The 57,671-nt window shown below is 30.4% G+C and carries 60 protein-coding genes and 1 riboswitch (1 of these 61 running past the window's edge); of the genes, 44 read left to right on the top strand and 16 right to left on the bottom strand.

What is annotated here, in order from left to right; all coding sequences use genetic code 11:
- The 19 genes from CRN98_RS13310 to CRN98_RS13220 all read left to right on the top strand — a co-directional run.
- Positions 1 to 586 carry the 3' portion of a tyrosine-protein phosphatase gene (locus tag CRN98_RS13310; RefSeq protein ID WP_097027920.1) on the top strand. The gene continues 203 nt to the left of window position 1, outside the view, so only the last 586 of its 789 coding nucleotides appear in the window; its start codon lies off the left edge, out of view; its stop codon occupies positions 584 to 586.
- A 39-nt stretch (positions 587 to 625) separates the two neighbouring features.
- Positions 626 to 1,327, top strand: coding sequence for a CpsD/CapB family tyrosine-protein kinase (locus CRN98_RS13305; RefSeq protein WP_097027919.1), 702 nt, complete (start codon positions 626 to 628; stop codon positions 1,325 to 1,327).
- Positions 1,328 to 1,873: 546 nt separating this feature from the next.
- Positions 1,874 to 2,551, top strand: a complete 678-nt coding sequence (locus CRN98_RS13300; RefSeq protein ID WP_097027918.1) for a sugar transferase — start codon at positions 1,874 to 1,876, stop codon at positions 2,549 to 2,551.
- A gap of 47 nt (positions 2,552 to 2,598) precedes the next feature.
- The gene (locus CRN98_RS13295) at positions 2,599 to 3,555 is read left to right on the top strand and encodes an NAD-dependent epimerase/dehydratase family protein (RefSeq protein ID WP_097027917.1); all 957 of its coding nucleotides are present in this window, start codon (positions 2,599 to 2,601) and stop codon (positions 3,553 to 3,555) included.
- Positions 3,556 to 3,588: 33 nt separating this feature from the next.
- A complete protein-coding gene (locus tag CRN98_RS13290) occupies positions 3,589 to 4,404 on the top strand; it encodes a glycosyltransferase (protein WP_097027916.1) in 816 nt (271 codons plus the stop codon).
- A gap of 30 nt (positions 4,405 to 4,434) precedes the next feature.
- Entirely contained in the window at positions 4,435 to 5,550 is a 1,116-nt protein-coding gene (locus CRN98_RS13285; RefSeq protein ID WP_179632143.1) for a glycosyltransferase family 4 protein, read from the top strand.
- 515 nt (positions 5,551 to 6,065) lie between these two features.
- The gene (locus CRN98_RS13280; protein WP_179632141.1) at positions 6,066 to 7,169 is read left to right on the top strand and encodes a glycosyltransferase family 4 protein; all 1,104 of its coding nucleotides are present in this window, start codon (positions 6,066 to 6,068) and stop codon (positions 7,167 to 7,169) included.
- Positions 7,170 to 7,831: 662 nt separating this feature from the next.
- A complete protein-coding gene (locus CRN98_RS13275; protein ID WP_097027913.1) occupies positions 7,832 to 8,980 on the top strand; it encodes an EpsG family protein in 1,149 nt (382 codons plus the stop codon).
- A gap of 255 nt (positions 8,981 to 9,235) precedes the next feature.
- Positions 9,236 to 10,198: a glycosyltransferase family 2 protein gene (locus tag CRN98_RS13270; RefSeq protein ID WP_242960956.1), complete on the top strand. Its 963-nt coding sequence runs from the start codon at positions 9,236 to 9,238 to the stop codon at positions 10,196 to 10,198.
- Between the two features lie 354 nt (positions 10,199 to 10,552).
- Positions 10,553 to 12,016, top strand: a complete 1,464-nt coding sequence (locus tag CRN98_RS13265; RefSeq protein ID WP_097027911.1) for a lipopolysaccharide biosynthesis protein — start codon at positions 10,553 to 10,555, stop codon at positions 12,014 to 12,016.
- Positions 12,013 to 12,711 carry a WbqC family protein gene (locus CRN98_RS13260; RefSeq protein WP_097027910.1) on the top strand — a complete coding sequence of 233 codons (699 nt, stop codon included), beginning with the start codon at positions 12,013 to 12,015 and terminating at the stop codon, positions 12,709 to 12,711. Before CRN98_RS13265 ends, CRN98_RS13260 begins: the two co-directional genes overlap by 4 nt.
- A 12-nt stretch (positions 12,712 to 12,723) precedes the next feature.
- Positions 12,724 to 13,680: a hypothetical protein gene (locus tag CRN98_RS13255; RefSeq protein ID WP_097027909.1), complete on the top strand. Its 957-nt coding sequence runs from the start codon at positions 12,724 to 12,726 to the stop codon at positions 13,678 to 13,680.
- A 242-nt stretch (positions 13,681 to 13,922) separates the two neighbouring features.
- On the top strand, positions 13,923 to 14,489 hold the full coding sequence (locus CRN98_RS13250; protein ID WP_097027908.1) for a GNAT family N-acetyltransferase: 567 nt from the start codon (positions 13,923 to 13,925) through the stop codon (positions 14,487 to 14,489).
- Positions 14,490 to 14,594: 105 nt separating this feature from the next.
- Positions 14,595 to 15,326 carry a CatB-related O-acetyltransferase gene (locus CRN98_RS18080; RefSeq protein WP_097027907.1) on the top strand — a complete coding sequence of 244 codons (732 nt, stop codon included), beginning with the start codon at positions 14,595 to 14,597 and terminating at the stop codon, positions 15,324 to 15,326.
- A 26-nt stretch (positions 15,327 to 15,352) separates the two neighbouring features.
- Entirely contained in the window at positions 15,353 to 16,450 is a 1,098-nt protein-coding gene (locus CRN98_RS13240; RefSeq protein ID WP_097027906.1) for a DegT/DnrJ/EryC1/StrS family aminotransferase, read from the top strand.
- A gap of 74 nt (positions 16,451 to 16,524) precedes the next feature.
- Positions 16,525 to 17,394 (top strand): glucose-1-phosphate thymidylyltransferase RfbA, encoded by an 870-nt coding sequence (rfbA, locus tag CRN98_RS13235; protein WP_097027905.1) that lies wholly within the window; start codon positions 16,525 to 16,527, stop codon positions 17,392 to 17,394.
- A 60-nt stretch (positions 17,395 to 17,454) separates the two neighbouring features.
- Positions 17,455 to 18,501, top strand: coding sequence for a dTDP-glucose 4,6-dehydratase (gene rfbB, locus CRN98_RS13230; RefSeq protein WP_097027904.1), 1,047 nt, complete (start codon positions 17,455 to 17,457; stop codon positions 18,499 to 18,501).
- Between the two features lie 286 nt (positions 18,502 to 18,787).
- Positions 18,788 to 19,705: a UTP--glucose-1-phosphate uridylyltransferase GalU gene (gene galU, locus CRN98_RS13225; protein ID WP_097027903.1), complete on the top strand. Its 918-nt coding sequence runs from the start codon at positions 18,788 to 18,790 to the stop codon at positions 19,703 to 19,705.
- Positions 19,706 to 19,861: 156 nt separating this feature from the next.
- Entirely contained in the window at positions 19,862 to 20,287 is a 426-nt protein-coding gene (locus CRN98_RS13220) for a peptidoglycan-binding protein (protein WP_097027902.1), read from the top strand.
- Positions 20,288 to 20,349: 62 nt separating this feature from the next.
- Here the strand turns inward: CRN98_RS13220 and CRN98_RS13215 are convergent, their stop codons facing one another.
- Together CRN98_RS13215 and CRN98_RS17955 are read right to left on the bottom strand one after the other, a co-directional pair.
- Positions 20,350 to 21,138, bottom strand: a complete 789-nt coding sequence (locus tag CRN98_RS13215; protein ID WP_242960954.1) for an ATP-binding protein — start codon at positions 21,136 to 21,138, stop codon at positions 20,350 to 20,352.
- Positions 21,122 to 22,249 carry a DnaD domain-containing protein gene (locus tag CRN98_RS17955; protein WP_097027900.1) on the bottom strand — a complete coding sequence of 376 codons (1,128 nt, stop codon included), beginning with the start codon at positions 22,247 to 22,249 and terminating at the stop codon, positions 21,122 to 21,124. The genes CRN98_RS13215 and CRN98_RS17955 overlap by 17 nt, the downstream gene beginning before the upstream one ends.
- 242 nt (positions 22,250 to 22,491) lie before the next feature.
- Between CRN98_RS17955 and CRN98_RS13205 the strand changes: the two genes are divergently transcribed.
- From CRN98_RS13205 to CRN98_RS13155, 12 genes are all read left to right on the top strand, one after another.
- Positions 22,492 to 23,172, top strand: a complete 681-nt coding sequence (locus CRN98_RS13205; RefSeq protein WP_097027899.1) for a hypothetical protein — start codon at positions 22,492 to 22,494, stop codon at positions 23,170 to 23,172.
- A 30-nt stretch (positions 23,173 to 23,202) separates the two neighbouring features.
- On the top strand, positions 23,203 to 23,784 hold the full coding sequence (locus CRN98_RS13200) for a sigma-70 family RNA polymerase sigma factor (RefSeq protein ID WP_143331298.1): 582 nt from the start codon (positions 23,203 to 23,205) through the stop codon (positions 23,782 to 23,784).
- 189 nt (positions 23,785 to 23,973) lie between these two features.
- A complete protein-coding gene (locus CRN98_RS13195) occupies positions 23,974 to 24,219 on the top strand; it encodes a DUF1659 domain-containing protein (protein ID WP_097027897.1) in 246 nt (81 codons plus the stop codon).
- A gap of 34 nt (positions 24,220 to 24,253) precedes the next feature.
- Positions 24,254 to 24,469 (top strand): DUF2922 domain-containing protein, encoded by a 216-nt coding sequence (locus CRN98_RS13190; protein WP_097027896.1) that lies wholly within the window; start codon positions 24,254 to 24,256, stop codon positions 24,467 to 24,469.
- A gap of 240 nt (positions 24,470 to 24,709) precedes the next feature.
- Positions 24,710 to 25,594 (top strand): DUF4351 domain-containing protein, encoded by an 885-nt coding sequence (locus CRN98_RS13185; protein WP_097027895.1) that lies wholly within the window; start codon positions 24,710 to 24,712, stop codon positions 25,592 to 25,594.
- A 344-nt stretch (positions 25,595 to 25,938) separates the two neighbouring features.
- Positions 25,939 to 27,093, top strand: coding sequence for an ABC transporter permease (locus CRN98_RS13180; protein ID WP_097027894.1), 1,155 nt, complete (start codon positions 25,939 to 25,941; stop codon positions 27,091 to 27,093).
- On the top strand, positions 27,086 to 27,757 hold the full coding sequence (locus tag CRN98_RS13175) for an ABC transporter ATP-binding protein (protein ID WP_097027893.1): 672 nt from the start codon (positions 27,086 to 27,088) through the stop codon (positions 27,755 to 27,757). The genes CRN98_RS13180 and CRN98_RS13175 overlap by 8 nt, the downstream gene beginning before the upstream one ends.
- 233 nt (positions 27,758 to 27,990) lie before the next feature.
- Complete coding sequence (locus CRN98_RS18075) at positions 27,991 to 28,122, top strand: hypothetical protein (protein WP_278335429.1); 132 nt, start codon at positions 27,991 to 27,993, stop codon at positions 28,120 to 28,122.
- Positions 28,123 to 28,470: 348 nt separating this feature from the next.
- On the top strand, positions 28,471 to 30,132 hold the full coding sequence (locus CRN98_RS13170; protein ID WP_097027892.1) for a S41 family peptidase: 1,662 nt from the start codon (positions 28,471 to 28,473) through the stop codon (positions 30,130 to 30,132).
- A gap of 70 nt (positions 30,133 to 30,202) precedes the next feature.
- Positions 30,203 to 30,649, top strand: a complete 447-nt coding sequence (locus CRN98_RS13165; protein ID WP_179632138.1) for a VanZ family protein — start codon at positions 30,203 to 30,205, stop codon at positions 30,647 to 30,649.
- A gap of 81 nt (positions 30,650 to 30,730) precedes the next feature.
- On the top strand, positions 30,731 to 31,276 hold the full coding sequence (locus tag CRN98_RS13160; protein WP_097027890.1) for a transposase: 546 nt from the start codon (positions 30,731 to 30,733) through the stop codon (positions 31,274 to 31,276).
- Positions 31,277 to 31,352: 76 nt separating this feature from the next.
- Positions 31,353 to 32,081 carry a VanZ family protein gene (locus CRN98_RS13155; RefSeq protein WP_242960953.1) on the top strand — a complete coding sequence of 243 codons (729 nt, stop codon included), beginning with the start codon at positions 31,353 to 31,355 and terminating at the stop codon, positions 32,079 to 32,081.
- Positions 32,082 to 32,151: 70 nt separating this feature from the next.
- Here CRN98_RS13155 and hepT read toward each other — a convergent pair whose 3' ends face one another.
- The 5 genes from hepT to pflB all read right to left on the bottom strand — a co-directional run bounded on the left by hepT (position 32,152) and on the right by pflB (position 36,092).
- On the bottom strand, positions 32,152 to 32,436 hold the full coding sequence (hepT, locus tag CRN98_RS13150; RefSeq protein WP_207653596.1) for a type VII toxin-antitoxin system HepT family RNase toxin: 285 nt from the start codon (positions 32,434 to 32,436) through the stop codon (positions 32,152 to 32,154).
- A gap of 6 nt (positions 32,437 to 32,442) precedes the next feature.
- Entirely contained in the window at positions 32,443 to 32,577 is a 135-nt protein-coding gene (locus tag CRN98_RS18070) for a hypothetical protein (RefSeq protein WP_278335428.1), read from the bottom strand.
- Entirely contained in the window at positions 32,570 to 33,028 is a 459-nt protein-coding gene (gene mntA, locus CRN98_RS13145) for a type VII toxin-antitoxin system MntA family adenylyltransferase antitoxin (protein ID WP_097027888.1), read from the bottom strand. The genes CRN98_RS18070 and mntA overlap by 8 nt, the downstream gene beginning before the upstream one ends.
- A 111-nt stretch (positions 33,029 to 33,139) precedes the next feature.
- On the bottom strand, positions 33,140 to 33,841 hold the full coding sequence (gene pflA, locus CRN98_RS13140) for a pyruvate formate-lyase-activating protein (RefSeq protein ID WP_097027887.1): 702 nt from the start codon (positions 33,839 to 33,841) through the stop codon (positions 33,140 to 33,142).
- 22 nt (positions 33,842 to 33,863) lie between these two features.
- A complete protein-coding gene (gene pflB, locus CRN98_RS13135) occupies positions 33,864 to 36,092 on the bottom strand; it encodes a formate C-acetyltransferase (RefSeq protein ID WP_423237104.1) in 2,229 nt (742 codons plus the stop codon).
- Positions 36,093 to 36,376: 284 nt separating this feature from the next.
- Here pflB and CRN98_RS13130 point away from each other — a divergent pair, with 284 nt between their 5' ends.
- The 4 genes from CRN98_RS13130 to CRN98_RS13115 all read left to right on the top strand — a co-directional run bounded on the left by CRN98_RS13130 (position 36,377) and on the right by CRN98_RS13115 (position 39,829).
- Positions 36,377 to 36,985: a CBO0543 family protein gene (locus CRN98_RS13130; RefSeq protein WP_097027885.1), complete on the top strand. Its 609-nt coding sequence runs from the start codon at positions 36,377 to 36,379 to the stop codon at positions 36,983 to 36,985.
- Positions 36,986 to 37,089: 104 nt separating this feature from the next.
- On the top strand, positions 37,090 to 38,262 hold the full coding sequence (locus CRN98_RS13125; protein WP_097027884.1) for a hypothetical protein: 1,173 nt from the start codon (positions 37,090 to 37,092) through the stop codon (positions 38,260 to 38,262).
- Positions 38,263 to 38,433: 171 nt separating this feature from the next.
- Positions 38,434 to 39,330 carry an HD domain-containing protein gene (locus tag CRN98_RS13120; RefSeq protein ID WP_097027883.1) on the top strand — a complete coding sequence of 299 codons (897 nt, stop codon included), beginning with the start codon at positions 38,434 to 38,436 and terminating at the stop codon, positions 39,328 to 39,330.
- A 76-nt stretch (positions 39,331 to 39,406) separates the two neighbouring features.
- Complete coding sequence (locus tag CRN98_RS13115; RefSeq protein ID WP_097027882.1) at positions 39,407 to 39,829, top strand: Fur family transcriptional regulator; 423 nt, start codon at positions 39,407 to 39,409, stop codon at positions 39,827 to 39,829.
- A gap of 47 nt (positions 39,830 to 39,876) precedes the next feature.
- Here the strand turns inward: CRN98_RS13115 and CRN98_RS13110 are convergent, their stop codons facing one another.
- Entirely contained in the window at positions 39,877 to 40,206 is a 330-nt protein-coding gene (locus CRN98_RS13110; RefSeq protein ID WP_097027881.1) for a hypothetical protein, read from the bottom strand.
- A 265-nt stretch (positions 40,207 to 40,471) separates the two neighbouring features.
- Here CRN98_RS13110 and CRN98_RS13105 point away from each other — a divergent pair, with 265 nt between their 5' ends.
- Positions 40,472 to 41,530 carry an HD-GYP domain-containing protein gene (locus tag CRN98_RS13105; RefSeq protein ID WP_097027880.1) on the top strand — a complete coding sequence of 353 codons (1,059 nt, stop codon included), beginning with the start codon at positions 40,472 to 40,474 and terminating at the stop codon, positions 41,528 to 41,530.
- A 354-nt stretch (positions 41,531 to 41,884) separates the two neighbouring features.
- Positions 41,885 to 42,892, top strand: a complete 1,008-nt coding sequence (locus CRN98_RS13100) for a rhomboid family intramembrane serine protease (protein ID WP_097027879.1) — start codon at positions 41,885 to 41,887, stop codon at positions 42,890 to 42,892.
- 460 nt (positions 42,893 to 43,352) lie between these two features.
- Here CRN98_RS13100 and CRN98_RS13095 read toward each other — a convergent pair whose 3' ends face one another.
- Genes CRN98_RS13095 through CRN98_RS13070 form a run of 6 tightly spaced genes read right to left on the bottom strand, consistent with a single transcriptional unit; the run spans position 43,353 to position 46,552 of the window.
- Complete coding sequence (locus CRN98_RS13095) at positions 43,353 to 43,559, bottom strand: DUF1657 domain-containing protein (protein ID WP_097027878.1); 207 nt, start codon at positions 43,557 to 43,559, stop codon at positions 43,353 to 43,355.
- A 35-nt stretch (positions 43,560 to 43,594) separates the two neighbouring features.
- Positions 43,595 to 43,948 carry a stage V sporulation protein AE gene (gene spoVAE, locus CRN98_RS13090; RefSeq protein ID WP_097027877.1) on the bottom strand — a complete coding sequence of 118 codons (354 nt, stop codon included), beginning with the start codon at positions 43,946 to 43,948 and terminating at the stop codon, positions 43,595 to 43,597.
- Positions 43,949 to 43,963: 15 nt separating this feature from the next.
- Positions 43,964 to 44,965, bottom strand: a complete 1,002-nt coding sequence (gene spoVAD / locus CRN98_RS13085; RefSeq protein WP_097027876.1) for a stage V sporulation protein AD — start codon at positions 44,963 to 44,965, stop codon at positions 43,964 to 43,966.
- On the bottom strand, positions 44,966 to 45,445 hold the full coding sequence (gene spoVAC / locus CRN98_RS13080; protein WP_097027875.1) for a stage V sporulation protein AC: 480 nt from the start codon (positions 45,443 to 45,445) through the stop codon (positions 44,966 to 44,968).
- A 26-nt stretch (positions 45,446 to 45,471) separates the two neighbouring features.
- On the bottom strand, positions 45,472 to 46,332 hold the full coding sequence (locus CRN98_RS13075) for a DUF421 domain-containing protein (protein ID WP_097027874.1): 861 nt from the start codon (positions 46,330 to 46,332) through the stop codon (positions 45,472 to 45,474).
- A gap of 13 nt (positions 46,333 to 46,345) precedes the next feature.
- On the bottom strand, positions 46,346 to 46,552 hold the full coding sequence (locus CRN98_RS13070) for a DUF1657 domain-containing protein (protein WP_097027873.1): 207 nt from the start codon (positions 46,550 to 46,552) through the stop codon (positions 46,346 to 46,348).
- 250 nt (positions 46,553 to 46,802) lie between these two features.
- A riboswitch (yybP-ykoY riboswitch) is annotated at positions 46,803 to 46,966 on the top strand.
- A gap of 84 nt (positions 46,967 to 47,050) precedes the next feature.
- Here CRN98_RS13070 and CRN98_RS13065 point away from each other — a divergent pair.
- The 4 genes from CRN98_RS13065 to CRN98_RS13050 all read left to right on the top strand — a co-directional run bounded on the left by CRN98_RS13065 (position 47,051) and on the right by CRN98_RS13050 (position 49,906).
- On the top strand, positions 47,051 to 47,758 hold the full coding sequence (locus CRN98_RS13065; RefSeq protein ID WP_097027872.1) for a TMEM165/GDT1 family protein: 708 nt from the start codon (positions 47,051 to 47,053) through the stop codon (positions 47,756 to 47,758).
- Between the two features lie 165 nt (positions 47,759 to 47,923).
- Positions 47,924 to 48,760 carry a shikimate dehydrogenase gene (gene aroE, locus CRN98_RS13060; RefSeq protein WP_097027871.1) on the top strand — a complete coding sequence of 279 codons (837 nt, stop codon included), beginning with the start codon at positions 47,924 to 47,926 and terminating at the stop codon, positions 48,758 to 48,760.
- A gap of 138 nt (positions 48,761 to 48,898) precedes the next feature.
- Positions 48,899 to 49,291 (top strand): hypothetical protein, encoded by a 393-nt coding sequence (locus CRN98_RS13055; protein WP_097027870.1) that lies wholly within the window; start codon positions 48,899 to 48,901, stop codon positions 49,289 to 49,291.
- A gap of 114 nt (positions 49,292 to 49,405) precedes the next feature.
- Positions 49,406 to 49,906: a GNAT family N-acetyltransferase gene (locus CRN98_RS13050; RefSeq protein ID WP_097027869.1), complete on the top strand. Its 501-nt coding sequence runs from the start codon at positions 49,406 to 49,408 to the stop codon at positions 49,904 to 49,906.
- A gap of 349 nt (positions 49,907 to 50,255) precedes the next feature.
- On the opposite strand, the gene CRN98_RS13045 is transcribed toward CRN98_RS13050, so the two are convergent.
- Entirely contained in the window at positions 50,256 to 52,016 is a 1,761-nt protein-coding gene (locus CRN98_RS13045) for an ATP-dependent metallopeptidase FtsH/Yme1/Tma family protein (protein WP_097027868.1), read from the bottom strand.
- A gap of 240 nt (positions 52,017 to 52,256) precedes the next feature.
- Between CRN98_RS13045 and CRN98_RS13040 the strand changes: the two genes are divergently transcribed.
- Positions 52,257 to 53,243 carry a YkvA family protein gene (locus tag CRN98_RS13040; protein WP_097027867.1) on the top strand — a complete coding sequence of 329 codons (987 nt, stop codon included), beginning with the start codon at positions 52,257 to 52,259 and terminating at the stop codon, positions 53,241 to 53,243.
- 94 nt (positions 53,244 to 53,337) lie between these two features.
- Here the strand turns inward: CRN98_RS13040 and CRN98_RS13035 are convergent, their stop codons facing one another.
- Positions 53,338 to 54,303, bottom strand: a complete 966-nt coding sequence (locus CRN98_RS13035; RefSeq protein ID WP_179632136.1) for a GGDEF domain-containing protein — start codon at positions 54,301 to 54,303, stop codon at positions 53,338 to 53,340.
- Between the two features lie 264 nt (positions 54,304 to 54,567).
- Between CRN98_RS13035 and CRN98_RS13030 the strand changes: the two genes are divergently transcribed.
- On the top strand, positions 54,568 to 55,947 hold the full coding sequence (locus tag CRN98_RS13030; RefSeq protein WP_097027865.1) for a cell wall-binding repeat-containing protein: 1,380 nt from the start codon (positions 54,568 to 54,570) through the stop codon (positions 55,945 to 55,947).
- A 176-nt stretch (positions 55,948 to 56,123) separates the two neighbouring features.
- Positions 56,124 to 57,509: a cell wall-binding repeat-containing protein gene (locus CRN98_RS13025; protein WP_097027864.1), complete on the top strand. Its 1,386-nt coding sequence runs from the start codon at positions 56,124 to 56,126 to the stop codon at positions 57,507 to 57,509.
- The last annotated feature ends 162 nt before the right edge of the window (positions 57,510 to 57,671 follow it).

Below are 57,671 nucleotides of genomic sequence, written 5' to 3'. Positions count from 1 at the left end.
AAAGGGCATAGATATAAAAGTAATATCTGGTCAAGAAGTCTACTTAGATGACAACACTTTAAAGGATTATAAGAATGGACTTTTAGGATGTATTGGGGACACAAGTTATATGCTCATAGAATTTCCTATGGATAAATTACCTAAAAATGCCTTAGATATTTTATATGAATTAAGGGTTAGAGGAGTAAATCCAATTATAGCTCATCCTGAAAGATATAAGTATTTTATAGAAAAGCCTTCCTTGATAAATAGCTTCTTAGAAGAGGAATATCTTTTTCAAATAAATGCAGGCAGCTTAAAAGGAGTATTTGGGAAAAAGGTTCGTGATACAGCAGTTACCTTTATAAATAATGGAATAGTGAATTTTATAGGATCAGACTGTCACAGCTTGAATAAAAGATGCCCAGGCATAATAAATGGTATTGATATAATAAATGAAATTTCACCAAAAATTATAAAGTATATAGAGGAAAACTATAAGTGCCTATTAGAAGATAGACCTATAGAAGTTAATTATAGTTTAATAAGAGAAAAAAAGAATATCTTTAGCTTTTTTAAAGGTAAATCCCTTTTTAATGCAAATTAAATAAGCTAGTACGACTTAAAATTAAATGGAGTGAAGAAGATGAAAGTTTCAGAACTTATTACAATAAGAAAACCACTGTCACCTATTTCTGAATCCTATAGAACACTTAGAACTAATATCAAGTTTTCATCTGTAGATAAGGATATAAAGGTTATAGTGCTTACAAGCTCAGGTCCTGGAGAAGGGAAATCCACCACGGCATCAAATCTTGCAGCAGTCATGGCTCAAGCAGGAAATAAAACTATAATTATAGACTGTGATCAAAGAAAACCAAGACTTCATAAAGTATTTGGATTATCCAATGAACGAGGTATATCTGATATTTTAGCAAAGGAAATAAAGTTTGAAGAGGCTGTTCAAAGTACTGAGCAGGAAAACTTGGATATTATAACATCAGGAACAAAGCCTCCAAACCCTGCAGAACTATTAGCTTCTGCAACAATGAAAGAGTTTTTAGAATCCTTAAGAGAAAAATATGATTCAATAATAATAGATACTCCTCCTATAGTTGCAGTAACGGATGCTCAACTTTTATCAAGATATGCAGATGGCTGTATACTTGTAGTAGCATCACAGCAAGCAGATAGAGATGCGGCTATAAAAGCAAAAGAGCTTTTAGAAAAAGTAGATGCCAATATGCTTGGGATAGTGTTAAATAAAGTAGACACAAGCCATAAGGGATATTATGGAGCATATTATAGCTATTATGCAGAAGAAGAGGATAATGATAAAAATAAATAAATGGCATATAGGAAATTCTGCAGGATCCATTGGAAAAATCTTGCAGAATTTTTATTCATATTCCTATTCTGTAGAAAAATGTCGTGTAATTTTTTTATAAGTAGTAGATTTTATATTTCTTTAACATAATGATTATTTAATAACGCAAATATTCTACAAATTTTTTAATGGATACAACTTTTTTGCGATAAATATGAGATTAAATGTAAATATAATATACCAAAATAGCGCAGTAAAAACAGAATAATACATAGATTATGGGATTAAATAGCGTTTATTCCCAGGAAAAAAATCAAAATATTTAATACCATTTTCAACGACATTAAAAAAAACTATAAATACTTTTTTCAGAAAAGCATGGAAGTATAGTAAAGAATATGCTAGTTATTTTAAGTTAAATCAAGTATTTCCGATATATTTCCCAAGGAGTCTAAATAATCCTATTTTAAAGACATTATCCAATTGTTATATAATAATTATGATAGTAACCATTCATTAATAATTTAATAACGAATCAGAATGTATAATAATATGGGGGGATTAAGGATGCAGGAGGCAAGGTTAAAAGATGTTTCATATGTAGACGAGCAAATAGGTCTAGAGTATAATGCAAAAGAAATAGAGTATGTGGTTGAAGAAGGCACTATTTATAATTTTATTAAGAGAACTATGGATATAATTTTGTGTCTTATAGCATCAGTTATAGGAATACCAATTGTTTTAATTACTTGTATTGCAGTAGTTATGGAGTCTAAAGGCTCCCCATTATATAAGCAGGAGAGATTAGGCAAAAATGGACAATCCTTTACTTTGTATAAGATAAGATCCATGAGGAGTGATGCAGAAAAGTATTCAGGTCCTAAGTGGGCAGATAAAAATGATAGTAGGGTCACAAAGGTGGGCAACTTTATTAGAAAAACTAGGATTGATGAAATTCCTCAACTTTATAATATAATAAGGGGAGATATGAGCATAGTAGGACCAAGACCTGAAAGACCGGTATTTACATATCAATTTAATGAAGAAATACCTGGATTTATAAATAGGCTTGCGGTAAAACCAGGATTAACAGGACTTGCACAAGTAAATGGAGGATATGAAAGCTCTCCAAGAGAAAAACTAAAGTGGGATTTAAAATATATACAAGAAAAAAATATATTGATGGATATAAAAGTAATATTTAAAACTGCACTTATAGTATTTACAGGGAATGGTGCAAGATAAAATTTTATAGACAAGCTTTTATTAGAAACTAAATAGGAGGGAATAATGTGAGAATATTAGTAACAGGAGGAGCAGGATTTATTGGTTCCCATATTGTAGATGAATTAGTTAAATTAAATCATCAAGTTTCTATTGTAGATAATTTGTCTACAGGAAGTGAAGAAAATTTAAATAAAAATGCAAGGTTTTATAAATGTGATATTACCAATAAAGAAACACTTAGATTGGTGTTTGAATTAGAAAAGCCTGAAATTGTAATTCATCATGCAGCTCAAATAGATGTCCAAACATCTCTAAAAAAGGCAGCATTCGATGCCAAGGTAAATATAAGAGGAACGATAAATGTATTAGAGTGCTGCAAAGAAGTTAAAACAAGAAAGATAATATATCCTTCTTCTGCAGCGGTTTATGGAGATCCTAAATATTTACCAGTAGACGAAGAACATCCAATAAATCCAATATCATTTTATGGAATATCAAAACATACTCCAGAGCATTATATAAAGGTTTATAGTGAACTTTATGGAATAAAATATACTATATTTAGATACTCAAATGTCTATGGAGAAAGACAAGGGGCAAAGGGTGAAGGTGGAGTAGTTTCTATATTTATAGATAAATTTTTGGCTAAAGAAGTCCCATCAATCTTTGGAGATGGAGAACAAACAAGAGATTTTATATATGTAAAAGATGTAGCTAAAGCAAATTTACTGGCGCTAGATAAAGGTGATAATGAAATCTTAAATATAAGTACCAATACTCAAGTAAGCGTAAACAAGCTTTTTGAAATCATGAGAGAAATTTTTGTTGTGAAAATTGTGCCAGTATATAAAGAAGTAAGAGATGGAGATATAGAACATAGTTACTTAGATAATACAAGAGCAAAAGAAATTATTAACCTGAAAAATGAGTATGAATTACAAGAAGGGTTAGAAGAGACTGTTAAGTACTATATGAATTTAAATAGTGTAGCAGATGAAGTAGCGGTTGCTAAAAACATATAAATTTAAACTATTATTGATGGGTGGTATATAAGTTTGAAATTTTCAGTTTTGATGTCGGTTTATTATAAAGAAAATCCAAGCTACTTACAACAAGCTATAGATAGCGTTATAAATCAAACAGTAAGACCTGATGAAATTGTATTAGTTAAGGACGGAAAACTTACAGAAGAATTAGAAGAAGTCATAAACAAATATTTACAATCATATAATAAACTTTTTACTATAATAGAGTTTCAAGAAAATAAAGGACTAGGAGTAGCTCTCGCAGAGGGAGTAAAGAAAAGTCGAAATGAACTTATTGCTAGAATGGATACAGACGATATATGCAAACCAAATAGATTTGAAAAGCAGTTAGAAGTGTTTGAACAAAATCCTAATTTAGATATTGTGGGTTCATATATACAAGAATTTGAAGGAAGCATAAATAATATAGTATCTATTAGGAAAGTTCCATTACGGGATATAGAAATCAAAAAATTTGGCAAGATGAGGAATCCATTTAATCACATGACCGTTATGTATAAAAGAAGTAGTGTGCTAAAAGCAGGAAATTATAAAGAATTTTTATGGAATGAAGATTATTATTTATGGGTAAGAATGATATTAGACAAATGTAATATGAAAAATATTAATGAAAGTTTAGTTTATGCTAGAGTGGATAATGGAATGTACGAACGCAGAGGTGGGATAAGATATGCACAGATAGATTGTAAGCTGCAAAGGGAATATTACAACATCGGGTTTGTTAGCAAAAGAGAGTTTATCATTAATTCTTTAGTGAGATCAAGTGTAAGAATAATTCCTAATAAATTAAGAAAGTTGATATATAAAAATAAGTTAAGAGAATAGTAATGAAAATAATTAAAGGAAGTGTTTATTTTGCAGCAATATAAAATTTTATATATCATATCTTCATTAAAAAGATGTGGACCGGTAAATCAATTATATGGAATAATTAAGTATTTAGATAGAAATCGATTTGAACCAATAATTCTCACGTTGTTTAAAGAAAGTGATGATAGTAGAGCAACAGACTTTCATGCTTTAGATGTAAAGACCTATTGCCTAAATGTTAATAGAAAAAATTCATTTTATAAAAGCAAAGAATTAATTAAAGGGAGTGTAGAGAAGATAAATCCTGATTTAATTCATAGCCATGGTTTTAGACCAGATTTATATACATATAAATATCTAAATAAATATAAACATTGCAATACTATACATAACTATCCTTATGAAGATTATGTAATGACATATGGTAAAATTTTAGGTAGGGCTATGGCTTATAAACACATTGCAATGTTTTCAAAAATGAATTATCCAATCGCTTGTTCATATACAATATCAAATAAGTTGAAGAAAGATTTGGATAAGGAAATTTATACCATACAAAATGGTATAGACGAAGAAAAATTTTCATTAGTTGATTACCAAACCAAGATAAAACTGAGAGAAAAGCTTAATCTGAATAGGAATAAAAAAATATTCATATATAGTGGAGTTTTAAGCGTAAGAAAAGATCCATTAACGATTATAGATGCTTTTAATAAAGCTAATATCAATAAAGAGGCGGAGTTAATATTAATAGGGGACGGTCCATTAAGAAAAGAATGCGAAGATAAAGTTAAAGAAGGTATACGTGTTATTGGAAAAGTGGATAATGTTATTGATTATCTGCAAGCTAGCGATATGTTTATTTCTGCATCTAAATCCGAAGGATTACCAATGGCAGTGTTGGAAGCTATGGCAGTTGGATTACCATTAATATTATCAGATATAAAGCCGCATCTTGAAGTATTTGAAGGAGATATAATGGAAGATATGGGTGAACTTTTCCCAACAAAGAATATCCAAAAACTATCAAGATTAATGACTAAATATGCTGAAACTGATTTAGGGAATAAAGGTAAGAACTCTCTGAATTGTTTCCTCAACCATTTCACTGCACAAACTATGAGCAATTATTACCAAGAATTCTACACAGAAATTTTATAAAAGATTAGGCTTTAAAAAGAAGCACTTTGATATATTTTTATGTAGTCTATTTTTGTAAAGCAAATTTTATTTTCAGATTTTTAAGTTTCAAGCTTAAAGAAATAATAAGGTGGTAAAACATAATTTAAATTTATTAAATTATTTTAAAAATTATATTAGCAATGTTTAAAATTAGCTATTTTTGTGGAATTGTTATTTTAAAATAATTTATCAATAATTTTATATATTATATCAATATCATATAAAATTTTATTTGAAATTGTACGGCTCACTTATTCTATTATAAAAATATTGTTAAGTTTAAATAGTGTAAGTAATTTATTTTTACCAGTTAGCTTAATAGGAGTAGTCAAGTGCATTCTTGTATTTATATATGAATATAAAATAGATTATAAAGTTTTAATAGTGATTTCATAGTATATGTTTATAGAATGATTATATATTCAATGTATAGTACGCTATTTTTGCCTTAGGACTAATTTATATTCTAAAAAAGAAGAATGGAGGAAATGGTTATGAAAAAAAGAGTATTACTAATTGCGCATGAGTTCCCGCCTAAAATAGGAGGCGCAGGAATGGTAGCAAAAGATATTTGTAATAATTTAGCAAAAAATGACATACAAGTTGATATTATTACAGAATATATTAAGGGAAGAGAAAAATCAGCATATAATTTAATTGAAATAAAGACTGTAAGAAAATTAATTCCCGTATTTTACTATTGGAAGTTATGTAAAATTAATTTGGATCAATATGATAAAATTATTTTGAATGATGCTGCTGGAATTATGTGCATTTGTATGTTTTTTAATAAAGAAATTCAAAAAAAATGCATAGTTTACATGCATGGACAAGAAGTGGAAGGAATATTTATTAACCCTAGTTTATTATATAAAATTACACATTATAAAAAAGGGTTTATAACACTACTTGACAATTGTTTCAGAGTAGTATCTGTTGGTAGTCATTTGAAGAACAAGTTTATTTCTAAAACTAATTTAAGACACTTAGAAGATAAAATTGAAGTTATTAAAAATGGAATAGATACAAATATATTTCATTATGATTATATTGATTTACATAAAAAATTTAATATACCAAAAGACACACATATACTCTTATCTGTAAGTAGAATAGTTGAAAAAAAGGGTTATGATAATATGTATAAAATTTTTAAAAGATTGATATTGGAAAATGAGAGGTTTCATTGGATGATTGCTGGAGATGGTGAGTATCTAAGTAACTTTAAGCAAATGATTGAGAATGATGGATTGTCTCAATATATAACATTTTTAGGAAGGATAAAGAGAGAAAGCTTAAGAACATATTACTCATCTGTTGACATGTTCTGGCTGTTATCAAATTATGAAGAAGCATTACCACTTAGTTATTTGGAAGCACAATTTTGTAATACTGTAGCTATGGGAAGAAATGATTCTGGAACTATGGAAGTTATTAAAAATGACAAAACGGGCTTTTTAGTTAACAATGATGAAGAGGCCTATACTATTATTAAGAACAGAGAATACGAAAAATTAAGACAAGCTGATAAAATAAATTATATAAATGAGTTTTCTATGGAAAAAAACTCGGAAAAGCTACTTAATTTAATATTGTAAGCATCATGTAAGTACTTTAGTTGATATAATGTGATCTGAGGATAATATTCATTAGTTTTAAGCAAAGTGTAGAGAGAGAAATTGGATAATTTAACTTGCAATTATAGTTCAAAAAATAATGCAGAATTAAAAGAATAGATTAAGAAGCTATATTTGTATGCAAGGATTCTAATACTTTCATTTATCAGTATTAACAATTTAAAAAATTAATCATTACAACAAAATATATAAGTAGTGATGTAATTGTAGCAATAGTAAGTATGATTTAATGGTTGGGACTAATAATATATTTATTATTTTAATATGAAAATAGTTTTGAAAACTGATATGTTGTTAACAATTGGAATTTATATAACTAATTTTATTTTGAATTAATGAGTTTAAATAACAATATAACTCAATTACAGAAACTATAAATACAAGATTTCACCATAAAAGGTCATAAAATTTTTTAAATTATATAACATAGTCTTATTTAGAATAAGATATCGTTTGCTTTATATACAAAAGTATTAGCATGATGAAAGTATAGGTTGCATGAAAAAAGATAAAATTGATTTATTTAATATAGATGTTAAAATATTTATTAGCTTATAAATCGATATACTGTTTATCAGAAACAATTTAAGATTAAAATTATTTATAGAATATAGGAGCCGCAAATGAAAGTTATATTAGTAACATATATTTTTTTATTTACTATTTCTTTTTTATTTTCTAAAGAAAACATGAAATATTATTTTTTTATAATTAGTTTAACATTTTCAATTATTGCTCTCTTTTTCGTACCTGATGAATCAATGGATTTATATAGACATTATGAATATTTGGATGTATTAAGGGATTATGGCTGGAAATTAGCAATAACTGTGAGTCCCTTTGGTTCATCAATAGTAGCAAATTTATATTTTTACCTAATTAGTTTTTTAGGAGTAAATGGTCTTTTACCGGCTATAACAGCCTTTATTACATACTATCTAACGCTTAATAGAATATATGAAGTAGCGCTTAAATACAACTGTAGTAAAGCAAATATACTACTGTCTACTTTTTATTTTATAAGTATGCTTGGATATCTTAGTCTTATTAGCGGAATTCGAAGTTTGCTTGCATTTGCATTATTTTCATATTTCTTATATATAGATTTAGTTGAAAATAAAAAGAAAATATTATGTTGGTCAATTTATATTGCACTTTCTTTATTTCATTCTAGTGTTTGGGTATTATTAATTTTTAGAGTTATGCTTAGATTTTATAATAAATTTACAAGGATAGCTTACATAGCTTTTTTAACAACGTGGTCTTTAAATATAGCAAATATAATCAATTTTATAGATAATTTTAGTAATATTAAGATACTCCAAGAATTACAACAAAAAGTTAGTCTATATACGGTTGGAGGATATTTCACGGATTATTCTATTAGAGACTCATTGATCATTCTTATAGTAATATGTATAACATTTTTATTCTTCTTATATACTAATAGAAATCAAAACAAAGAAATGAAATCATATTTTGATTATATTATATTAATAATTGCATTTTGTATAGGATCTATTAATTATTATAGAGTATTCGTATCATTTGTAGCAGTGTTATATTTCTTATCTCCAACGTATATTTTATTAATAAATCATAATCCTGTTTTTGGATTTATCAGAAAACAAAGATGTAAACATAACAAACAATATAACTCACATAATATATCTTTAAATTATATCTTTACTTTAATAATTATAGAAGTTTCAATATACAAATTACTAATTTTATTTAAGAAGGAATATTTATATATGATATTCAAATTATAATAATTAAAGAATAAGTTTCTATACTTATTTATATAATTTTATAATAGAATTTACATATATAATAAAAAATTATATATGTAAGATAAATGGCATGGAATAGAAGTTTATGATATATGAAATATAAGAAATAATGTGTAAATCAATATAGAAAGATGTAGAATATGAATGTAAAGTATAAATATAAGGAATGAATAAAAAAGATTTATAGTAATAACTATTAATTAATTTAGAAAATAACTTTAAGAGGAGTAAATTATGAGCATATTGGTAAGTATAAATTGCATTACATATAACCATGAAAAATATATAGCTGAAGCTATAGAAAGTTTTTTAATGCAAAAAACCAATTTTGATTTTGAAATTCTTATTCATGATGATGCATCAACAGATAGAACAGCAGATATAATTAGGGATTATGAAAAAAAATATCCACATATTATTAAAGCAATTTATCAAACAGAAAATCAATATTCAAAAGGAGTAAGAGTATTCTCTTTAAATGCTAATAGAGCAGAAGGAAAATACATAGCCATATGTGAGGGTGATGATTATTGGACAGACCCATATAAATTAAAAAAGCAAATTTGTTATATGGAGAACAATCCTGAATGTGGCATATGTTTTCATGCTGCAGAAATAGTTAAGGATGGTAAAGGAAGAATAGATGTAATTAAACCTTATAATAAAAGCTGTATTTCATCAACAGAGGATATTATTTTAGGCGATGGAGAATTTATAGCAACCAATTCCATATTATATAGAAAAGATATATTATATAATATGCCAGATTTTTATTTGAATGCTCCTATTAGAGATTATCCATTACAAATCTTATGTTCAATGCATAAGTATGCGTACTATATTAATGATTTTATGTCAGCTTATAGAGTTGGAGTTAAAGGATCTTGGACAAGCTTAATAACGTCGGAAAAAAATAGAGAAGAAAAAATCGTTAATCTTAAGAAGAGAATAATACATATGCTGAATGATTTTAATCAATATTCTAAAGAAATATATTCTGATGCTGTAAATACAAAAATATTAAACTATGAGTTTGATATATTAAAAGTAAGAGGAAAAATAAAACAACTTAAGTTGCCAAAATATAAAATGATTTACAATTCCCTGGGAATGAAAGAAAAAACAAAAATATATGCTAAATGTTATTTTCCCAAAGTATATCAAGGATTATTATATATTAAAGGATATATTAAATAAAATTGGACTGCAACGCTAAAATTGATTAATTAATCTACAATGTAGTAGGATGATATAAAGATAATCAGTCTTTAGTATACTTTAGAATTTTGAGAATTTAATAAAAAACCAACCTATACAGTACCTAATTTATATAAATACATAAATTATATGAAAATAAGATTGAGTTATTAAAACTAACGTTGAAAGTAGCAGTTTCATAGAAATTAGGTATGTTTTAAGTTTTAAAGATAAAGTATTTAGTATATACTTTTAATTTTGCAACTCTAATTATGATGTTATTTTAGGGGCTTAATATAAATAAAACATTCTACAAATTATAAATCATAATTGACGAAAGAGGGAAAACACAATATGGATGTTCAAAGCACAAAATCAAAAGTTCTTGCTTCTCTTTTTTGGAAACTTATGGAGCGTGGGGGAACTCAAGGGATACAATTTATAGTTCAAATAGCGTTAGCCCGGCTTCTTGTACCAGATGATTACGGAGTAATAGCACTTATAGCAATATTTATTACTATAGCTAATGTATTTGTTCAAAGTGGATTTAATATAGCACTTATTCAAAAAAAGGATGTAAATGAAACAGATTTTTCATCAGTATTTTATTTAAGCTTACTTGTTGCCAGTCTGCTATATATAATTCTTTTCTTTATTGCACCAAGTATAGCTACTTTTTATCATGAAGTACAACTTATATTAATACTTAGAGTATTATCAATTACGTTATTTTTTGGAGCATTTAATTCAATTCAAAATGCTGTAATATCTAGAAAAATGCAGTTTAAGAAGCTTTTCTTCAGCAGCTTGGGGGCAATGCTAGTATCTGGAACTATAGGGATAGTTTTCGCATATACAGGGTTTGGTGTATGGGCCTTGGTAGCACAACAGTTAATAAATCAATTTATGATTACTACTATTCTTTGGTTTACAGTAAAATGGAGACCTAAACTAGTATTTTCTTTTAAAAGAGTTAAAGGATTATTTTCATATGGATGGAAGCTATTGGTTTCATCTTTAATTGATACACTTTATATGAATTTGCGTAGTTTAATTATAGGGAAAATATATAATCCGGCTACGCTTGGATTTTATAACAGAGGGGATCAATTCCCACAAATTATTGTAACAAATATTAATGGTTCAATACAATCAGTAATGCTTCCTGCTATAGCATCAGAGCAAGATAACAGACAAAGAGTTAAAGGAATGGTTAGGCGCTCAATTGCTACAAGCTCATTTATACTATTCCCGATGATGGTAGGACTAGCTGTTATTGCTGAACCGTTAGTTATAGTTTTGCTAACGGATAAATGGTTACCATGTGTTCCTTTTTTGCAAATTTCTTGTGCTTCTTATGCTTTATGGCCTATACATACTGCTAATCTACAAGCAATAAATGCTTTAGGACGTAGCGATATTTTCTTGAGACTGGAAGTTATAAAAAAATTAATAGGACTCATTGTTTTATGGATATCTATCAACTATGGAGCTTATGGAATAGCTATAGGAACACTAGTTAGTGGAATAATATCAACGTTTATAAATGCCTATCCAAATTTAAAATTGCTTAAATATAGTTATAAGGAGCAATGTAAGGATATTCTTCCATCGTTAATATTATCTTTAATAATGGGAGCCATTATTTATAATATTAAATGGTTTAACATGCAATCATGGTTAACTTTGATACTTCAAATATTTTTTGGAAGCTTTATATATATAATAATGGCAAATATATTTAAATTGGAATGTTATATATATCTATTAGCAACATTAAAAGACACTTTTAAAATTAGAAAAGGGGCGACAAAATGAAGTTAGGGATAATGCAACCATATTTTTTCCCTTATATAGGATATTGGCAGTTAATGAATGCGGTAGATAAGTATGTTATATATGATGATGTAAACTTTATTAAGGGGGGGTGGATAAATAGAAACAGAGTTTTGATGAGCGGAGAAACTAAAATGATAAACCTTCAGATGAATGGTGCGAGTCCTAATAAACTTATCAATGAAGTTGAGGCATCAGAAAATGTCATTTGTAAAAAGAAGCTGCTTAAGACTATTGAAGCTTGTTATAAAAAAGCACCATATTATGCAAATGTGTTTCCTGTTATTGAGAATATTATTAATCAAGATGAAAAGAGTTTATCACGGTATTTAGAATATAGTATAAGGCGAATTTGTAAGTATTTGAACATAGACACTAAGATAATCCTTTCATCATCAATAAATAAAAATAATAATTTAAAAGGCAAGGATAAAGTTATAGAAATATGCAGTATACTTGGGGCAGATGAATATTACAATGCAGTAGGTGGACAAGAATTATATTCTTATGAAGATTTTGCAGCTAAAGACATTAAGCTAAGATTTTTAAAGACTGGGACAGTTAAATACAAACAATTTAATAACGAATTTGTGTCAAATCTTTCAATTATAGATGTAATGATGTTTAATTCTATAGAAGATATAAAAAAAATGTTGAATCAGTATGAGTTACTGTAGGGGGTAATTTAAATGAAAGAGATAGGTGGATACTTTGGATTAGAAAAGCTTATTAGCAATGAATATTATAAAAACTTAGTATCACTTAACAGTGGCAGGAATGCTTTATTATATCTTCTAAAAGCAAAAAATATAAAAAAGATATATATTCCTTATTATCTATGTGATTCAGTGACTAATATGTTGAAGATGTATGATTATGATTTTGAATTTTATAACATAAGTTCAGATTTTATGCCCGTATTTAATAAGAACATTAATAATAACGAATGTTTGTATATTGTAAATTATTATGGACAACTAGATAATGACAAAGTAATCTATTTAAAAGAAAAGTATAACCAAATTATTTTAGATAATACTCATGCATTTTTCCAAAAGCCAATAGAGTATATAGATACGATATACACCTGTAGGAAGTTTTTTGGTGTACCTGATGGAGCGTATCTTTCTACAGATACTAAGATTAAAGATGATTTAAAGATTGACATTTCTAAAGATAGAATGATTCATATCTTAGGACGTTATGAAGGAACAGCTTCAGAATACTATAATGATTTTCAAAATAACGATGAAGTTTTCAATAGTGAGCTACTAAAATATATGTCAAAATTAACACATAATATTCTCGGTGCAATAGATTATGAAGAAGTTCGTGAAATTAGAAATGAAAACTATGCCTATTTAGATAATAAACTTGGAATATATAATAAGTTGAAATTAAATGCTCCTGATGGGGCTTTTGCATATCCGTTTTATAGAGAAAATGATATTGATATTAGGAAAAAATTGGCAAGTAGAAAAATATATATTCCAACACTTTGGCCAAATGTTTTAAGTGATGTATCAGAAGATGGTATAGAGCAGAATTATGCAGCAAATATTTTACCATTACCTTGTGATCAAAGATACACAGTTAATGATATGAATTACATAATACGAGAATTAAAAGAAATAATACTTGATTAGAGAGTGTGCATAAAAATCTTGGCACTATGGACATATGTTTTCACTCTAAATTGTAAAAGTAATTTTGTGGGATATAGATTACTTTGGGATAGGAAGCGATAAGAAAAATATTAAAATAACTATTTCGGTAGTATTTCCGCAAAATGGATCTGAAACGGAACTAGTGATTAATAAAACAGAGTGAAAAAGTTTTTTAAAGTATTCTTTTATTAGCCATGATCTAATTAAAAGGAGGAATTTAAATGATACTTTATGGAAAAGTTGTTAAGTTAAGACCAATAGAACAAGAAGATTTAGAAATGTTAAGGGAATTAGCTAATGATCCATGGTATGAGAAGATGATTGTTGGCTGGTCATTCCCTATATCCCAAAAAGACCAAGAAGAGTGGTATAAAGAATATAAGTGTAATGATAAGATGATTCGATATATTATTGAAACAGAAGAAGATGGGGCAGTAGGCATGATTGGTTTAAGAGATATTGATTGGAAGAATGGTTCTGCTTCTGGAGGAGGTATGAGAATTGCTAGAAAAGGACTTAGAACAAAAGGAATTGCAACTGATGCATGGATGACACAACTTAAATATGCATTTAATGAATTGCGACTCAATAGAGTAAATGGGAGTGCTATTGATTATAATAAGGCATCTCTGCGCGTAACAGAGAAGGTAGGCTTCAAGGTAGAAGGTGTACAACGACAAGCAATATTTAAAAACGGAACTTATCATGATGTAATACTCTTAGGTGTATTAAAAGAGGATTATGAAGAAGTTATAGCAAAAACAGGCTATTGGGATGAGGATAAATAGTGAGTAGCTGTTTCTAGTTAAATCAGGTAAGATAAGAAGTCTTATCTTATAAATAAGAACACCATTAATTAGATAGAAATAATTAATTAATAGGAAGGTGATTTTTTGAGTATTACAAGTATTGAAATTTCAGATAATACAATTTTTGAGGATAATAGTGTTGGCAGTAATTTCAAAGCATTTAGGAATGCTGTAATTAAAAATTGCTTTTGTGGAGATAATGTATCGATTGGAGATGATACTACAGTTGTTAGTTGCAAATTTGGGGATAACATAGCGATAAACAGAAGAAATTATATTAATAATAGTGAAATAGGAAACTTTACGTATACCGGAATCAATACTACTATAAATTTTTCTACTATAGGGAAGTTTTGCTCTATTGCTCGAAATGTAGATATTGGTGGATTTGATCACGACTACAGCAAGATTACAACAATGCCATTGTTTAGGTTTTCTCAAATATTAGCTGGCGGTGGTAATCTTGTAATGCAGCCTAAACATGAAGAACTGTGTCGTATTGGAAATGATGTGTGGATAGCTGCTGGAGCACATATCCTTCATAAAGTTACTATAGGAGACGGTGCAATTATCGGTGCTGGTGCTGTTGTAACACGAGATGTTGAACCATATGCAATTGTTGCTGGTGTGCCAGCAAGAACAATTAAATATAGGTTTAGTGAAAAACACATTGAAATTCTACAAAGAATAAAATGGTGGGATTGGCCTAAAGATGTCATCATCGAAAATAGTGAGTTTTTAATTCACTCTGAAATTAATGATAAAACCATAGAAAAGCTCTGCCAAATTGCAGAGTCAATAAATAAAGAAAGATAAAAGATGGCTAAAGGAGAGTGGGTAAAATGTTCAATCAATATATTCAGGTAACTAGGTCTTCAATGCCTAATTTTGAAGAATATATAGAAGAAATAAGGGAATTATGGGGCAGCCATTGGTTAACTAATATGGGAGTAAAGCATCAGAGGTTAGAAGAAGAACTTATTAAATATTTAGAAGTACCTAACGCAGCACTTTTTACAAATGGACATTTAGCACTTGAATGTGCAATTGCAGCAATGAATTTAGCAGGTGAGGTTATTACTACACCATTTACATTTATATCTACCACTCATGCTATTGTAAGAAATGGCCTAACACCAGTATTTTGTGATATCGATCCAAAAACATATACTATAGACGTGAATAAACTAGAGAGTCTTATCACAGAAAAAACATCAGCTATTGTTCCAGTTCATGTTTATGGAAATGTATGCGATGTTAATGCTATTGAAGAAATAGCAAAAAAATATAATTTAAAGGTAATTTATGATGCAGCTCATGCTTTTGGAGCCACAGTAAACGGCAGAGGAATTGCTACATATGGAGATGCTTCCATGTTTAGTTTCCATGCTACTAAAGTGTTTAATACAATTGAAGGTGGAGCTATTACTTATAATGATAGTAAACTAACTAAAGTATTAAATGAATTAAAGAATTTTGGAATTACAGGGCAAGAGTCTGTTGAATATATTGCAGGTAATGCAAAAATGAATGAGTTCCAAGCGGCTATGGGTATTTGTAACTTGCGTCATGTGGATGAAGAAATTCAAAAAAGAAAAGTGGTAGTTGATAGATATAATGAACGATTAAGTGGGGTTAATGGTATCAAATTATCCAAGACTCGAGAAGGAATAAAAAGTAACTATGCTTATTATCCAGTTGTATTTGATGGTTATAAGCTAAGTAGAGATGAAGTTACTGAATTATTAAAGAGTGAAAATATATATGCTCGAAAATACTTTTATCCATTAACAAATGAGTTTGAATGCTATAAAAATAAGTTTGATTGTGGACAAACACCAATAGCAAAATATATATCTGATAGGGTGTTAACACTTCCTCTTTATGCAGACTTATCCTTAGAAGATGTAGATACAATTTGTGATATTATATTAAGATAAAGTTTTAAAAATGAAATAACAATAGAAGTAAAAATAATAAAGTAAATATTAAAGAAGAAATGGGTGCATGAATTATGAAAGGAATTATACTAGCTGGAGGATCAGGTACTCGTCTTTATCCAATAACTAAATCAATTTCAAAACAGTTATTACCTGTGTATGACAAACCAATGATTTATTATCCTTTATCAGTACTAATGTTAGCTGGAATAAAAGAAGTTTTAATAATATCTACACCAAGAGATATAAAATGTTTTGAAGAACTTCTGGGAGATGGTTCAAAATTAGGAATGAAATTTGAATATGCTGTACAAGAAAATCCAAATGGGCTTGCAGAAGCTTTTATTATAGGAGAAGAGTTTATTGGAGATTCTTCTGTAGCATTGGTACTTGGTGATAATATATTCTATGCTTCTAATTTTGGAAATAGGCTAAAAAGAGCAGCAGAGTTATCAAATGGAGCTATAATATTTGGATGTTATGTAAAAGATCCAAGAGCTTATGGAGTCGTAGAAGTAGATGAGAATATGAATGCTATATCTATTGAGGAAAAACCCGAAAATCCAAAATCATCTTATGCAGTTCCAGGATTATATTTCTTTGATAATGAAGTTATTAAAATTGCAAAGAGTGTAAAACCTTCTGCAAGAGGTGAGGTAGAGATAACTTCTATTATAAATGAATATCTAAAAGGAAAAAGTTTAAAAGTACAACTTACAGGTAGGGGACTTGCCTGGTTAGATACTGGAACTCACGAATCACTTCTTGAAGCATCGAATTTTGTTGAAGCTATTCAAAAACGCCAAGGATTATATATAGCATGTATTGAAGAAATTGCGTTTAGAAGAGGATATATAACAAAAGAGCAGTTACTAGAACTGGCTGAACCTCTTATTAAGACAGATTACGGTAAATATTTAGTAGAAGTATCTAAGAATGTATAACAATCTTAGATACGCAATAGATTAAAGTCTGAGGACAATAACATAGGAGGAATTTGATTTATGAATATTCTTGTTACAGGTGGAGCAGGGTTTATTGGATCAAACTTTATCTTATATATGCTAAATAAGTATACACAGATAGAGATAATAAATTTAGATAAATTAACTTATGCAGGAAATTTAGAAAATCTTAAATCTATAGAAAATGATAAAAGATACACATTTGTTCAAGGAGATATTTGCGATAAAGAATTGCTTTCAAGTCTCTTTGAAAAATACGATATAAATTATGTTGTACATTTTGCAGCAGAATCCCATGTTGATAGAAGTATAAGAGAACCAGAAATATTTGCTAAGACAAACGTACTTGGCACAGTTAATATGCTTAACTGTGCAAAGAATGCATGGGAAACAGAGACTGGATTTAAAGAAGGAGTTAAATTTCTTCATGTATCAACAGATGAAGTTTATGGATCACTTGGAGATGAAGGATTTTTCACAGAAACTACACCATTAGATCCACATAGTCCATATTCATCAAGTAAGGCAGGATCAGACTTAATGGTTAAGGCTTATTATGATACATATAAAATGCCAGTTAATATAACAAGATGTTCAAATAACTATGGACCATTTCAGTTCCCAGAAAAATTAATACCATTATTAATAAATAACTGTTTACAACACAAAGAATTACCAGTGTACGGAGATGGATTAAATATAAGAGATTGGCTATTTGTAGAAGATCATGCTAAAGCTATTGATATGGTAATAAACAACGGAAGACTTGGAGAAGTTTATAATGTTGGCGGGCATAATGAAAGAGCTAATATACAAATAGTTAAAACAGTTATAAATTATATAAATGAGAATGTAGACAAAGAAGTAACTGAAAGCTTAATTAAATATGTTGAAGACAGAAAAGGTCATGATAAAAGATATGGTATAGCTCCAGATAAGATAAAGGAAGAACTAGGATGGTATCCTGAAACAACATTTGAGGTTGGAATAAAGAAGACTATAAAATGGTATATAGATAATCAAGAGTGGATGAAGAATGTAACGTCTGGAGACTATCAAAAATATTATGAGAAGATGTATAAGTAAGATTTAATATGGTACTTATAATTTTAACTTTAATAGAAAGCGTCCTTTGGGACGCCTTCTTTTGCAATTGACTAATATATGAGTTTATAAAAACATACCTATACTAAGGTGTGTAGTACCACCTTATAAAGGTGAAGTGAGAGAGAAGTGCTACATTTAAAGTTAAGAGTTAAATGTACAAGTAGAAATCAGGAAAGGAAAAGTTGAGAAAAAGAAATAGAAATAGAAAAAAAATTATCAATAGCCAGAAGAAAAATTTACAGAGTTTATGAGGGGGGAGTTACAAATGAAAATTAGAAAAGCGGTCATTCCAGCTGCAGGTCTAGGTACTAGATTCCTACCTGCAACCAAGGCACAACCCAAGGAAATGCTTCCTATAGTTGACAAGCCTACTATTCAATATATTATAGAGGAAGCGGTGGAATCTGGGATAGAGGAAATACTTATAATTACTGGCAGAAGTAAAATTTCCATCGAAAATCATTTTGATAAATCTGTGGAACTAGAGCTTGAATTAGAGCAAAAAAATAAGCAAGATTTACTTAAAGTTGTGCGAGATATAAGTAACTTAGCAAATATTCATTTTATTAGACAAAAAGAGCCTAAGGGGCTTGGACATGCTATAAGCTGCGCTAAGAGCTTTGTTGGTAATGAGCCCTTTGCTGTAATGCTTGGGGATGATGTGGTGGATAATAAGGTACCTTGTTTAAAGCAGCTTATGGATTGCTTTAGTGAATACAAGACATCAGTACTTGGCGTTCAGCGTGTAGCACAAAGTGAAGTTTCTAAGTATGGTATTGTTAAAGAATTAAAAATAGAAGATAGAGTTTGTAAGGTTAAGGACTTAATAGAAAAACCAAGCATAGAGGAAGCTCCATCAAATATAGCAATTCTAGGAAGATATATACTTATGCCAGAAATATTCAATATACTCCAAAACACAGAGCCAGGTAAGGGTGGAGAAATTCAGCTAACAGATGCATTAAAAACACTATTATCCCAGCAAGCAATTTATGCCTATGAATTTGAAGGCAGAAGACATGATGTTGGAGATAAACTAGGTTACCTACAGGCAACAGTAGAAATGGCTTTAAAAAGAGAAGACTTAAGAGAGCCTTTTATGGAATACCTAATAAACATAATTAAATCAGAAGAGATTAAATCTTTTACCACTGCTTCTAAAGAAGCAGCTGCAACCAAATAAATCCAGGGGCCAGGTACTTGGTATAAAATGCAAATATAAAATCCAGTAGAATAGAGAAATATTCTGCTGGTTTTTTATCTTTATAGTTATATGAATTATAAAAAAAGGAGGAAAATGTTTAAAAATATAGAATTTAGTATATAAGGGGGAGATATGATGAAAAAGTTGAAGAGTTTATCTTTATCACTAATAATAGCACTGCTTTTTAGTAGTACTTCTTTTGCACATCCAGGAAGGACTGATTCTAATGGTGGACATCATGTCAGAACATCTGGATGGGGCTATGAAGTAGGGACTTATCACTATCATAGTGGTCCTTATGCTGGATATACAGTAAATTATAGCGGTGAAATACCACAGGCTTTTAAAACTAAATCTACAAATATTTCTAGTGCAACAAGTAATTATGGACAAGTACAAAAGATACAAACTAAATTAAACAGCCTTGGTTATAATTGTGGAACTCCTGATGGAATTATGGGGGCTAAAACAAAGGAAGCTATTATGAAATTTCAAAAGGCAAACAAAATGGTTGTAGATGGTATTCCAGGGCCTCAAACCTTAAGAAAATTAGGATTATAAATTATATTGAAAGTATATGGATTTTTCCGGTAGAGTATTATTGCTTTACTGGATTTTTTATTTTACCCCCTAGCCCCTCCATTAACCCTATAGTTATTTTCCTTTCCTTGTATTTCTATGGTATTACCCATGCACATTTCAAGTATTCTGCTTCCCACTGCTTCGTCAAGTTCTAGGAGCCTTTCCATGGTATATTCGCTGGAAATTATCATGGGATAGTTGTTTAAATATCTATAATTTATTATTTCGAAGATGATGTTTATGTCTGATTCTGTGATTTTCCCTTTAAATAAGTCATCTATTACTATAAGCTCTGAAGTTTTATACTTGCCAATAAGGGAGCTGTAGCTTTCTTCATCCAGCATGTTTTGTTTAATTTTAGTTATTACATCTCTATAGGGCATATAAATAACTTTTACTCCTTTGTCTATTAAATTAATGGCTATGGCAGTGCAGAGATGGGATTTGCCACTACCAACTTGTCCAAGAAAGGCTATGCTGTTATGTCTTGTGTTTCTTATTTCACCAAAGAATTTAAGATAATTTAAAGCCGCAGTTTTGCACTTTTTAGTGATGTTATTATATATTTTATAGTTCTTTAAATTAAGCTGCGAGCTATCCACATTTAGCCCTGAAAGCTTCCATTTGGACTTAATATTATTTTTAACAGTGCAGCTGCAGGGAGTTATAATATCTTGATATTTTTCATGTCTTTTTACAATAAAGCCAACTCCTCTACATATAGGACAAACATCTGATACGTCGGGGGTATAACCTTTATTTCTCAAATTGGTGGTGGAACTTTTATCACTCCAAAGCTTTTCTTGAAAATCATTAGCGGAACTCTGCAAAGTCTTCCTCTGTGAATTCTGGAAGCTTTGGTTCTTCTGGTTTAAATCCTGCGTATTTTCCTTTGACTTCTCCCTGAGCCTTTTTATTATAGCTTGAATATTGTCTAGCTCTTGAGTATTTCTTTTCTCCATGATTATCATCCTTCCTTTCTTTTGGTGCTCCAGGGTCATAATCTTTATTTTCCAGACAGCCCCTTTGGTTTTTACCGGCTTCTTTGTAGTTTTGCATATACTCCTGAACTTCGTTTAAGCTATGTAAGTTGAGGTCCATCCAGTTGTATAAAATAGACTCTATATATCTAAAACTCCTTGATCTATTTTCTACGGAGATTTCCATGGCTTTTATGATTAAATCGGGATTTTTTATATCTTCATACAAAAGCCTTAACTTTTCACATTCGTGTGGAGTTGGAAGATGAATATTTGAACTAAAGAATTTGATAATAGCATCAAAGTTCGTAAGCTTATCCTCGATGCTTCTGCCATTATCCTCATCTGCACCTGATTTTACCGTTTTATCTGTGTTATCTATTTTACAATTTGCTCTCAGGGGTCTGGATTCTACTTCTACTACAACATCTTTGGAGTTAGTCTCTGGAGTAATCTCTGGTATTGGTTTAGTAAAACTAGTCTCATCCACTGTTAAGATTGAGCAGTTCTTTTTTTTAAAAGTCTTTTTCATTTGCTCATTATTATCACAGTACAAATTGTCATTATCGGTAACTATTTTAAGAATACAATTATCTGCAATATCATCATCTTTCTGTTTTTTATCAACATTTTGCTCTGCATTAAATTTTTCTTGAAGCTTATTTAAAGCATCATAATTTATGCTGTACCATTTAGTTTTGTCCATCTTTGATTTATTGAAATTTCCAGATAAGATAATTTCCATGTCTTCAAGTTTTTTTATAAGCCTTCTTATAGTGCTCTCACAAAAGAATGGAAGCTGCTTTTGCCAGCTTGCATAGCTGTTAAATATCCAAGGCCTTCCTTCTATAATATGAGTGGATTTTTCAAGCCAATAAATCATTTGCTGAACTATTATACTTTCAGACACTCCAAGAATTACTGCTAGATTTACATCAATAACTACACATTTTTTATCCATTATATTCTCCTCCTTTGTTCTTTTGGGGCCAGACTCCTGGGATGATTTGGATAATTTGCAACTTCAACATAAATATCCCTCTATTTATATATAAACAAATTAACTTCTTCAAAAAAGACAGGGTAAATAAAATATTTTTTTATTTTGCTGTCTTTTTTGGAGAGACTAATTTGTTTTATATATTATATAGGGATAAATTATACTAATGTGTAAATATAAGTATTATAGGGGGAGAGTGTAATATGATGACAGATTATGAAGCTAAAAGGTTATTGGATGAAGTACAGCCTGTATATGGAGAGAAGACATTAGAATATTGGGGTAGTATTGAAAGATGTATAATTTCATACGCTAAAAGATGCTGCAGCAGCGAATATTTTTCCTGGCAGGACTTAGAAGAGCTTATTTCAGAATCCATTATAGCTCTGTATAAGTTGCATAATAAAATTGAAGAAGAAAATAAGGAAGTAACTTGTTATTACATTACAAGGGCAATGAAAAATTTTTTTGTAAATAGCTATAATGAAAAAAAGAGAAAGAGAAAAAGGAGGGAAGAATATAGTTCCTTAAAAAAGAATTATGGAGAAGAACAGTGCTTTGATATAATTGCTGAAAGGTCTCAACAAGTAATGCTTAACACTGTAGAAGATGAACTTGTATACAGTCCTTTAATTGATATGATTGAGGATAAGTTAAGTAAGGAAAGTAAAGATGTACTAGAGTTTATTTTAGAAAATCAATATATCACGGCTGAAGCCTATGCAAAGGATAGAGAGCTCAAATACACTACAGCTTTAAAAAGAATTGAGAGGTTTAGAGAGCAGGTAAAGTATGCAATGTATATATGGGAAAAAGAAAATGAAGAGGAAGTAAAGCTTATGGGTGAAGTCTTTGAGTGTTTGCATGATTTTCATAGGCATTAACTTAATTAAGGGGAGGAGAATCTTTTGAGTATGAATGAGTTTAAGAAAGAAAACTCTATATATTTGGAAGAGTTAGCTCTTAAAGCTCAAGGTGGTGACAAAAAAAATTTAGAAGATTTAATTATATACTTTAAACCGTATATAAAAAAGCAAGCCCTATGTACCTATGTAAAGGGGTATGACATAGAAGATTTAATTCAAATAGGGTATATAAGCCTCATTAAGGCTATAAATATGTACAAGCCTTTAAATAAAAACTTTGAGTACTATGCTTTGGCATCAATTAAGAGAAACTTTTATTATCTTATAAGAAAAGAATCCCGCCATAATGCTGAATACAGTATGGATTTTGAAACAGGAGAGGGACTTACGCTGCAAGATGGAATAGAGGATGACTTTAATTTAGAGGAGGAGCATTTAAAGAAGGAGACTTATAAGCAACTTAAAAAAGTTATTAAACTCTTAAATGAAGAAGAACAAAGCATGATAAAATGGGTGTATTTTGATAGGAGGAGTTTAAAGAGTTATGCAGAATCAATGGGGATTACTTATAGCCAATCAAGGTATAAGATAAAGCAAGTAATCAAAAAGCTTAGAGAATCTTTTGAGTAAGCAGTGACCAGGTGTTATAGTATCTAGTTGCCAAATTAGAACATATGCTAATTTTTTCTCACTTTCCTGTTTACTGCATATTAAATAGTGAAACATCTCAAATGAATTGAGATGTGCTGATTTATAACGAGATCATAGATTTCTATAAATCATGCAAATGAAACATCTTAAATAAGTTGAGGTGTGTTAATGAAAGGAGTTGATAGTATGGCTGTTACAGCTGATATGGTTAAAAAGTATTTAATTCTTGAATATGTGGTGGGAACTGATGACGAGGGCAAGGACGTTCTTGGAAGTCAAAGATTCTCCAAAATCAAAACTGCTGCAACTGATGATGCCTTAAATGCTGTTGCACAGGCAATATCTCCTGTACTTAAAAATCCAGTTTTGTATGCTAAGAAACAAGAAGACAGCGTATTTAGTTCAACTATTTAATATTAGCTTATTCATAAAAAAGGAGGAATGATTTATGGCTAAGAGTTTAGTTTTATCCTTTGTGAACGTCGGAGGAAAGAAGACCAGCATCACAGTAAACAATATAAAAGATGCAGTAACTGCAGCAGAAGCTAATGCACTTATGGATACTATAATTGCCAAAAATGTATTTGAAACCAAAGATGGAGACTTGGCTAGTAAAAGCGGTGCTTATGTGGTAGATAGAGAAAAAACTGAAATAAAACTATAGTATTTAAAAACACCTGGGATAGAACCGTTTTATGGTTCCAACTCAGGTGTTTTATTAGCAAGCGAAAAAACTCGGCGGTAGCCAGTAAGAAGAACCGCAGGAATTGAGAGTTTCTGTAGTTTTTATGTTAAATGAATATTTAGTAAAATTGAGTTGAAATATCGGTGTAAAAGGTTGAATGATTTGATATAATAATATTAAGAAAATACACTTTAATTTCCTTGGAAAGGAATATAAATAATGAGTAAAGATTTACAGGATATAAAAACAAGAAAACATGTATTTGATGAAACTATTAAAACATTAGAGAGAAAAGATTTTAAGGGATTAGCTAGTTTGGGTATACCTAATATAGATGATGCAGAAGAAGTACATCTAGAGTTTACTGAATTATCAATGGCAGATATGCGAGACGCTGATTATATTGCAAAAGTTACTATGAATAAAGAAGAATTTATATTACATATGGAGTTTGAAACTAATTATAAGAGTAATAAAGAAATGAGTAAGAGAATGCTTAGATATTATACTTATATTAACTGGTATGAAGAACTTCCTATATATCAAGTACTGATTATATTAAAAAAGCCAAGCATAAGTAATATAATCAATGGTATACAAGCAACTGTATTAAATGATGAAATATTAAATTATAAATATAAAGTTATAAAAGCATATGATATGGATAAGAATGAAATACTTAAAGACAAAAAAGTAGTTCTTTATCCATTGAGAGTATTTATGAAAAATGATAAAGAAAGTGATTTAGAGCATATTGAGGAATGCTTAAAAGTTGTAGAAGAACTAGAAGATAAAGATTATTATTATTTAACAGTGGAGTTGAGTAAAAGACTTTATAAAGAAGAGGTATTAGAGAAATATGTAAAGGAGGATATATATATGGCATCTGCATTATATAAAGAACCTTATGACAGGGGAAAAGAGGAAGAAAGAGTTAGGTTGGCAAAATTAATAATAAAGCAGTTAACTAAAAAATTTGGGTTATTATCTAAAGACATGAGAGAAAACATAGAAAAATTAGATTCATATAATCTTGAATTAATAGGTGAGGATATTTTTGATTTAAATAGCTTGGAAGAAGTAGAAAAGTATATTTCACAATAGCAAGCAAGTATGGCCAGTGAATCATGTCCACACAAGGGTATGCGGTGGCACCACCAAAAAGCGAAGTAAGGGGAAAATGAGACATTTGAAGCGAAGAGTTAAAAGTAAAAATAGGATTTAGAGAAGGAAGAGCTAAGAAGAAAGAACAGAAGAAACTTGGCGACATCCATGAAGCAAACTACCAAATTGAGCAATAGCAGTTTGGTAGTTTTTTTATATTTGTAATTATTTATTGAACCTATGATATAAGTACAGAAGTATCAGTTTTAATTATAAATCAATAAACAAGTTATGATATACTTAAGTTATTGGTATAATAATTACAATTTAATGGAGGATTAGTTATGTTAACATCTTTAAAAATAGCTGTAAGATTTTTAAAAAGTAGTAAGATACAAACCTTTATTATAGTTATTGGTATTGCTATAGCGATATCTGTACAGATTTTTATAGGTCTACTAAGTCAGGGACTTGAAAAAAGCCTTTTAAGTAAGGTCGTAGGAAGTTTTGTTCATATTACTGTGACATCATCTAAAGAAAGTATAGATTCATGGAAAAATGTAAAAGAGAAAATAAAAGCTGTAGATACAAATATAACTACAGTAGCACCAGTGGTTGACCATTATACCGTTATAAGCCCAGATAATAACAAACAAAATGTACAAGTGAGGGGGTTCATTCCTGAGGATATTAATACGCTCTATGATATGAAGGCCAAGCTTTATGAAGGAAATATGATTAATAAACCTGGTCAGGCTCTTGTTGGGAAAGAATTAAAAAATAAGTTCAATATAAATATAGGAGATAAAATAGATATAATAAGTTCTCAAGGAAGAAAAACTCAGCTTACTGTATCAGGCTTTTATGATTTAGGGGCAGTTAAGTTAAATAGTGCTTGGATTATGACTGATTTAAAGACTGCTCAGGACTTATCTGGCCTTGGGGAGAAGGTTACTTCTATGGAAATTTCAGTTAAAGATGCTTATAATGCAGATTATATTGGAAGTAACATAAAAAAGATGCTTAAAGATAAGGATTTAAAAGTAGAAAACTGGAAGGAACAAAATAAGTTTGTAGCCAGTGCCATAGTTGGGCAAAAGATTTGTTCCATTATAATTCAGTTTTTTGTACTTCTTGCAGCTGTATTGAGTATAATGAGCATACTTAATATAAGCGTAGTACAAAAGTATAAGCAAATTGGTATTTTAAAGGCCATGGGAATAAAAGACGGCTCAGCAGCTTTTATATTTTTACTAGAGGCTCTTATTTTAGGGGCAATAGGAACAGCTGTAGGGATTTTATTTACGTTAATATATATAAAAGGTTTTAATAAGTACATAGTTACCTCTGATGGAAAACCCATTGTAAATATAATTATAAATAATAGGTTTATAATTATGTCATCTTTAATTTCTATAAGTTCTTCAATTTTAGCTGCAATATTCCCAGCATTAAAGTCCTTTAGATTAAGTGCAATGGAGGTAATTAAAAATGGATAGTATTATAGAACTTAAAAATATAAATAAGACATATGGAAGAAGAGTTAAAACTGAAGTATTACATAATGTGAATATGTCCATTGAGGAAGGTTCCTTTAGCTCTATAATAGGAGCTTCAGGCAGTGGCAAAACTACTCTTTTAAATATAATGGGGACTTTAGATAAACCCACAAGCGGAGAACTTTATATTGAAAATAAAAGGATTGATAAAATTAGTAGAGGCTCTCTGGCAGCTCTTAGAAATAAAAAGATAGGTTTTGTATTTCAATTTCATTATCTTCTTCCAGAGTTTAATGCTTTGGAAAATGTGCTTATGCCCCATACTATAAGTAAAGTTTTTCGTGGCAGAAAAACTCGTGAAAGGGCAGAAATGCTTTTAGATTTAGTCGGACTTTCAGAAATTAGGAAGAAAAAGGTTTGCGATTTATCTGGTGGACAGCAACAAAGAGTTGCCATTGCAAGAGCGCTTATGAATAATCCTAAAATTATATTAGCAGATGAGCCTACAGGAAATTTAGATTCTAATTCAGCAGAGGGCATATATAATATATTTAGGGATATAAATAAAAACTTTAAAACCACCTTTGTCATAATAACTCATGATGAGAGGATAGCTAAAAAGACTGATAGAATAATTGAAATAAAGGACGGAAAAGTTTTGTAGTTGGGGGCCAGACCCCTGGGATATTTAACCAGGGGTCTGGCCCTTGGAGTAAAATGTAAGCGACAAATAAGTGTATTTTCAGCAAGTTTTGTCTAATTATGATATAATATAGATTGAGGCAATTTTAGTTAGAGTTCATAATGTTAATATAGTCATTATGGACTCTAATATTATATGCTTAAAAACTTTTATTTACAAAACCTACAAAACTTTTAAAGGAGTTGATTTTTATTATGAAAAAGCCAAATAAGGGTGAAGTATTAACACAGGAACAGGCAGAGCAGAAGATACTGAAGATTATGTCAGAACCACAGCCAGTACGTACAGAAGAAACAGCTCCAAAAGTAAACAAGCCTCTAAACTAAGAAGATGAATATTTCATGGAGAAAACGAAAAGTTATCTTAAATGGATACTAGTAATAATTTAGATGGTAGTTATATTTTTATTTTCAAATGATCCTGCCAGTAGAGTAAAAATATTCTACTGGATTTTTTTTTAGCATTGAACAGGGCCAGACCCCTGGAATATTTAACCAGGGGTCTGGCCCTTGGGATAAAATGTAAAAAAACAAAATAAAGCTTTACAATAGCTAGTGAGAAAAAATGCATAAATTAAAAGTTTCTGTATTTTTTTTGTTAAATTATTTGATATAATAATATCAACAGAATACACTTTAATATCATTAGATATGTGATATACGGGGGAGAACTTTATGAGATTATTTAAAATGAAAAAGGCAAGAACTAAAACCATAGGAATTTTTGCGGCTCTAGTAATACTTATAAGCAGTCTTAATTGTTCATATGTCAATGCAGCAGGAGATAGCACTTTATCAGAAGCCAAAAGTATAATTGAAAAGTACTATATAAGTGATGTCTCAGATGAAGTCTTAAATTCAAGTTCTATAGAAAGCATAGTAAAGCAGCTTAATGATCCTTACTCTAGTTATTTTACTAAAGAAGAATATGAGAATTTTACTGGTAGTATAGATAATAGGTTCACAGGTATTGGTGTGCAGGTACTTATGGATGATGAGGGAGTGAAGATAACTGGTGTTTTTAAAACTTCTCCAGCAGAAGAAAAAGGATTAAGAGTAGGAGATATTGTTGTAAAAGCAGATAATATTACTTTAAAGGGCTTATCTTCAGAACAGGCTATAAGTTATATAAAAGGACAAGAAGGAACTAGTGTCCATCTTGTTATACAAAGAGATACAAGTGTCCTAGAGGTGGATGTAATAAGAAAGCAAATATCTCTTCCTACAGTAGAAAGTGAGGTTTTAAACAATCATATAGGATACATAGAAATTAATTCATTTGGAGAAAATACGCCAGATGAATTTAAACAAAACCTAGGAAAGCTGGCAAAAGCCAATGTAGAGGCATACATAGTAGATTTAAGATATAATTCAGGTGGATATGTAGAAGCAGCTAGGGATATTGGAGGATATTTTGTAGGAGACAAGTCCCTTATGATAATGAAAAATGGTGCAGGAGCTTCGGCAAGTTTTAAAGCTTATAAGCATGACATGGTAATAGAAAAGCCTGTGATTTTTTTAATTAACCAGTATAGTGCAAGTGCCTCTGAACTTCTATCAGCAGCGGTAAAGGATTATAAGAAAGCCATTTTTATAGGACAAACTACCTATGGGAAGGGAGTGGCTCAAGGTATATTTCCTTTAAGTGACGGAAGCTTTCTTAAACTCACTACCTATGAATTTTTATCTCCTTATAGAAATACCATAAATCGCGTAGGAGTAAGTCCAGATTTTCAGGTAGATGATAAGTATATTAATTCCTTATATTTAGCAAACTTGCTTTTAAGTGAAGTAGATAATAGTCATAGCATAGTATCTTTAGATAATAAAGAAGGGTATATAAAGGTTTTAATTAATAATCAAAGTTTTTATATAAATATTAATGAAGCTAGAAAAGATGAAAATTGGGAAGCTTATAAATATCTTATAGATAATATAGATATTGATAACTTATTTTTAGGTAAGAAAAATGGATGGACAAGTTTTTCTAATGAAGGTTTAGATGAAAATCTAGAAGACAAAACAAATCTTTTATATCCTAATGATAAAGTTTTAAAAAGCTTAATTAAAGATAGTACAGATAAAACATTTACCATAACATTTAATACAGCAATAGATCCTAAAACTGCAAATAATGAAACTATTGAATTAATAAATGGAGATACTGGGCAGCGCATACCATCAAATATAGAAGTAACACAGGGAAGTAAAGTTAGCTTAAAATTAAAAGATGAATTAAAGCAGGGGTTTTATTATCTTGTAGTAAGTGACAAAGTAAAGGATGAAGATGGGAAGAAGTTAAATAAAGAAACAGTGACAAAGATTCTGATAAATTAGGGGCCAGACCCCTGGGAGTTTATTCCAGGGGTCTGGCCCTTGGGATAAAATAGTATCGATGGAGGAATATATGAAATCAAAGAAAACATATTTTAAATGGATATTAGTAGTAATTTGGATGGCAGTTATATTTTCATTTTCAAATGATCCTGCAGTGGTATCAGATGAAAAGAGTGGATTTGTATTAAAAATGATGAATACTTTAGGTATAGATCTGAACAGTTATTTTGGAGAACTTGCCAATTTTATAGTTAGAAAAGCTGGTCACTTTACAGAGTATTTTATATTATATGTATTGTTATTTCATGCTTTGGAAGATAACTATTCTTTAAAGCAAAGTTTAATTATATCCTTGGCAATAACATTTCTATATGCCTGTTCTGATGAGTTTCATCAAATCTTTATTCCAGGAAGAGAAGGAAGATTTAGAGATGTCTTAATTGATACTTCAGGTGGGATTTTTGCGTTAATACTTGCAGTGATGATGAAAGTAAGGGGCCAGACCCCTGGGATTTAATCCCAGGGGTCTGGCCCCGGTTTAAAATTTGATTTTATGTTAATAATCATAGATAACAATGGAAAATGAAGGTGAGGATAAATGCCAAGACAAAAGCATAAGTGGTATCCAGGGGCTGAACTCCATGTAATTGCTAGGGGAAATCATAAAAATGATATCTTTAGAGATAAAATAGATTATGAAGTATATTTAAATTATTTACAAGAAGCTATAAAATATTATGATGATAAGTATCATATAGATGCATATGTTTTAATGACAAATCATGTACATCTTTTAGTAGGCACAGAAGATAGGGATATATCTGATTTTGTGAGAAGAGTACACAGTAGATATGCAAGTAATTTTAATAAAAAATATAATTACGTAGGGCATTTGTTTCAAGATAGATATAAATCAGAGTTAATACAAGATGATAGATATTTTTTGGAGGTTAGTAGGTATATACATTTAAATCCTGTAAGAGCTAACATGGTTAAGCTTCCTGAGGAATATAAGTGGAGTAGTTACGGTATGTATATAGGGAAAGCAAAAGAACGGCTAATATCATCAGATAAAATACTTTCGTATTTTAGGGGAGATTCTAAAGCAGAACTATATAAAGCATTTGTTGAAAGTGTGATATAATTGAATGAACAAGGGGCCAGACCCCTGGGAATATCATCCAGGGATCTGGCCCCTTAAAGAAGATGGAGGTAAAAGTTTGAAAAAAATTATATCTATAATATTATGTTTAGCATGGATGGGATTTATATTTTATAATTCTTCTCAAAATGGATTGGAGTCAAATGCTAGAAGTGAGCAATTTTTAAAGAACATAAAAAAACACTATATAGAGATGAAAAATACTGTAAAAAAGCCTAAGAGCGTGGAAAGCTTTAATATTGATAAAGAAGCTAAGAAGTTAGATAGCTCTGGAGATAAGAATAACAATATTTCAAATAAAAATAATACTCAAGTTAGTAAGGAAGAGAATTCTGAAGCTAAGAATAATGATACTGTAAGCAAAAATAATAATACAAAAGCAACTAAAGAGAATACCAGTGTTTCTAATAAAAGTAATAATTCAAGTACTGTAAAAAAGGCTAGTAATGCAGCAAATGATAAAAAGCTTAAATTTCAAAATTACCTTATAAGAAGGGGAGCACATGCACTTGAGTATATAATGCTTGCTATTTTAATTGCTAATGTATTTTGGCAGTTTGGTATAAGAAATAAAAATGTTATAGTATATGTTTTATTTATAGCTTTGTTTTATGCGGTATTAGATGAGTTTCATCAAAGTTTTGTAAAAGGTAGAACCTCTGAGGTAGGGGATGTGCTGCTAGATTTTTCAGGAGCTATTTTGGGAACAGTTATATGGTGTGGTTATCAAAGACTTAGTACAACACTAAAAAGGAGATTTTCTAAAATTGAAAACAATGGAATATAATAAATGAATTTTATAAGGGTCAGACTCATGGTAAAATTAACCAGGAGTCTGACCCTTATAAAAGGTTATTTTACTTATTTACATAATCAGATGTTATAGACATAAATTTTATAATATCATTTAGCTTAGTTTGTATCAAATCATATACAAAACTATGATCAATTTCCCAATAAGAATGAACTAATTTGTTTCTAAACTTAGCCATATTTTTTAATTCAACAGAAAAATCTTTATCTATAATCCCAATTAGTGATAAGTTTTCAAATATATCTGCATAGGTTTGTGGTGGATTAATATTATGCTTAAACTGCTCAAGACTTAAAATTCTATTTCCTATATTAATACAAGTCTCTATAGATAACTACAAATATCTTTCGGCAGCTCCTTGCAAAATTTCATCATTTAAAAATACATCTCTATTCTCAGTCTTTATCTTATTTAAAATAGTCAAATATTGATTAAGTAATCTAAGTTGAGTAATTAATTTACTATCCACTTGTTTTCACCCCTTTAATAGAGTCTAAAAATAGTCTATCCATTTCTTCACGATAGGGTTTAAAGTCAAGATATTCTAAAATAATGTTGCTCTCAAAATCTACAATAAAGTCTTTATCACCACAGTATAAAAATTCTTTGCTTTTTAATACACCATATTGCATATTTAAAGGCGCAGTATTTAAATTCATTAAATCAATTTCGTCAGTTTTAAGGAATTTAGTTAAATCTTCATATATATTAGATTCAATAATATTCATTTCATCATTGTCGATATTGCTATAAAATAAAATTGCTATATCTATATCGCTTAATGGTGTTGTGTTTTTGTTATGAAAGGAACCGAATAGGTAAGCTGCAGCAATTTTATTAGAGTATTTATCAAATAAATCATGAAGCAAAGGTAATTTGCTTATTATTTCGTCTGGATTTAATTTGTTAAACTTAATCAAGGTAACACCACCTTTTATATATAACATTTATATTTATTATATACATGGAGTAGTTTTTTATCAAGTATTAAGGGGCCAGACCCCTGGGAAAAATACCCAGGGGTCTGGCCCCTATAAGAGATTACTCAATACTTTCAATCTTTCTTTTTCCATTGCTTCAATGCCGTCCAGCTTGTACGGAATCCCGAGCTTTTCATATTTATTTACCCCCAAAGTGTGGTAAGGTAAAAGCTCTACTTTTTCTAGGTTTTTAAACTTAGATATAAACTTTTTAAGTTCAATCATATGTTCCTCACTGTCAGTAATTCCAGGAACGACTACATGTCTAATCCAAATAGGGACATTCGATTTAAGGATGCTTTCAGTAAACTCATTAAATTTGTCCATGCTATGTTCAGTAATTTGTTCATAACCGTCCCTATCATAATGCTTCACATCTAAAAGAACAAGATCCACATATTTAAGTATTTCTTCATAGTTTCCCGCACCAACTCCTGAAGTATCAATGGTTGTGTGAATATTATTTTCTTTGCAAAGCTTTAGAAATTCTAGTAAAAACTTTGGCTGCATTAAGGGTTCCCCGCCAGAGCATGTAACTCCACCACCAGATTTTTCAAAGTAGGGCTTAAAGCGAAGGACTTTACTTAAAAGCTCCTGAGGGGATACTTCTTGTCCTCCTTCAAAGCTCCATGTGTCAGGATTATGACAATAAGCACATCTGAGTACACAGCCTTGAAAAAATACTACAGTTCTTATGCCCGGTCCATCAACAAGTCCCATGGTCTCAGTAGAGTGAATATATCCTTTTGTCATAAACAAGCCCTCCTCTCGTGTATTACACTCTTTCGTGGAAAGTTCTCTTAATAACTTCTAGCTGATGCTCCTTTGAAAGTTTTACAAAGTTTACGGCATAACCAGATACTCTTATAGTAAGAGTAGGGTAATTATGAGGATTTTCCATAGCATCAATTAAAGTTTCACGATTAAGCACATTTACATTTAAATGATGAGAGCCTTGTGCAAAATATCCATCAAGTATGGAAACTAAGTTATTAATTCTTCCATTATCATCTTTTCCTAATGCATCAGGAATTATGGAGAAGGTATTTGATACACCGTCCTGGCAGACATCTCTATAAGGTATCTTCGCCACAGAATTAAGTGATGCAAGGGCTCCATTTATATCTCGTCCATGCATAGGGTTTGCACCAGGAGCGAAAGCCTCACCTAGTTTTCTTCCATCTGGAGTTGAACCAGTTTTTTTACCATACATAACATTTGAAGTTATAGTAAGAGCGGATAATGTATGCTCTGCATTTCTATAAGTAGGAGTTTTTCTAAGTTCCTTTATGAATCTCTTAACTATTTCTACAGCAATGTCATCAACTCTATCATCATCATTTCCGTATTTAGGGAAATCCCCTTCTGTTTCAAAATCCACAGCTACACCATCTTTTCTTATAGGTTTAACTTTAGCATATTTTATAGCACTTAATGAATCTGCTGCAACGGATAATCCAGCTACACCACAGGCTAAGAATCTATGAACTACCGTATCATGAAGTGCCATAAGTCCTGCTTCATAGGCGTATTTATCATGCATGAAGTGAATTATATTTAAAGCATCTATATAAATAGTTGCCACATATTCTAACACTTTAAAGTAGTTTTCTTTAACTTTTTCATAATCTAATATTTCATCATCTATCTTGGGAATTCCAGGTATAACCACCATGCCTTTCTTTTCATCTACACCGCCATTTATAGCGTAAAGCAAGGACTTTGCTAAATTACATCTTGCTCCAAAGAATTGCATTTGCTTTCCAAGCTGCATAGCAGATACACAACAAGCTATAGCATAATCATCTCCATATAAAGGACGCATAATATCATCATTTTCATATTGAAGTGAGTCCGTTTCTATAGACATCTTTGCACAGTATTTTTTAAATCCTTCAGGAAGTTTTTCAGACCATAAAACTGTGATATTTGGTTCTGGTGCTGGACTTAAATTTGCAAGGGTATTTATAAATCTAAAGGCGGTTTTTGTAACTAAAGTTTTTCCGTTTAGTCCCATTCCACCTATGGATTCTGTTACCCAGTTTGGATCTCCTGCAAATATCTGATTATATTCAGGAGTTCTTAAGTGTCTTACAAGTCTAAGCTTTAATACAAATTGATCTATAAGCTCCTGAGCCTCTATTTCAGTTAATACTCCATTTTTTAAATCTCTCTCAATATATACATCTATAAATGTAGTATTTCTCCCAATGGACATTGCAGCTCCATTATTTTCTTTTACTCCAGCAAGATATCCAAAGTATAAAAATTGAATTGCTTCCTTAGCGTTTTTAGCTGGAGTAGATATATCAATACCATAGGACATAGCCATATTTTTTATTTTTTCAAGAGCTTTAATTTGTTCGCTTACTTCTTCTCTAAGTCTTATTGTTTCTTCAACTAATGGGCTTTTAATATTTGATAAGTCCTTCTTCTTTTGAACAATTAAAAAATCTATTCCATAAAGAGCTATTCTTCTGAAATCACCTATGATACGTCCTCTTCCATAAGCATCAGGAAGTCCGGTTAAAAGTCCTGCGCTGCGGGCCTTTTTAATTTCATCTGTATAAGCATCAAAAACTCCTTGATTATGAGTCTTTCTGTATTTTGTAAATATTTCATGCATTTCAGGGTCTACTTCATGATCATACTCACTTAAGGATTGCTCGGCCATTCTTATTCCACCAAAAGGATTTACCATTCTCTTAAGTGGAGCATCTGTTTGAAGACCTACAATGAGTTCATTTTCCTTATCGATATATCCAGGTGCAAAATTATCTATTCCAGATACGGTTTTTGTATCTACATCTAATAGGCCCTTCTCAATTTCTTCTATTAATAGTTTTTCAACTTTTGACCAAAGAGTTTTAGTTCTATCTGTTGCTTTAGCTAGAAAACTATCATCTCCAACATAGGCCATATAGTTCTTTTGGATAAAGTTTCTAACATTTATTTCGCCTGTCCATAATCCTTGGTTAAATCCTATCCATTCATTTCTCAACAATAACAACCTCCTAACAATATATATAAAAATAACAATTAATGTACGTTATATTACAAACGATATATAAAAATTACAAATTAATGTACTGAAGTATTACTACAATATAAAACTAACATATAACAATATATATGTCAATTTTAAAAATATAAATAAAATGGGAGATATGAGCAGTAGATTAAGTTTCTTTATAGAATTTGGACTAAATTAGTATAAATTACTTAAGAATTAAATCTACATAAATAAGGAACAATATATATAATTATGAATTAGTGAGGTCTTTCAAAATGATAGAGATAGTGATTCAATATGTTATAATTATAATTTCAATAATTGTATATGGATTAAAGAGAAGTAAGTTTAAGAAATATATTTATATGAAGTATTTCGTTATAGTGTATTCAAGTACTTGGGCTTGGACAGCAAAGATGCTTAACTTATGGACTTATCCTGCACGAATAATAAACATGCCAATTATTTCAGTAGCATTTAATTTTTTCTTAATACCTGTTTTGGCATTATTGTGGCTTGCATATTCACCAAAGGGGTTAAAGGCAAAGGCTATTAAGGCACTGAAGTGGACTACTCCCATAATAGTACTTGAGTTTTTAATGGAGAGGTACACCAATTTAATAAGTTATAGGTCTAGATATAATATATTTTATTCTTATATTATTTGGTATATTAGCTGGTTTATTTGGTCTGGGTATTATTATTGGCTTGATTTGCAAGCTAAAAGTGAAGATGCGTATATTCAAAAAGTAGTTATAAAACCTGCTGCTTGCACTATAAAATCCAATAGCAAGGGCAAGATTAAAGTTGGAATTATATCTTCATTATTAGGCTTTGGAGGTGGATATATTTTTAGAGGTTTACATTCACGAGATAAGATTTGATAAAGAATAATACTTAGTTTTATATAAAATTATTTAATTTGTAGAATTATATAACAAGAAGTATCGTATTAATAAAGTGTAAAATATATGTAGAGGTGATACTAATGAAGCGCGTAATAAAAATTATTTTTTCAATTATTTTAATATTAATTTTAGCAGTAGGAATATCTATAGGCTTAGCTTTCAATAAATCAGGGTATACTTTAGAGGAACCTTCCTTTAAGTCTTTAGATAGGATTTTAATTGCAGAGAAGACAGGTGGTACAGCTGCATTTACTGAAAAAGAAGTAAATTCACTTTTAGCAGCGGTATACAAATCTCCAGAGGAAATAGGAAACATTGTAATAAAAACTCCTCAATTTAAATTTAACGATGATAAATTAACTATGGGAATACCTGCAATATATAAAGGAATAAATGTAATCACTTGGAGCACTGGAAATATAGAGTATGATGAAAGTAATATAATTTATAATCCTATAAATTTTAAAGTAGGCAAGTTTCCAATTACTAAAGCTATGGTTTTAAATGAGGTTAAGAATCGTAAAATTGAAGGCATAGAGGTAATGGATGAGAAGATATATATAAATAAGGATATAATACCTGTGGACATAAGCTCTGTAGTACTGGATAATAGCATATTAACTCTTAAAATAGATCAATTTGATCCATCAAAATTATATAATAATAACGAGATAAAAAATCAACTGGAAGCTTTGAAAAATAAACTTAATGATTTAAGAAAAAAGGCTTTAAGTAGTGAAGAGAAAAAACAAATTGAGGAGCTTCTAAATAGGATTCAGCAGGGAATTAAAAATCCATCACAAAGTGTATTGAATGAAATATCAAATGGCTTAAAGGATATTTCAAAAAATATTAAAAGTACAGAAGGTAAAAAACAGGCAGAAGATATAGCAAGTGATATAGATAAAACAATCAAAGATAATGAAAAAAACCAGGGGAATAATACGGCAGAGCAAGAACAAAAATCACAGCAAGAAAAAATAAACCTTCTTACAAAAGCAAGAAATCAGCTTTCAGGAGCTTTAAATAATACAGGATCTAAAGAAGGAAATAAAATAATATCACTTATGGTGCAGACATTAAATAAGCTTATAGCTAATCCATCTTATAATTATAGTAATGATGCTGCGGTGATAAAGGGTATATATAACGGACTTAGCCAAAATGAAAAAAATACTTTAATAAATGCAATAACGACAAATACGGATTCAGCTGTGCTAATGCAAATTGCAAGTATATTTAATTTGATTTAAAGTTTATTTGCGGGCTAAAAAAATAGATGATATAATGAAACCAACTAAAATAGTTTATTAATATATAAATATAACTCAGTAGTTAAAGGAACTTACTGAGTTATTTTTTATTATATTAACTAATAATAGAAAACATATTTGTCCATAATAATAAAAGAGGATGTGATACATATGAAAAGTGTTTTTATAAAGGATATAGCACCAGGAAAAACTATAGAATCTACATTTATGATTAAAAAAATAGTTAGCAAAGGAGAAACGAGTATCACCGCATATGTAGGAGACACTACTGGAGATATGAAAGTTACTTTGCTTGATGAAAAGCAAAAGCTAAAGGTAGGGGATGTATTAAATATTAAAGGAACTCAAGGAAACTATTTTGATGTTCAAAGTGTAAACAGGGTAGAGTCCTATGATATTTATGATTATATTCCCAAAGTTCAGCGTCCTATAGAGGATATTATGAAGGACATAGAAGATATATCTAAAGAAGAATTTATAAGTAGAGAAACTAAAGCTTTAGATGATTATTTCTTTAAGAATGAGAAGTTTTTAGATAAGTTTAAAAGAGGAATAGGTGGAGTGAGCCAACATCATAATTATTTAGGTGGTTTAGCAGAGCATACTTTAAATGTTATGTATCTTGCTAGGGTATTTGCTCATAGATACGATATTCGAAATAAGGAAATTGCAATTTTAGCAGCAAAACTTCACGATATAGGAAAAACAGAAGAGCTGTATTATGATGGCCCTTTTTCATATACTTTAAGAGGCGATATGGAAGGTCATATTGTAATTGGAGTATCAATGCTTGAAGAGGCTTTTAATGCAGATCCTAAGTGTTACAGCCAAGAGTTTAAAACTAGAATGAAGGCTTGCATAATTCAGCATCATGGAAAGCAGGAATATGGTTCTCCAAAAACACCAAGTACACAGGAGGCTTATGTAGTACATTTAGCTGATTATACTGATGCAATTTTTAATAAGTTAGATATAATTACAAAGGATATGGAACCTAATACATGGACCCCTTATGAAAGAAGAATAGAGGGAAGACTTTACTTCTAGAGCATTGAAAATTGTATTGTTTAATGATAAAATTAATTAAAGATTTTATGATTAAATTGAAAGCAGTGAAATAATTATGGAGAAAATTTTAAAAGAGCATAAAATAAAGATAACTCAGGGAAGGCTAATCTTAATAAGTATATTAAGTAATAGTGAAAATGCTCTCTCTGTGGACGAGATAAATGAACAGCTTAAAAATAGAGGAGAGTCTTTAGACCTTTCTACCATATATAGAAATCTTGAGCTTTTTACAAATAAAGGAATAATAAATAAATTTGACCTAGGTGATGGCAAATACAATTATGTAATGAATCATGAAGAACATAAGCACATTTTAGAGTGTGCTGTATGCCATAAAGAAGTAGAAATAGATTGTCCAATGCAACAAGTAGAGCAGCTTATAAGAAATAAAACAGGGTTTACTTTAAGTGAAGATACACATTTAGATTTGAAGTTTCAAGGTGTGTGTAGAGATTGTACTATAAAAAAGCATAAATAATAAAAAACCGCTAGTTTCTAAATTATAGATACTAGCGGTTTTTAGTATTACTCTATTATAGGATATAGTTTTTTAATTTTCCATACTCCTCTAGATGTTCTTTCAAGAAATACATTGTAAAGTGCTTTTCTATGAGATTTGTTTTTTTCGATACCTTCAACTCTAACTACTGCAATATTTCCATCAGAATAAGACATTTCAAGATTGTGGACGCTGTAAAGTTTATAGCGATTAAACATTCCATGGGTAAGGTTATATTCTACTGCATAGTTTATTTCTTTAGATTTGTAGCTAATAATTCGAGTTCGCAATACTATGGAAAGAATTGAAATCACCGATAATAAAATTACATACTTTAAGATTTTTTTATTTCTCAATAACATCACCCTTAAGCTTTTTACTATATAAATATATTATATATTAATCAATATTATAAGTAAATATGTGGAATTAAATGAGAAAATATACAGTTTTTTTAATTCTTAAATCAAACTATAAATTTAAGCTAAAGCTATTAAATTGCTTATTGGATTATGCTGAAAATTCATTAAAATGGTCAGAAAAGTATTCTATTTATTTGTAAACTATGGTATTATTTACTTGAGATAGCATAAAATATGAGGGAAATTAAGGAGTATTGCTATGAGGCTGGAATTTATTAATAGAGTTAAGGAGCAAGAGGTTTTAGGTAAAAGTATTTTATCAAGTGATGGTAAAGTTCTTTTACGTGCAGGTATGGAGCTTAATGACCTGTATATAAAAAAGCTTAGGCAATTAGGCGTATTTTATATTTATGTAGAAGATGAAAGATTAGATGATGTACAAGTAGAGGATGAACGTTTATCAGAGCTTAAGCAAATTACCATGAAAACCATGGGCGGCCTTATAAATAGTGTAAATAGTGTAAATAAAAAGCAGGTAAAAGAATGTTTAAGTGTTGTGGAAAATCTAATTGAATACATCATAGACTTAGGCGATGTAAATAAAAGTCTAAATGATATTAAAACCTTTGATAATTATACATATGTACATTCATTAGACACTTGTATTATGACTTCCTTCTTAGGACTTAGCTCAGGATTTAATGAAGCAAGTTTAAAGGATTTAGGAATAGGTGGAATTTTACATGACATAGGAAAAACTAAAATACCTAATAAGATATTAAATAAAGAAGGAAAGCTTACAGATGAAGAATTTAAAGAAATAAAGAAGCACCCTGTGTATGGAGCGGAAATTTTAAAGAAAAATATAAGCATTGGGGATTCTATAGTAAATATGGTAGAGCAGCACCATGAAAGAGTAGATGGAAAAGGATACCCCTATGGACTTTCTGGTAATGGAATATCTAAGTCAGCTAAGATAATTTGCGTTTGTGATGTATATGATGCAATAAGTAATGATAGATGCTATAGAAGAAAGTTTAGTCCAAATGATGCATATGAACTTATACTTTCAGGTTCGGGGACAAGTTTTGATATGGATATTGTTCAAAAATTTAAAGATACCTTTGCTATATATCCTTTAGGGTGTAGAGTAAGAATTTCTAGTGGTGAGGAAGGATATGTTATAAGACAAAATAAGGGGTTTCCAGATAGACCTGTAATTAGAATGTTTTATGATGTAGATCAGAATTCCTCAATACCTTTTTATGAAATAGATTTGCTGAAAAATCCTAGCTTGATTGTTGAGATGGTTATTTAGATAACATTAGCCCAGATAGTAACTAATAGCTAGTTTATAGTATATAATGAAAATAATCGCTAGTCTATAGGCTAGCGATTTTGCAATATCTATAACGCTTACTGTATCTTCAATCATGCTGGCAATACAGGCATATTATCCTCATTATTATAAAAATTAAAATGATAAAATATCAATAAAATTCTAATTTCATGGGTATACTGAATTGGAAATAAAAATCAATGTATTAAAAAATGTGGAAGTTTAACTATATCTAGTACTTGATTTAATGCTATGCTATAATAGTTCTAATTGAAAACTAGGAATTTAAAGCTCTTAGTGATAAACTGACAATTATATAAAGGGGAATGTTTAATGAATGAATTTATAACATATATTATAGAAGTTTTAACAAAGCATTTAGGATACACTCTAATGGAGCTTGAAAGTGATAGCGAAGGTATTGCATCACCTTGGGCACTTTTAAAGGAAGGTCAGGAGGGTGATCTAAGGGGAGTAGTATTTTGCAGGGAAAGCTATAGTGTATCTGATGATAATTGGGTTAAGTATAACTTCAGCAAAAATACCAATAGCTCCTTTGTGAAAATTACTAGGATATATCTAATAGATGGGGAGATAGCAGTTAGAAAAACAATGGATGAAGCTAATAGTAATTTACTAAATGGTGGTAACTATATAGCTGTGGATTTACAAAGTAATACTATCCCTTTTTATACAGAATATGAGGAAGAAATTTTACAAACAATTTCTTACTATCTAAATAGAGGGAATATCGTACAAGATGAAGAGAAGGAAAAAGAAGAAAAGCCTATAATCACATATATATTGATAGGATTAAATGTGATTATGTATTTAATTACTGCATTTCTATCAGGAAATATTATAGATAGCAATACAGGAGTTTTGGTGTTTTTAGGAGCAAAGGTTAATACTTTAATAGATAAGGGGCAGTACTATAGACTTATTACAGCAGCTTTCTTACATGGGGGATTAATACATATAGGTTTTAATATGTATGCTTTAAATGCACTAGGACCACTTGTTGAAAGGGTATTTGGAAAGGTTAAGTATTTAATTATATATTTTGTAGCAGCCATAACTTCTTCTTATTTAAGCTACATTTTTTCTACTAGCATTTCTGTAGGAGCATCTGGTGCCATATTTGGTCTTTTGGGAGCATCCTTGGTATTTGCTGTTAAATCTGAAGACAAAGTGGGAAGAACATTTATAAATAATATTATGTCTGTTATAGTTGTGAACTTAATTATAGGTTTTTCCATGGCTAATGTGGATAACTTTGGACATATTGGTGGATTAATTGGAGGATTTGTAATGTCGCTGATACTTTACAAACACGTTTAATGTTGAATTGATTGTATTTGGATTAGGAAACATCTCAATGGCTGAGATGTGCTGATTTATAACGAAATCAAAGATTTCTATAAATCATGCAGTCAATCAGTTCATTTCACTAAAAACGGCTAATATTTCTAAATTTAAAATACCTAAGCCTTCTAAACTCGCTTTGCTCAGACAATAGAAGGCTCTATACGCTATTTTAAATTTAGAAATAAAGCCGTTTTAAAGTTTATTCAATGCTTTCTACAATGCAAATCTCATACGCAATTCAACATTAAAAGTGTAGTTAGTTAAACTGCTAAATGATTCGAGAGTTTTTCAACTTCCATGGTATGGCCATGGCTTGAAAGAGCTAGCGATGGATTTAAGTTCTTTAATACCTTGGTAAATGTAATATATTTATAATGAAAAAGACATTTTAGTTTTACTCTAAAATGTCTTTTTCATTATATACTAATTATTATTACTGTTGTTTGTATTGTGGCTCTTGCTGCTCTATGTATTGCTGTCTTTGTTGTAACGTTTGAAGAGCAGTATCAAGGTTTTGAGCTATATTTTGAAAGTCTTTTTTTGCCTTAGTATCGTCAGTTTCTAGTGCAAAAGTCTTCATAGTTGCTGAAGCACTTTGAATACCAGCAATAGCCTGTTGCATTTGAGTTCCAACTGTCATATTAATCACCTCCTTTCATTGATAGTTAATTGAATTTAGCCTTTTGGTTTGAATATAAGTGATGCCAAAAATGCAAATATTATGGCAGCGGAAATTCCTGCACTAGTTATTTCAAAAATTCCCGTAAGCACTCCGATAAATCCAGTTATTTCTGCTTCTGCTAATGCTCCTTTAACCAAGGAATTTCCAAAACTCATTATTGGAGTAGAAGCTCCGGCACCTGCAAATTTTACTATTGGATCATACCATCCGAGACCTCCAAGTATAGCTCCTATAACTACCATTGTACTTGTTGTATGGGCAGGAGTAAGCTTAAATACATCCATCATTATTTGTCCTAAAACGCATATTCCACCACCTACAATAAATGCCCAGAAAATTTTATCCATATGTTTGCACCTCTTTTACATTTCTATAGATACTGCATGAGCTATGCAAGGGATACTTTCCTTTTGTTGATAGGATAGAGGAGATAAAAGTGCCCCAGTACCAATAATCAATATCCTCTTAAGCTCTCCCTTTTTCATACGGTTTAATAAATGGCCATGCAATACTGTTGCTGAGCAAGCGCAACCACTAGCTCCAGCAAATACTGGTTGATCTTCTTTATAAATTAAAAGGCCACAATCAGTAAAGGTCTTTTTAGGAATTATTAATCCATGTTTAGTTAATAAATCAGCACATATTTGATGTCCAACTCTACCTAAATCTCCTGTGGCAATTAAATCATAATAAGTTGGATCTATATTTAAATCTCTAAAATGTGATTCAATTGTATCTACTGCAGCAGGGGCCATAGCTGCTCCCATGTTATATGGATCTGTAATTCCCATATCAACTACATGGCCAATGGTAGCTGAAGTTACTTTAGGGCCTTTACCCTTTGAAGCTACGAGTCCTGCTCCAGCACCAGTTACTGTCCACTGAGCAGTTGGAGGTTTTTGTGCTCCATATTCTGTAGGATATCTAAAAAGCTTTTCAGCAGCCACATTGTGGCTTGAGGCAGCAGCAATTATATAATTAGCAGCACCACTATCAACAAGCTGAGAACCTATAGCTAAACCCTCTATAGCACTTGAACACGCTCCAAATAGTCCAAGATAAGGTATACCAAGACTTCTAGCTGCAAAACTGCTTGAAATTATTTGATTCATTAGGTCACCACTTAGGAAAAATTGAATATCTTCTTTTTTCATATTGGCTTTGTGAATTGCAGTTTCAGCGGCTTCTTGTAAAAGCGTTTTTTCTGCCTTTTCAAAACTATCTTGGCCAATCCATGTATCCTCATGAAGTATATCAAAGTCATCAGCTAGGTTTCCTTGTGCTTCAAAGGGGCCACCTACAGCAGCAGAAGATATAATTACTGGTTTTGATTTGAAAATCCATGATTGATTACCTTTAAGCATTTACATCGCCCCCAGCCATTGAATAGTTAGTTTTATAATAGCTACTACAAAGGCAGAAAATGTTCCAAATACAATAACAGAACCTGCAAGTTTAAACATATTTCCGCCAACACCTAAGACATATCCTTCAGTTCTGTGTTCAATAGCAGCTGATGCCATGGTATTTGCAAAACCAGTGATTGGAATGGCAGTACCAGCTCCAGCCCATTGTGCAATGTGGTCAAAAACCCCAAAGCCTGTAAGAGCAATTGAGACTATTATGAGTACTGCAGAAGTAGGATTGCCTGCAGTTTCAGGGGTAAAGTTAAAGTATTTAATAAAAAAGAACTGTAAAAGCTGCCCTATGACACATATAAGACCTCCAGATAAAAAGGCTCTTATACAGTTTTTAAACACAGGACGCTTTGGTTCTCTATCCTTTGCAAAGTCTTGATATTCCTGCTGAGTAGGAGTTAATTCTTTCTTTTTTTTGTTAGACACAAAAATCACCTTCCAATAAAATTTATCTAACGCATTAGATAGGGTTCTAATTTATCCATAACCTTTTTTAATCTATTTGCATTATTAGAATACATCTTTTTAACCTCTGGGTTATTTACTTCTAAAGAAAATGAAAGTAAGTCGGCTTGAGTTTTTGCAATACTTGCATAGAGTAATTCCTTAACTTTAGCCTGTGGTACATCTATAGAGTCCATAAAAAGATCTATATACAAATCACCAGAAGAATCTGCCTGTGCAATAAATACATTATCTAAGGACACTCCAGAACTTGATAATTGTACCTTTAACCACTGGCGATTAAGCCCTATATTTTTCAAGCCTTCGTCAATAATATTTCCATCCAGTATTACAGTTTCAGGTTCAGAAGTGGGATTGACCTTTTGGTGTAAGTCATGAGGAGTTACAGGTTTTTTATCGGATTTTAATAACACATTTACATCTCCCGTAGTTTCCATAACTGCAAATTCCACATCAGCTAGGTTAAAGGCATTCTTTGAACGTAATTCTCTTAAAAGCTCATCACCTGTAAACTTTACTTGCATTAAATTATTTTCAAGGACCTTGCCATCTTTCATTAGAATGGTTTCTCTTCCATTTATAAAATCATGAACATTTTTACTTTTTAATGATAAATAATCTAGTGCAAGTAAGAGTAAGATCCAGCTTGCTAAGGAAACAAATGCAAAAGCAATGTTTGGCACTAAACCTAAAGAAATCAAAACCGCTATTATAGATATAAATATGTAACTTATAACTTTAAAAGGAGAAGATTTTGATAAATTTTCATTTCCTACAATTTTAGTTATGCCTAAAGTTAAAAAAAATAAAACTATAGTTCTCAAAAGTACTATAAACCAAGCTTGCATATATATCCCTCACTTAATTACCTTTATATTGTGGTTCTTCAAATTCTAATGTTTTAATTCTATTTTCCATATCACAAATTACGGATTCTGCATCTTTTAGTGCTTCTTTATAAACATTTTTTTCTTCATCATTTCTACTTTGTAGTGAATAAATCCTAAGAGTACTTTCAATTCCCTTTAAATTAGCAAGTGTTTGTTTTACCTTTGAAGCAACAGTCACTTTTATTCCCTCCTTAGTATGTCATTTATATTAAACAATTATTAACTTTTGTGAATATATTAAAAGGTTGCCAATTTATTATTATCAGTATCAGCAAAAAATATTAGTTTTTCAGTAAAATTTTTTAAAAAGTGCCACCCACGTGGCAAATGGCAAAGAGCAAATGAATAATAGGTAATAACTAAAATTATTAACATTGATTAATTATTATATTTGTGATAACATAAAAATAAATTAATAAAGAAAAAACTTTAATGTTAAAAGGGAGTAGCTGCCCATCTTAGGGTGATAAAGTCAACATACTGACTCTTGAGTCTGGCTTTATCGTGGCTTATTTTAGTCAAGTGAGACTTTTAGCACAATGGCTTATTTGTCGTTGTGTTGAAAGTCTTTTTTAGTGTAATAAATTATGCTAAAAAAGATTTTCAACAGATAGATGAGCGTTGTGCTGAAGGTCTTTAATTTTTTATATTTTAATTTAAAGAGGAGGTCATAATAATGACAGCATTTATCAAAGCATTATTGTTTGTAGTGGTAGCAGAAATGGGTGATAAAACTCAGCTTCTAGCAATGGCTATGGCAAGTAAATACAAGGCAAAGCAGGTGCTTATAGGAGTATTTATTGCTACTATTTTTAATCATGCTCTTGCTGTAGCAGTAGGAAGCTACTTAAGTGCTTTTATACCAATGAATACTGTGAAAATTGTTGCAGCAATATCATTTTTAATCTTTGGTCTTTGGACTTTAAGAGGAGATAAAATTGATGATGAAAATGAGAAAAAAGCTAAATTTGGCCCAGTTGTTACCGTAGCCATAGCATTTTTTCTAGCAGAAATGGGTGATAAGACTCAGCTTATGACTGTATCTATTGCAGCACAATATCAACAACCAATTAATATACTCATGGGAACAACCGTTGGTATGATGATTGCAGACAGTATAGGAATTATAGGTGGAGCATGGATGTGTAAGCATATACCAGAGGTATACATAAAATGGATAGCTGGAATCATATTTATGTTCTTTGGAACTTTAACACTGTATGGTGCAGTTCCTACAAGTATGCTAAATGCAGCATATGTAATTTTATATCTTATAATAATAGCAGTACTAATATATTTAGCAGGAGTTAAATTTGCATATCATGATGAGGTTTGTAACATAGTCTCACCAGAAAAAAGCAAGTCAAAAAGTGAGGCAAAATAAAATATGCAGAGATGTATTTAAAAATACATAAGAGAGATTAGATGAGTTGATTTTATAAAAGGAAATTGCAATGCAATTTTCTTTTATTTTTCATTAGAATATACATTTTCTCAAGTTATGATATAATTACAAGTAAAATTAAAATATGAGAAAGAGGATTGTACTATGAAAAGATTGTATGGATTGTTAGGAGAAAAGCTTGGGCATAGTTTTTCGCCGCAAATACATTCATTAATATTTAAAGAACTAGATATAGATGGATATTACCACTTGTTTGAAGTGGATAAACTAGAGTTACAATGTGCAATCTTAGGATTTAAAGCTCTTAAAGTAAAAGGGGTAAATGTGACCATTCCTTATAAGGTTGATGCAATAAAATATTTAGATGAGTTATCATCAGAAGGCAAGAACATAGGGGCAATTAATACAATTTGTTTTAAGGATGGAAAAGCAATAGGATATAATACAGATTATTATGGCTTTGGAATGATGCTGGATAAATTTAATGTGAAAGTAAAAGGAAAGAATGCAGTTATTTTAGGTTCAGGTGGAGCTTCTAAGGCCGTACTTCAGTTCCTTTTAGATAATGGTGTCAATGAGGTTATTTTTGCAACGAGAAATGAAGAGGAATGTAAGAAAAAGTTTAATAAATTTAAAGCTATAAGCTATGACAAAATTAAATCTTTGAAAAGTCAAGATATAGTGATTAATTGTACTCCAGTAGGAATGTACCCTAATGTAGAAAACTCTCCTTTAAGTAAAGAGGATGTTTCAAAGTTTGCTTCAGTTGTTGACTTAATTTATAACCCAGGGGAAACTTTATTATTAAAATATGCAAGAGAACAAGGGATACAAGGAATAAATGGATTATATATGTTAGTAGGGCAGGCGATAAAGGCACAGGAACTGTGGAATAGTGTAAAAGTTAATAAAGAAACTGTGGATAAAATTTATCCGATGGCAACCATCCGTAATACTCCCATCCTCTTAGGTGGGAGATAACGGATGATACGCCCCTGGATAAGTTCTTCTAAGACTCAGCTGGAGATAAGTATTCTTCATAAGCAAACTCCACCTGAGTCTAAGAATCACTTGATGCAGAATTTCAATAAAATATATTTTTAAAAGGAGCAAAAAAAGATGAAGTGGTTAAGAAATTTTATGATTGGACGAAATGGTGTAGATCAGATATGTATAGCTTTAATAATAGCCTATTTTGTGATTTCTATGCTAGTTACTTTTACAGGGATTAAAGAGCTAATGATTATTGGCTATGTTTTGTGGGGAGTATGTCTATTTAGAATATTATCTCGTGATGTTATAAAACGACGAAAAGAAAATATGATATTTTTACAATGGTGGAATAAGGTGTCCTATAAATTCAGAAATAAATCTAATGAAGTGAAATCCATGAAGACACATCGTATTTTTAAATGCCCGAATTGTAAATTAAAACTTCGTGTACCAAAGGGAAAGGGGAAAGTCACCATTACCTGCTCAAGATGCAAGACAGAATTTTCTAAAAGGACTTAGGGGAAAGTGAATTAGAAAAGACAGTAAGGGGTTTACCTAATCTAGCTTGGAAAGAGTCAAACAAAGCATGGGGTTTGTAATTAAGCTTGATAAAAAATAATGGGGGTATAGTGCATGGAATACAAAATTGAAGAAATGAAATCATCTGATTGGGAACAGGTGAAGAATATTTATTTAGAAGGAATAAATACAAAGATAGCAACATTTCAGACAGAAGCACCTACTTGGGAAGAATGGAATAATGGTCATATTAATTCATGTAGATTGGTTGCACGCTCACAAAACGATATATTAGGATGGGTAGCGTTAAGTCCAACCTCAAGTAGATATTGTTATAGAGGAGTAGTTGAAGTCAGTATTTATATAGGAGAAAAGTATAAGGGACAAGGTGTAGGAACAGCTCTCCTTCAGAATCTAATTAAACTATCAGAGGAAAACGGCTTTTGGACTTTATATTCTTCAATTATAAGAGAAAACAGCACAAGTATATCACTGCACAAAAAGTGCGGCTTTAGAGAAATAGGTATAAGAGAAAAGATAGCTAAGGCTAGTGATGGAATATGGCATGACGTAGTTTTAATGGAACGAAGAAGTAAAGTAGTTGGAATAGGGTAAGTTTAATATTGAATCCCAAGTATGGAATTTGCATAATTAATGAAACATCTCAGTAGTCTGAGATGTGCTGATTTATAACGAAATCAGAGATTTCTATAAATCATGCAACCGTTCACTTCACAAAAAAGCTCTAATATTTCTGCTTTTTAAAACACCTAAACCTTCTAAACTCGCTACGCTCAGACAATAGAATGTTCTTAACGGTATTTTAAAGTCAGAAATAAAGAGCTTTTAGTGCTTGTTCAATGCTTTCTACAATGCAAATTCCATACTTATATATTCAACATTAAAAATATTACTTAGATAACTGACTGAAGGAAGAAATTTCACCTAAGTGAAATTTCCTTAATTAAGCGATAGGCTCTAATTCCTGTTTATTCACTATTTCCATAAGTTTTTCGTTATGAATAGTTTCTTTTTCTAGAAGCTCCTGTGTTATAGCTTCTAAAAGGTCCTTTTCTCTTAATAAAAGAGCTTTTGTTTCTTCATATAGTGAGTCAATTAACTCTTTACATTCGTTAATTAAATCCGCTTGTTTTGGGTTATCTTGTCCTAGAACTTCCATGCTTAAAAGACCTAAGGATTTTCCCATACCATAAGCACCAAGCATGTGATAAGCAATGTTTGTACATTGTTTTAAGTCGTGGCTAGCTCCTGTTGTAATGTTGTCTTCACCAAATATTATTTCCTCGGCAGCACGTCCACCAAGAAGCATCATTATTCTTCTCTTTAAATAAGATTTATCTTGATATAGCTTGTCCTCAGGAATTGTCATAGTGTATCCACCGGCACCCTTTGTGCTTGGGATTATTGTTATCTTAGATACTTTTTCATTAGGAAGCATCTTAAGTCCTACAAGAGCATGTCCTGTTTCGTGATAAGCTGTAACTTTTCTGTCCTTTTCAGTTATATAATCTCTGTCTTGTTTCTCATGTCCTGCTATAACTATTGAAAATGCTTTATCCATGTGAAGATTTTCAATTGATTTTGCTTCATCTTTACAAGCAAGTATTGCAGCTTCATTTACAAGACTTTCAATTTTAGCCCCAGAAAAGCCAGATGTCTTTTGTGCCCATTCATGCACAGTAATATCTCCAACTGGTTTATTTTTTAAATGAAGATTTAATATTTTTTCACGAGCAGATATATCTGGTAGCATAATTTCTATGTGTCTATCAAATCTACCTGGTCTTAAAAGTGCCTCATCTAATATGTCTAGTCTATTTGTGGCTGCCATGATGATTATGCCTTCTTTTTCATTAAAACCTGACATTTCAGTAAGCAGTGCATTTAATGTTTGATCTTTTTCATCAGAGCCACCAGCTTTTCCACCATCTCTTTTCTTACCTATTGCATCTATTTCATCTATAAATATTACGGCTTTACCATTTTGTCTTGCTTTCTTAAATAATTGTCTAACTCTACTTGCACCAACACCTACATAAACTTGAACGAAGTCAGAACCTGACATTGCATAAAAAGGAACTCCCGCTTCTCCAGCAACAGCCTTTGCAAGCAATGTTTTACCTGTACCTGGATCCCCGTAAAGTATAACGCCCTTAGGCATTCTAGCACCATAAGCTGCATATTTTTCAGGATTTTTTAAGAAATCCACTACATCTTTAACGCTTTCTTTTGCTTCTTCATTTCCTGCAACATTTTCAAAGGTGAAAGATGTATCTTCAAGAGCTGAAGTTTCAAGCTTATCCACACCAAGTAATCCCTTATTTGATAAATTGGAGTTTTTAGCCATTACAAACACTAAAGATATAATTGATACTAAAAAAGCTGAACCAAATATTACAGAGCTTCTTTCTGCTTCAGAATACTCTAGAACTTTAACGCCTTCTTTTAATAGTACTTCCTTAAATGTATCTATACGCGGGTTGTCTGTTTCATAAGATGTTCCATCGTTTAATACAACCTTAAGCTGAGGATCAGGGGATAAATAAACTTTGCTTATTTTATGAGAGTTTAAATCCTTTAAAAAGTTTACGTAAGATTTATTTTCAGTAGTTTTAAAAGCAATTTGAGATGCTATAAGTAGCACTAAAGATAGTGCAGCAGTTATTAACGGTAATAAAAAAGTTTTTTTCTTCATCCTATTCATTAAGATACCTCCGATATTTCAATTATAGTTTGGAGCCATCGAACATTTATTATTCTATAATAGCTATTTGATATTGTCTAATAAATCTCATAATTTTTGCTAAAGTAATTTATGGAAGATTTCTTAGTAATTGCAGAAATTTCTATTTAGGGTATAATCTTTATTATAGAAATGATTTTAATGTAAGAATTAATTTTATAGAAGCTAAATAATTAATCTAAAGATAGGGAGTTGATTAATATGAAAGTGAGTTCAGTAAAGCTTACTCTTCATGGGGAAGAGATATTAAAGGGATTAAATGAGTTCATTGATTTAGAAGGATTAAAATTTAATAATTTAGAGGTAGGAGAACTTATAAATATCTACGGAAGCTATAAAAAGGGGGTAGAGATTCCATTTACCGCAGTAGTTGGACTTGGAAATATAATAGACAATAAGGTTAAGGTAAAGATTTTTGACGTTAAGGTTGCGAAAATTGGAGTATTTGCTGGTATAAAAAATATCATATTAAAGCAGGTAGGAAAAAAGACTGAGGCATATGGTGTTGAAGTTGAGGGTGACGTAATTACTGTGGATCTTGATACCATAATAAAACTTATACCTAATGTAAATATGAAGGTGAAAAATATATCACTTGTTCAGGGAGAAATAGTAGCTGATGTAGAAGACTTAGTTTATTCTAAGGATAAGGAAACGTTAAAGCCTCAAGAAGTAAAGATAGTTTATGAGATAGACAGGAAAACTGCTCAGGATTCCTATACTAAATTTAGAGCAGCTGTAGATGTTAAGATACCTAATAAATATGAAGGCATTAAGGAATATGCAATGTTAGTTCCAGATATAGCAGCACTTTTATGGAGACTTTTCAAAGATCCAAGAGTTGATTCTAAAACTAAGGCAAAGGCTGCTGCGGTGGCAGGATATTTAGCAATTCCAATTGATATACTACCAGATTTTATACCTCTTATAGGTCAAATAGATGATATAGCAATAGCCTTTTATGGATTAAACACTATATTAAATGAAGTTCCTGAGGAAATAATATTAGAAAATTGGCAGGGAAAAGGAGATATAATTCTTATTGTAAAAAAAGGAGTAAAGACAATAGCAAACTACGTTGGTGCAGATAAGGTAAATAAGCTTGGTGCATATATAAAGAAGGGTATGGAAAAAATGGGGAAAAGGGTTGAAATTACTCATAAAGATGTGGAGAAAAACAACGATTAAATATAGAATATTACCCGATAAAAGTAAAAAATTGCCGGGGAAATATAGGGGAATTGCACTGCAATTTCCCTATATATTTACCATAAATTAGTCATTAATAAAACCCGTACCCGTTTTTTTCGGCTTTTTTCACTCTATACATTGCAATGTCGGCTTTTTTGATTAACTCGTCTATTTCAAGCCCATCTTTGGAGTAAATTGAAATACCTATACTCACTCCAATGGTAAACTCATGATTATTAATACATATTTTTTCATTTATCACTTCAATAACACGTGAAGCAATTATTTTAAGTATTATATCATCAGCTATATTAGGTATTAAAATAACAAACTCATCTCCACCTATTCTTGCCACAGTATCAATATTTCTGGTGCATTTTATAAGACGATTACTTATTTCTTTAAGAACTTTATCACCTACATCATGTCCAAAATTATCGTTTACAGGTTTAAATCCATCTAAATCTAAAAATAGCACTCCCAGCATAAAGTTATTTTTATCATATTTATTTAAATAATCTTCAAATAAGGACAATAAGTAATATCTATTTACCAGTCCTGTTAATTTATCTGTATAAGATAGCTTATATAAATGCTTAGTAAGTGTTTCTTCATTTTCTAAGCGAGTATGAAGAAGTTCAAAGGTTCTTAAAATAATATATATATAGTAAAGCATGATAAAAAATCCAATTACATTTAAGAAGATTATTATTTTGTTTATAAGTGCAGATATATTAAAGAATTTTATTATGAGGCTTGCAAGTGTCATTAAATATAGATAAGTTACAATGGCTATGGAATTTAACATAAAGTTCTTTTTTAAGTTCTTATGCGTTTGACAAATACGCTTCATAAATAAAAGAGTAAGTTGCAATATATTTGCAATTGATGCTCTGATGATAATAAGTTCATAGTTAATTTCTTCTGCCCAGTCTAACCCTAAGAAGTGATTAGATCTTCCAACTAAAAGTAAATATAGCAGTACGCCAATAAATCCCATGGATAATAACATATTAAAAATTAATGTAATCATAAGATTTTTATTTTTAATAAACATCATAAACTCACCTTTTAAAGTAGTATTTTTATATTATAGTATGTATATAACGGAAATTATAAACCAAAAATTTTTTATATTAGATAAAGGAAATTTTGTGATACAAAATTTCAACAGAATTATCTTTATTTAGATGATAAATACGGTGATGCATATAAATAGAATAATACCCATTACTATCCAATAGATTTTAATAAAAATTTAATATAAAATGGAAGCAGAAATGGAATTATTTATAGAATAATATAACCTGGAGGGAAACAAATGAATTTAAAAAAAGTCTCAAAATTAATGTTATCAACAATCCTCGTTCTTACACTTTCACAAGGGTTTAACCCAATAAGTGTACAAGCTGAAACAGTAGATCAAGCAAATAATGTTAAAAGAGTTCAAGGGCTAGACAGGTTTAAGACATCAAGAGCCATAGCAGAGGAAATAGGGTTTGGTGAACTAGATAATGTGGTAATCACATCTGGATTTGGTTTTGCAGATGGATTAAGTGCTAGTACACTTGCTAAAAAGCTAAATGCACCACTACTTCTTGCAGGAGATTTAAAAAGCAGCAGTGAGGCAATAGCGTACATATCAAGTAAATTAAAGCCCCAAGGAAACGTTTATATCATTGGAGGAGAAGGGGTCGTAAGTAAGGATACAGAAAATGCACTTACAAGTAAGGGATATAAGGTTACAAGAATTTTTGGTAAGGGCAGAATAGAAACAAATGATGCTATTATAAATAAATTAGAGGCTCAAGAAGGAACTCCAGTATTTATATCAAATGCTTTAGGCTATGCAGATGCACTAAGTGCTTCAGGAATTGCTGCAATAAAAGAATATCCAATGCTTCTTACAAATGCGGATAAATTACCAGATTTAATTAAAAACCAGTTAACCAAAATAAAGCCATCTAAGGTATATGTAGTTGGTGGAGAAGGCGTGGTTAAGCCAGCAGTTGTAAATGAAATTAAGGCTATACTTCCTTCAGTAGAAATAGTTAGACTAGGTGGAAGTACTAGATATGAAACTTCAATGAGCATATTTAATGAATTTAATTTAGATACTAAAAATATTGTACTAGCATCAGGTAAGGGATTTGCAGATGCACTGTCTGGAAGCCAATTAGCTGCTAAGTTAAATGCTCCAATGGTTCTTGCAGATGAGTCCAACTTAGATGCTCAGTATGATAAATTTGAGGCAAAGGGAATGGAAAACTACTATTTATTAGGAGGAAAAGGTTCCCTTAGTGATAGTTTAGAATTTGTTATAGATTTCGATTCAGAAAAACAATATATAGAAATATCAGCAATGTTTGATGTGCTTGCACAAGCAGTAAAAAATAAAGATGTAAATAAGTATATGTCAGTTATTGATCCTAATTCTCCAGCATATGCCGAAGCTAAGATGATGTATGCAGAGATGTTTAAGGAACTTGTTGAAAGTGGCATAAACATCTCTGTAAGTTATGAAAATCTTAAAATAACTGAAATAAACTATAAAGAAGCAATAGTGGAAGTAACAGAAAATGCATTAATAGAAATACCATCTGAAGAGTATAAAGAAAATGTAGAAGCCAAAGGAATTTACCATTTAAAGAGAATAAATGGGAAATGGATGTTCTATGAAAGTGAATTGGTGGAAGAATAGAAGAAATTTTGTGATACAAAATTTCAACAGAATTCTTTTTATTAGATGGTAAATATGTTGATGTGTATAAATGGAATGGTAACCATTACTATCCAATAGATTTTAATAAAGATTTAATATAAAATGGGAATAGAAATGGAATTATTTATAGAATGATATAATCTGGAGGGAAACAAATGAATTTAAAAAAAGTCTCAAAATTAATGTTATCAACATTCCTAGCTCTTACACTTTCTCAAGGATTTAACCCAGTAAGTGTACAAGCTGCAACACAGCCAACTAAAACTGCTATAAGGGTGCAAGGCTTAGATAGATTTAAGACATCAAGAGCCATAGCAGAGAAAATAGGATTTGGTGAACTAGAAAATGTAGTAATCACATCTGGGTTTGGTTTTGCAGATGGATTAAGTGCTAGTACCTTTGCTAAAAAGTTAAATGCGCCACTTCTTCTTGCAGGAGATTTAAAAAGCAGCAGCGAGGCAATAGCGTACATATCAAGTAAACTAAAGTCTGAAGGAAATGTTTATATAATTGGCGGAGAAGGCGTTGTAAGTAAAGATACAGAAAATGCACTTACAGCTAAGGGATATAAGGTTACAAGAATCTTTGGTAAAGGTAGAATAGAAACAAATAATGCTATTATAAATGAATTAGATGTTGCAGAAGGAACTCCAGTGTTTATATCAAATGCTTTAGGCTATGCAGATGCACTAAGTGCTTCAGGAGTTGCTGCAATAAAGGACTATCCAATGCTTCTTACAAATGCGGATAAACTTCCAGATTTAATTAAAAACCAGTTAACTAAAATAAAGCCATCTAAGGTATATGTAGTTGGTGGAGAAGCAGTAGTTAAGCCAGCAGTTGTAAATGAGATTAAGGCTATACTTCCTTCAGTAGAAATAGTTAGATTAGGTGGAAGTACTAGATATGAAACTTCAATGAGTATATTCAAAGAGTTTAATTTAGATACAAAAAATATTGTACTAGCATCAGGTAAGGGATTTGCAGATGCATTATCAGGAAGCCAGTTGGCAGTTAAGTTAAATGCTCCAATGGTGCTTGCAGATGAAGCTAATTTATATAAACAGCAGTTAGAATTTGATAAGAAGGAACTTGAAAATTATTATTTATTAGGTGGAACAGGTTCGCTTAGTAATAATGTAGAACAATTTGTAGTAATGGATATAAATAAAGAGTTTGAGGATATAAAAGCAGTTCTTAATAACATTGCTGAAGCAGTAAAACTTAAAGATATTGAAAAGTATATGGCGCAGATAGATCCAAATGCTCCAGGATATAAAGAAACTAGGGAAGTATATGCAGAATTTTTTGCGGATTTGATTCAAGAACAAGTAGATATAGAAGCAATTTATGAGTCCATAGATATGATATCAATGAATGCTAAAGAAGCAAAAGTTAAAGTGATGGAAAATGATAAAATAACATACAAAGATCCAGAAACAGGAGAAAATATTACAGATGAAGAAACATATCAAGTAGACATTACTTTGAAAAAAGTAAATGGACAGTGGAAAGTTTATTCTTCTGAATCTATAGAATAATAATAGAAAAAATGTGACATTTTTAATGTTGAACCTCCCGCATGGAATTTGCATTTAAGAAAGCGTTCGTTTCGCAAAAAAGGTCTAATATTTCTGAAATTAAAATATCTAAACCTTCTAAACTCCCTTTGGTCAGACAGTAGAAGGTTCTTAACGACATTT

It is taken from the genome of Clostridium peptidivorans (assembly GCF_900205925.1).
GTDB classification, from domain to species: Bacteria; Bacillota; Clostridia; order Clostridiales; family Clostridiaceae; genus Clostridium_AK; species Clostridium_AK peptidivorans.
Note: the sequence above shows the minus strand (reverse complement) of the source record. Positions and strands in the feature narration are given on the sequence as shown.

Excerpts from the sequence above, each read along its gene's own strand:
- CRN98_RS13205 (WP_097027899.1), top strand. The coding sequence starts at position 22,492 with ATGATGACAGATTATGAAGCTAAAAGGTTATTGGATGAAGTACAGCCT.
- CRN98_RS13025 (WP_097027864.1), top strand. The coding sequence starts at position 56,124 with ATGAATTTAAAAAAAGTCTCAAAATTAATGTTATCAACATTCCTAGCT.
- CRN98_RS13120 (WP_097027883.1), top strand. The coding sequence starts at position 38,434 with ATGAAAAGTGTTTTTATAAAGGATATAGCACCAGGAAAAACTATAGAA.
- CRN98_RS13190 (WP_097027896.1), top strand. The coding sequence starts at position 24,254 with ATGGCTAAGAGTTTAGTTTTATCCTTTGTGAACGTCGGAGGAAAGAAG.
- CRN98_RS17955 (WP_097027900.1), bottom strand. The coding sequence starts at position 22,249 with ATGGATAAAAAATGTGTAGTTATTGATGTAAATCTAGCAGTAATTCTT.
- CRN98_RS13045 (WP_097027868.1), bottom strand. The coding sequence starts at position 52,016 with ATGAATAGGATGAAGAAAAAAACTTTTTTATTACCGTTAATAACTGCT.
- CRN98_RS13030 (WP_097027865.1), top strand. The coding sequence starts at position 54,568 with ATGAATTTAAAAAAAGTCTCAAAATTAATGTTATCAACAATCCTCGTT.
- CRN98_RS13055 (WP_097027870.1), top strand. The coding sequence starts at position 48,899 with ATGAAGTGGTTAAGAAATTTTATGATTGGACGAAATGGTGTAGATCAG.
- CRN98_RS13300 (WP_097027918.1), top strand. The coding sequence starts at position 1,874 with ATGCAGGAGGCAAGGTTAAAAGATGTTTCATATGTAGACGAGCAAATA.
- CRN98_RS13035 (WP_179632136.1), bottom strand. The coding sequence starts at position 54,303 with ATGTTTATTAAAAATAAAAATCTTATGATTACATTAATTTTTAATATG.
- CRN98_RS13220 (WP_097027902.1), top strand. The coding sequence starts at position 19,862 with ATGAAAAAGTTGAAGAGTTTATCTTTATCACTAATAATAGCACTGCTT.
- CRN98_RS13270 (WP_242960956.1), top strand. The coding sequence starts at position 9,236 with ATGAGCATATTGGTAAGTATAAATTGCATTACATATAACCATGAAAAA.
- CRN98_RS13180 (WP_097027894.1), top strand. The coding sequence starts at position 25,939 with ATGTTAACATCTTTAAAAATAGCTGTAAGATTTTTAAAAAGTAGTAAG.
- CRN98_RS13280 (WP_179632141.1), top strand. The coding sequence starts at position 6,066 with ATGAAAAAAAGAGTATTACTAATTGCGCATGAGTTCCCGCCTAAAATA.
- pflA (WP_097027887.1), bottom strand. The coding sequence starts at position 33,841 with ATGACAAAAGGATATATTCACTCTACTGAGACCATGGGACTTGTTGAT.
- galU (WP_097027903.1), top strand. The coding sequence starts at position 18,788 with ATGAAAATTAGAAAAGCGGTCATTCCAGCTGCAGGTCTAGGTACTAGA.
- CRN98_RS13195 (WP_097027897.1), top strand. The coding sequence starts at position 23,974 with ATGAAAGGAGTTGATAGTATGGCTGTTACAGCTGATATGGTTAAAAAG.
- CRN98_RS13065 (WP_097027872.1), top strand. The coding sequence starts at position 47,051 with ATGACAGCATTTATCAAAGCATTATTGTTTGTAGTGGTAGCAGAAATG.
- CRN98_RS13185 (WP_097027895.1), top strand. The coding sequence starts at position 24,710 with ATGAGTAAAGATTTACAGGATATAAAAACAAGAAAACATGTATTTGAT.
- rfbB (WP_097027904.1), top strand. The coding sequence starts at position 17,455 with ATGAATATTCTTGTTACAGGTGGAGCAGGGTTTATTGGATCAAACTTT.
- CRN98_RS13075 (WP_097027874.1), bottom strand. The coding sequence starts at position 46,332 with ATGCAAGCTTGGTTTATAGTACTTTTGAGAACTATAGTTTTATTTTTT.
- CRN98_RS13160 (WP_097027890.1), top strand. The coding sequence starts at position 30,731 with ATGCCAAGACAAAAGCATAAGTGGTATCCAGGGGCTGAACTCCATGTA.
- CRN98_RS13125 (WP_097027884.1), top strand. The coding sequence starts at position 37,090 with ATGAAGCGCGTAATAAAAATTATTTTTTCAATTATTTTAATATTAATT.
- CRN98_RS13275 (WP_097027913.1), top strand. The coding sequence starts at position 7,832 with ATGAAAGTTATATTAGTAACATATATTTTTTTATTTACTATTTCTTTT.
- CRN98_RS13100 (WP_097027879.1), top strand. The coding sequence starts at position 41,885 with ATGAATGAATTTATAACATATATTATAGAAGTTTTAACAAAGCATTTA.
- CRN98_RS13170 (WP_097027892.1), top strand. The coding sequence starts at position 28,471 with ATGAGATTATTTAAAATGAAAAAGGCAAGAACTAAAACCATAGGAATT.
- CRN98_RS18075 (WP_278335429.1), top strand. The coding sequence starts at position 27,991 with ATGAAAAAGCCAAATAAGGGTGAAGTATTAACACAGGAACAGGCAGAG.
- rfbA (WP_097027905.1), top strand. The coding sequence starts at position 16,525 with ATGAAAGGAATTATACTAGCTGGAGGATCAGGTACTCGTCTTTATCCA.
- CRN98_RS13265 (WP_097027911.1), top strand. The coding sequence starts at position 10,553 with ATGGATGTTCAAAGCACAAAATCAAAAGTTCTTGCTTCTCTTTTTTGG.
- CRN98_RS13200 (WP_143331298.1), top strand. The coding sequence starts at position 23,203 with ATGAATGAGTTTAAGAAAGAAAACTCTATATATTTGGAAGAGTTAGCT.
- CRN98_RS13105 (WP_097027880.1), top strand. The coding sequence starts at position 40,472 with ATGAGGCTGGAATTTATTAATAGAGTTAAGGAGCAAGAGGTTTTAGGT.
- CRN98_RS13255 (WP_097027909.1), top strand. The coding sequence starts at position 12,724 with ATGAAAGAGATAGGTGGATACTTTGGATTAGAAAAGCTTATTAGCAAT.
- CRN98_RS13130 (WP_097027885.1), top strand. The coding sequence starts at position 36,377 with ATGATAGAGATAGTGATTCAATATGTTATAATTATAATTTCAATAATT.
- aroE (WP_097027871.1), top strand. The coding sequence starts at position 47,924 with ATGAAAAGATTGTATGGATTGTTAGGAGAAAAGCTTGGGCATAGTTTT.
- CRN98_RS13165 (WP_179632138.1), top strand. The coding sequence starts at position 30,203 with ATGAAATCAAAGAAAACATATTTTAAATGGATATTAGTAGTAATTTGG.
- CRN98_RS13115 (WP_097027882.1), top strand. The coding sequence starts at position 39,407 with ATGGAGAAAATTTTAAAAGAGCATAAAATAAAGATAACTCAGGGAAGG.
- CRN98_RS13040 (WP_097027867.1), top strand. The coding sequence starts at position 52,257 with ATGAAAGTGAGTTCAGTAAAGCTTACTCTTCATGGGGAAGAGATATTA.
- CRN98_RS13240 (WP_097027906.1), top strand. The coding sequence starts at position 15,353 with ATGTTCAATCAATATATTCAGGTAACTAGGTCTTCAATGCCTAATTTT.
- spoVAD (WP_097027876.1), bottom strand. The coding sequence starts at position 44,965 with ATGCTTAAAGGTAATCAATCATGGATTTTCAAATCAAAACCAGTAATT.
- CRN98_RS13050 (WP_097027869.1), top strand. The coding sequence starts at position 49,406 with ATGGAATACAAAATTGAAGAAATGAAATCATCTGATTGGGAACAGGTG.
- CRN98_RS13175 (WP_097027893.1), top strand. The coding sequence starts at position 27,086 with ATGGATAGTATTATAGAACTTAAAAATATAAATAAGACATATGGAAGA.
- CRN98_RS13095 (WP_097027878.1), bottom strand. The coding sequence starts at position 43,559 with ATGACAGTTGGAACTCAAATGCAACAGGCTATTGCTGGTATTCAAAGT.
- CRN98_RS13250 (WP_097027908.1), top strand. The coding sequence starts at position 13,923 with ATGATACTTTATGGAAAAGTTGTTAAGTTAAGACCAATAGAACAAGAA.
- CRN98_RS13305 (WP_097027919.1), top strand. The coding sequence starts at position 626 with ATGAAAGTTTCAGAACTTATTACAATAAGAAAACCACTGTCACCTATT.
- CRN98_RS13260 (WP_097027910.1), top strand. The coding sequence starts at position 12,013 with ATGAAGTTAGGGATAATGCAACCATATTTTTTCCCTTATATAGGATAT.
- spoVAE (WP_097027877.1), bottom strand. The coding sequence starts at position 43,948 with ATGGATAAAATTTTCTGGGCATTTATTGTAGGTGGTGGAATATGCGTT.